Genomic DNA, 57,671 nt, shown 5'->3' with positions numbered 1-57,671 from the left:
TTAGTGCAAAAACAATACGGTAAAGCGGTTTTAGCTGAGGAGGTAAATAAGCTAATTCAAGAAAGTTTAAATAAGTTTTTAGTAGAAGAAAAATTAGATATCTTAGGAAATCCACTTCCTAAATTTACGGAAGATTTTAATTGGGATGCTGATGATTTTAAATTTGAATTTGAATTAGGTTTAGCTCCTGAATTTGATATAAAATTAGAAGGATCTAAAGATTTAACATACTATAATATTGTTGCAGATGATAAATTATTAGATGAGCAAGTTGTTAGAATTCAAAAACAATTTGGAAAAATGTCTTCTAAGGACATAATTGCTCAAGAAGATGATATTCGTGGTACTTTTGTAAATGAAGAAAAAGGAATCAACAAACCCGCTCAAATTACTTTAGATATTTTTGAAAACAAAGCCGTAGCAGACTCTTTTATAGGTAAAAAAGCAGGAGATGTAGTAGCTGTTCCAACAAAAGGCTTGTTTAATGATGATCATAAATTAATGGATTATTTAGGCCTAGGTCATGATGATGTTCACGGTTTAGATATTACTGTTGATTTTAAAATAGAAGAGGTTACTACAACTGAACCCGCTGAATTAAATCAAGAATTATTTGATAAATTATTTGGTGAAGGAAATGTGGCTTCCGTGGAAGATTTAAAGGCTAAAATCAAAGAAGATGCAGAAAAAACTTTTGCTCAACAAGCCGATCAAAAGTTCTATAACGATGCAACAGAATATTTAATTAATAACCACCAAGTTGAGTTGCCAGCCGAATTCTTGAAAAGATGGATCCAAACAGTTGGAGAAACTCCCTTAACACCTGAGCAAGCAGAAGTAGAATACGCACGTTCTGAAAACGGATTGCGTTACCAGCTAATCGAAAGCAAGATCATCGCATCTAATAATTTACAAGTTACCTTTGATGATCTAAAAGGATATGCTAGTGATATTATCAAAAAACAAATGGCACAATTTGGTCAGTTAGATCCTTCACAAGAAGATGTAGATAATATCGTAAGCCGTGTAATGACTAATCAAGAAGAAGTTCGTCGTTTGTCTGAGCAAGTAATGAGCGAAAGATTATTAAATGTGTTTAAAGAAAAATTAAACGCACCTACTAAAGAAGTAACTTATGATGAATTCATCAAAGCTATGTATGGTGAAATCTAATATGTGAGAATTTGTATGTTTTTTCTTGAATTTTATATTTTAAAATAATCAAAGAAATAATTTGCTTTTGTAAACTTTTAGACTTTCTTCGAAAGAAATCATAAAAAAAATACGTAAGTTTGAGCGTCAAATGTTTTGTTTGACGCTTTTTTGTTGACAAACTGTCATTAAAAATAAAAAGGTCTAAAAATTGTAACGAGTTTAAAACGTTTGATTAATAATTTTAAACTTTTAAACCTCTAAACTTTTAAACTAATAGTAAATGAATTACGGTAAAGAATTTAAAAAATATGCTACCAAGCATCATGGTGTAAATAGTATGTACTATGACAAAATTGTTAGTAGTATGACTCCTTATGTAATTGAAGAACGTCAATTGAATATTTCGCAATTAGATGTTTTTTCACGTTTAATGATGGATCGAATCATTTTTATGGGCACAGGAGTCGATGACTATATGGCTAATATCATTCAAGCACAGTTATTGTTCTTAGAAAGTGTAGATGCGTCTAAAGACATTCAAATATATATTAATTCTCCAGGAGGTAGTGTATATGCAGGTTTGGGTATTTATGATACAATGCAGTTTGTAAAACCTGATGTGGCAACTATTTGTACAGGTATGGCAGCTTCTATGGGGGCAGTGCTTTTATGTGCAGGAGCAGAAGGAAAACGTTCTGCTTTACCACATTCAAGGGTGATGATTCATCAACCTTCAGGGGGGGCACAAGGAGTAGCAACCGATATGGAAATAAACTTAAAAGAAATGTTGAAATTGAAAGATGAGTTATACCAAATTATTTCTCATCATTCAAAACAACCTTTTGAAAAAGTATATAAAGATTCCGAACGCGATTATTGGATGAAAGCCGATGAAGCAAAAGAATACGGAATGATTGATGAAGTTTTAAGAAGATAATTTTTTCGTCTAAAGTTCAAAGTAGAAAGCCAGAAGACTTTTAGCTTTGAACTTTACGACATTTGACTTGAATAATGGCAAAAGAAATTTTAGAATGTTCCTTCTGTGGAAGGAGAAAACCTGAAACCAATTTATTAATTGCAGGTATTGATGCACATATATGTGATCATTGTATCGAGCAAGCACACGGAATTGTTTTAGAAGAATTAAAAGCAAGTGGATTATCTAAAGTAACTGATTTAGTTTTGCAAAAGCCAAAAGAAATTAGAGCTTTTTTAGATAAGTATGTCATAGGACAGGAACAAACCAAAAAGGTTATTTCAGTTGCGGTATATAATCATTACAAGCGTTTAATGCAGTTGGATCACGGAGATGATGTTGAAATTGAAAAGTCAAACATTATTATGGTGGGGCAAACAGGTACAGGAAAAACCTTAGTAGCTAAAACAATTGCTAAAATGTTAGACGTTCCGTTAGCAATAGTAGATGCAACAGTGTTAACTGAAGCAGGTTATGTGGGAGAAGACGTCGAAAGTATTTTAACTCGTTTGTTGCAAGCAGCGGATTATGATGTGACGAGGGCAGAACGCGGTATTGTATTTATTGATGAAATTGATAAAATCGCGCGTAAGAGTGATAATCCATCTATTACACGTGATGTTTCAGGTGAAGGAGTGCAACAAGCTATGTTGAAGTTGTTAGAAGGAACTGTTGTTAATGTTCCTCCTAAAGGAGGACGTAAACATCCTGATCAAAAATTTGTAGAAGTTAATACTAAGGATATATTATTTATTGCGGGAGGTGCTTTTGATGGAATAGAACGTATCATTTCGAAACGTTTAAATCGTCAAGCAATGGGCTTTGGAGCATCTAAAGAAACGGATAAGATAGATGAAACCAATCTGTTGCAATATGTAATTCCAAAAGATATTAAAGATTTTGGGTTAATTCCAGAAATCATTGGTCGTTTGCCTGTATTAACGTATATGGATCCCTTAGATAAAGCTACTTTGCGTGCTATTTTAACAGAACCTAAAAATGCACTCATCAAACAATATAAAAAATTGTTTGCTATGGATGAAATCGAGTTTACTATTACTGATGAAGCATTGGATTTTATTGTAGATAAAGCGTTAGAGTATAAGTTAGGGGCTCGTGGTTTGCGCTCGTTATGTGAGGCTGTTCTAACAGATGCAATGTATGAAATACCAAGTTCAGATGAAAAACAATTAAATGTAGATAAAGAGTATGTGGAAGTTACTCTTAATAAAAATTTACTTAAACGTTTAGAAATAGCATCGTAAGCAAAATAGGCTGTCTAAAATTTTAAAAATGATGCTTGTTTATCATTTTAATAGAAAACTTTTTACAAATCAGAGATGTGATTCTTCTTTGTTTGAATGATAAGTAAGACCTTTTTAGGCAGCTTTTTTGTATTTATTATCCTATAACCTAAACGGTATGGTTTGTTCTTATAGGGCTACCTCTTCAAAAGAAGAACAATCTCTCTCTTTGATCAAATATGATTTTTTTAGAAGGATATGAGTTTACTGCATTTCCAAAAGACTGTTTAAATATTCACGAGAGTTTGATAAGCGAGGCACTTTGTTTTGACCACCTAATTTCCCTTTTTCTTTCAGCCAATCATAAAACAGATTTTCACGTGCAACGTTTATTTTTAAAGAATTTAGAGTCATGTTATTATATCGTTTCGCTTCGTAGTCAGAATTTAGTGATTGTATAGTTTCGTCTAAAATTTTACCAAACCGTTCCATACACTCTGGATGTGTTTTAAACTCAATAATCCATTCGTGAGCTCCCTTTTCTTTTCCATCCATAAAAATGGGGGCAACGGTGTAATCTTTTACTTCACAATTGGTTACTGAACAGGTTTTTGCGAGTGCTTTATCTGTGTTTTCAACCATTAGTTCTTCTCCAAAGACATTGATATGATGTTTTGTTCGTCCTGTAATGCGAATCCGATAAGGGGATAATGATGTAAAACGAACGGTATCACCAATTAGATAACGCCATAAACCAGCGTTAGTAGTAATTATGACCGCATAGTTTTTGTAAAGTTCAACTTCTGCTAGACGGACTACTTTTTGATCTGAGGTGCCGTATGTATCCATGGGTATAAATTCATAAAAAATGCCATAATCTAACATGAGTAATAAGTCGCTTGAATTATTAAGATCTTGTATGGCAAAAAAACCTTCAGAGGCATTGTATATTTCGTAGTATTTAAAGTCTGATTTAGGAAGTATTTTTTTGTACTGTTCACGATACGGCTCAAAACTTACACCGCCGTGAAAATAGACCTCTAAGTTAGGCCAAATGGAAAACAGGTTTGTTTTTCCAGTTTCTTCCATAAGCTTGTTAAGCAATACCATCATCCAAGAAGGAACCCCAGCAAAACTAGTTACATTTTCTATTTTAGTTTCATTGACGATTGCTAAAAGTTTTGTTTCCCACTCGCTCATTAAAGAAGTTTTGTTAGAAGGAGTGCTGCTTAATTCAGCCCAAAAAGGCATATTATCAATAAGTATAGCAGATAAGTCTCCAAAAAAGGTATTGTTGTCTTCGTATAGTTGTTTGCTACCTCCTAAGCGTAGGCTTTTTCCAGTGAAAAGCTGAGAGTTTTCATTGTTGTTAAGATACATACAAAGCAAATCTTTACTGCCTTTGTAATGACAATTTTCAAGAGCCTCATTACTTACAGGTATAAATTTGCTTTTAGCATTAGTTGTTCCACTTGATTTAGCAAACCATTTAATCGGTTGATGCCAAAAGACATTTTGTTCTCCTTTGCGAGTACGCTCAATTAAAGGTTCTAAATCTTCATAGTCAGAAATAGGTACCCTTTCCTGAAAAGTATGATATGTTTTTATTGATTGAAAATGATAAGTTTTACCTAGTACCGTATTTTCTGACTGACGAATTAGGTTCATCAGTAGCTCTTCTTGTACTTCATTTGGGTATTTTAAAAAAAGTTCTATTTGGTGAATGCGTTGTTTTAAAACCCAAGAGGCAATAGAATTTATAATTGGTAAAGGCATTATAATCGTGAATTTTGAATTTTGATTTTTGAATCATAACTTTACGCTAAAATAAAAAATAAATTGATTACCTAACATTTAAAATCAAAAATCTATTATGACTTTTCAAGGCGTACTTACCAAAATGCAAACGGAGTTTGTTAATCCCATTGAATACTATCTAGTCTTTGAAAATTCTTTTTTAAATCTTAATCAGTTATTAGGTAAATCAATTGAGTTTCTTCATGTTGGTTATCAGTGTTTAGAATGTGGGAAAGAAAAAAAAATTTTCAGACAAGGTTTTTGTTATGATTGTTTTATGGCAAGTGCATCAGCGGGTGATTGGATTATGAAGCCTGAATTAAGTAAAGCGCATTTAGATATTGAAGATCGCGATTTAGAATATGAAAAAAAAGTACAATTACAACCTCATATAGTATATTTGGCTCTATCAAGTGAAGTGAAAGTAGGGGTAACAAGAAAAACGCAAGTACCTACTCGATGGATAGATCAGGGAGCTGTACAGGCTATTCCGGTTGTTGAAGTTCCAAATCGTTATTTGGCAGGTATAACTGAGGTGGCATTAAAAAAAAGATATGCTGACAAAACAAACTGGCAACGTATGTTAAAAAATGAAGTGCCTGAAGTAGATTTGATAGCAGAGCGTAATAATTTACAATTTATTTTGCCTCAAGAGGTACATGAGTATTATCATCCTATTGCAGATGATTTATATAAAATTCAGTATCCCGTTTTAGAATATCCTAAAAAAGTAGTGAGTTTGAATTTAGAAAAAACACCACATTATACAGGAATTTTAAAAGGAATTAAAGGGCAATACTTAATATTTGAAGACAATACTGTTTTTAATATTAGAACCTATGAAGGTTACGTAGTAAAGATTGATCTATAATATTTTTTATACAATATAAAAAAATACAAAAACTGAGAGTGTCCAAACGGGTACAATCCTACTTCTTTAAACCAAAGAGAGGTTTGAATAAAGTGAACAGGAAAAGTCAAATTATGGTGTTGATAATCTGATTTTTCCTGTTGTGTAAAAGATAAACTAGAGATTAATAGATCCCTTTTTAGACATCCACAGCTCTTTGTTTTTAATAATTAATTATTTTTTTCTACCAAAAAGACCCTCAAGAACTTGGTTAGCTGTATTTTTAATAGCTTCTTTTTTAGGATCTTTTGTAGATGTTGAATCTTTTCCTTTTTTATTTCCTCCTAGAATGTTGCTAAGAGCATCAACTCCCTGATTAAGATATTTGTCTTTTTGTGACTTCGCAATTTGTAAGGCTAAGTTGGAGCTTGCTTGTTTTAGGTCTGTAGTTACTTTTGGTGATTTAAAATTACCTGTCATCAACGCGTTAATAGGAACACTTTCAATTCTTGATGCTTCGTTAGGACTCAGTTTTGCTAATAACTTATTTACATCACCTCCTAGATATTTAGCTGGTACATCTAATTTGATATTGTAATTCATGTTTTGATCAAAACCATGTGTGCCACCTACTTCAGCTACGATGTCCTGATATTTTATTTTAAATGGTTTAACAATTACACGTCCTTTATCAAATGCTAAATTGGCTTTAATATCATTTAAATTGATTTTTTTGATGTCTAAAAACTTTAATTGAGATCCTAATGCACTAAGCATTTGTGAATTATTAGCATTTATTGAAGCAGAAAGTAATTGTCCTAATAAGTCCCCTGTTAAAGTCTTAATATCTGGAGTTAATTCAACAGCATCTAAATTACCATTTAGCTTAATAGTAGAATTAAGCTTTCCAGTGATAGCTCCTGCTATAGGTGCAATATTTTTTAGTAGATTTAATTGAGTAAAAGATTGGGTAATATCCACCTTGTCGAGGTTTAAATTCATATTAAATGTTGGAATATTGCCTTTTGTAGATACAAGTCCATTAAAACCAATAGTGCCGTTAAAAATGTCTGTTTTTACGTTTTGTAACGAAACAGTTTCATTTTTAATCATCATTTTACCTGATACATTTTTAAGTGTTAAATTATCATATACAACTGTGTTTGCTTTTGCGCTAATTGTACAATCAAGAAAAGCGGGTATTTTAACGGCTTCTTTTTTTCCTTTTTTAACAGAAGAGTTTGCTCCGCTGTTAGAGGTGTTTGAATTAGGATTGTTTGTTGAGTTTACTGGAGCAGGAGCCATAAAATCGGCAACATATAACTGGTTTGAGCCCATATTAAAATTACCTTTTAAGGTTTGTTTTCTGAAGAAAAAGCCATAGAAATTTTCTAGTATACCATTTATCTTTAAGTCCGAACTCCCTGTTTTCATATCTAATTGATTCAGTTTAATCTGGCTATTCGTAAAACTAACCTGAGCTAGTTTTATTTGAACTGGTTTAGCCATCTCAGGACCAGTATAGTTAAATCCAGTTAAATGTAAAGTGCCTGCATTTTTAATTTTTTCATACTCGTTCTTTTCAACAGCTTGCATGTTAAATTCTGTTGTTATGTCTGCTTTTAGAATTCCAGAAAGGGGTTTGTCTATTTTTATAGGGTACGCTTTTGTGAAATTGCCTAGATTAATAGTTCCTTTTAGAGCTGCGTTAACATGTGGATTCGTAGCTACATTTTTGATAGACGCTTTTGCGTTAAAAATGTCTTGATCTATTTGAAAAGATAACTGGTCTAGATTTACATACGTATCATTTAAAGCGCCGCTATCGTTAATTATTTTAGTGTCAATTACAATGTTTCGGACTGATTTTGGAAGTTGGGGATATTGAAAAGAAGCATTATTAGATGCTATAGCAATATTAAATGTAGGGATTATATTTTCTTTTAGTTTTCCTTTTACCTTACCATTTATTGTAAAATCGCCTGATGTTTTTACGGTTTCTAAATTGCCTGCATATTGCGCAGGGACAAGACCTAAGAAGTTTTTAAAAGAAGAGGTAGGTGTTTTAAAAGTTAAGTCATAAAGTTGTTCCCCTTGTAGCATTTGTATAAACCCATTGAACTCTAGAGGAAGTTCGTTGATTTTTGCCTTATTTTCCTTAAAGGTATACTTATTAGCAGATAAGTCTATTCCTAATACGGCATCTAATGTAATGACTACATTTTTCATATAGTTCATTTTATCCATGTCAAGAGAAACTTTAGCAACAGATTGAGTTTCTAAATCTAATTTTTGAGAGCCAAAGTCTCCTTTTCCGCTATGTTGTATACTGTCTAAAACCATTTTAATTTTGGAACGCTCATCATAGAATTTGAAACGAAAATTTTCAACAGCATAATTTTGTATGTTCATTGAAAATGGTTCGCTTTTTTCATTAGTACTAGAAGGGTCATTCGTTTTTTTAGCAATATCAAAATTTCCTTTGCCTTCTTTATTGAAAAGGATATTGGCTAACCCGTTTTTAATGCTGATTGACTCTAGGGACATGGGGTCTTTTTTGTCTTTCCAAAGTTCAGTTACAGACATTTTTAGATTTAGTTCGTCAAAAGCAACAAGGGTATCCCCTTCAAAAGGCGCATGATTTATGATGATAAATTTTTGTAAGGAAATAGTAGCTTTTGGGAAACTTTTAAATAAGCTTATATCAGCATCAGCAAATGCAACTTTGGCATTTAGATTTTCATTAATGGTTTCTTGAATTTTGGCTTTTATTGTATCTTTAAAAAATAATGGAATGCAGGCTAAAACCCCAATTATCATTAATAGAGAGGCTCCAATACCTATAAAAATTTTCTTTTTCATTTTATAATCTTTTTTGAAATTGTATCTTGTAAAGCTTTTTAGCTTACACACAAAAATACATAAAAAAAATCCGCTTTAATATGAAAACGGATTTTTGTATTATACGTTAATTTATTTTTAACTCATAAGGAAGTATTAATTGCATCCCCTTTCGATTATTCATTCGTTTTATTTGATGAATCATTTCTAAACCTTCTTCGCCAATTTGTTCTTTTAAGAGATTTTCGCGAGTTTTAAAGAAACTTATAAATCCGCTCTTTTCAAATTCATCAAAGAAATTTTTTTCAAATTCAGGATACGATATTGTGTTATAATCTTTTGCTTTCGAAATAGTAGCTGCGTAAGCTATGGCATCGTCTAGTCCTCCAATTTGGTCTACTAATCCAATTCTAAGGGCATCAGAGCCACTCCAAACACGGCCTTGTGCTATAGCATCTACTTGTTCAAAAGTCATTTTACGCCCTTTAGCCACACGGTTTACAAATGTTTTATAAATATTTTCAACACCCTCTTGTGTAAAGTTCCTAAAATCAGTGTCTATTGGTTCAAAAACACTATATCCCGATGCGTTTTTATGAGTTTCTACCGTTTCTGTATTGATACCATATCGTTTGCTGATTTCGGATAAGTTTGGTAGCATACCAAAAACTCCAATAGAACCAGTTATTGTACTTGATTCCGCAAAGATTTTGTTGGCATTACAAGCTATGTAATAACCTCCAGATGCAGCCAGATTGCCCATAGATACAATTACTGGTTTTGTTTTTTTGGTTAGTTCTATTTCTCTCCAAATTAAATCAGAGGTTAGGGCGTTTCCTCCAGGACTATTAATGCGTAATACAATAGCCTTGATGTCTTGGTCTTCACGAGCTTCTTTTAATGATCTTTTCATAGAGCCTTCTCCCACAGTATTTAGATCCCCTTCTCCCGAACCTATCTCACCTTGTGCATAAATAACAGCAATTTTTTCACCTAAACTAAATTCTTCATTACTAGCTAATTCTTTGGAATAATCAAGGATTGTTACAGTGTTATAATCTTCGTTATTAGCTACTTTTAATCTTTTTTTGATGTCTTGATGATAAATGTCTTCATATGCTACTATATCTACTAGCTTATGACGTTTTGCTAACTCAGGTGTACGGGCTAACAAATCAGTTGCTATTGCATTCAAATCCATTACAGATACGTTTCTTGATTGAGCTATATCCTCAACTACAGCCTTCCAAATAGAATTTAAAAAAGTACTAATTTGTTCACGATTTTCAGAACTCATAGTGTTCGTCAAGAAAGGTTCAACAGCACTCTTGTATTTTCCATGTCGGATTACCTCCATTTTGATGCCTGTTTTATCTTGAAAATCTTTAAAATACATTACTTCGCTAGATAAGCCTTTAAACTCTAATTCGCCAACAGGATTTAAATAAATTGTATTGGCAACAGAGTTTAGATAGTATTCTTTTTGTGAATAGGTATTGCCGTACGCTAATATAAATTTTCCTGATTTTTTAAAGTCTTCTAGTTGATCTCTAAGAGCTTTGGTTTGAGCAATACCCAGATTGAGCGTGTTGTTTAAAATAGAAATTCCTTTTATTTTGGTGTCTTCTTTAGCCTGTTGGATTGCTTTTAATATATCTGTTAAGCCTTCCCCTTTTCCTTTCTCGTTTAAAAAAGGCATATCTTCATAATTAAATTTTCCAGCATAATCTTCCGTTATTTTTTCTAAATTTAATATCAGTACGGAATTGTCTTTAATTTCTATTTTTTCTTTTCCGCCAGCTAGTAAAGTGCCTAGTATAATAATGCTAAAAAAGCAGATCATGCAGAATATGAAAAGACCAATTATGCTTGCTAATACATTTTTTAAAAAATTCATTGTTTTGTTTTTTACAGATTAGTGTTTAAAAAATTAAAAAAGTTACATGAAAAAATAAGTTATTAACACAGATGCAAATATACTTCTATTCTCCAATTCTTTTTAGTTACTTTGCCAAGCATGGGAATACAAAAAAAAGTTATATTATCTTTAGGGAGTAATCAAGGGGAGAAACTTGATCATATAATGACTTGTATACAGTTGATTCATAATAAAATTGGATTGGTTCTACAAGTGTCAAAGTTGTATGAAACACCTGCTTGGGGGTTTGAAAGCGATGCTTTTTATAATTGTGCAATACTTATTCATACCTCTTTTACGCCTGAACAAGTTTTAAGGAAAATAGGAGGTATAGAAAAAGAAATGGGTCGTCAAAGGAAGAAAGAAGTAGGCTATGAATCCCGTATTATTGATATAGATATTGTAGCGTTTGATGATCAGGTATTAAATACTGAAAATTTAATAATTCCGCATCTTCACATGCAAAACAGACGTTTTGTGTTGTACCCTATGAAGGATCTTGGGGTAGAATGGGTGCATCCTGTTTTGTGCAAAAATATAGATCGTTTGTTGTTAGACTGTCCAGATACTAGCTCTTGTGAAGTAGTTGCTGAACTAACGGCTCCTATTAAACAGTTTGATGTAGATAAACTAAATTACATAGCTATAGAAGGAAATATTGGAGCAGGTAAGACTACTTTAGCTTCCAAAATAGCAGCAGATTTTAATGCTAAATTAGTTTTAGAACGTTTTGCAGATAATCCTTTTTTGCCTAAATTTTACAAAGACCAAGGACGTTATGCTTTCCCATTAGAAATGTCATTTTTGGCGGATCGTTACCAACAGTTAGCTGACGATCTGTCGCAATTTGATCTTTTTGCAGATTTTGTAGTGGCAGATTATCATATTTTTAAATCCTTGATTTTTGCAAAGGTTACGTTACAAGGTGATGAGTTTCGCCTTTATAAAACCCTATTTGATATTATTTATAAAGAAATGCCCAAACCTGATTTATACGTATACTTATATCAGAACACCGATAGATTACTCAAAAATATAAAAAAGAGAGGGCGTAGTTATGAACAAGAAATACCTGCAGAATATTTAGATAAAATTAATAAAGGGTATTTAGATTATATTAAAACGCAATTAGGATTAAATGTATTAGTAATAGATGTTTCTGATTTGGATTTTGTAAAACGACAGGAGGATTATGTAATTATCTTGCAAAAAATACAAGAAAAATTAAATTGCTAGAAACACTGAAAAGGATTAAAGGGATTTTATATAAAAACCTTTAATCCTTTTTATTTTTTGTTTAGTTTGCAAAACAAATCCCAGACAACAATACCTGTACTTACAGAAATATTCAAAGAATGTTTAGTGCCCAGTTGAGGTATTTCAATGGCTCCATGGCAAAGTTTTACAGCTTCTTGATTTACTCCAAAAACTTCATTTCCAAAAACCAAAGCATATTTTTTAGTAAGTTTAGGTTGAAATTGATCAAGGAATATTGCGTTTTCAACTTGTTCAATAGCATATACTTCAACTTCTTCTTTTTTAAGATTTTCAATAACCTCTAACACGTCTTTATGGTATTCCCAACAAACCGTTTCAGTTGCTCCTAAAGCTGTTTTATGAATTTCTTTGTTAGGAGGCGTGGCGGTAATTCCACATAAATAGATCTTTTCAATTAAAAAAGCATCACTTGTTCTAAATACAGAACCAATGTTGTGAAGGCTTCGTATATCGTCTAATATGATAATAAGAGGTGTTTTTTGAGCTTCTTTGAACTCCTCTACTGTTTTGCGTTCTAATTCGCTATTCTCAATTTTTCTCATCGGACAAATTTACATTTCTTTCGATAATAAATAATGTTGTTTTGTATATACTGTTGTTAATTCGTTAGTATTATCTATGATAAGGGAGGGGTATAAATTGCTGTTTTAGTAGAATGAAACAAAAAAGCCCTCCAAGGAGAGCTTTATAAATCTTTAAAAAAGCTTTTAATTACTGTACAGTCGGACCTGTTGGTTTAGCATCTAGAGGGCTAGTTGGTGCTGGTTTAGCCACAACATTACCTGTAATGTGCAATACTTTGGTAGGATTATCTTTCATGTTTGTAGTAACCGTTACCGATTTGTTAATAGCTCCTACACGGTTTGTATCATATTTAACACCAATTACAGCTTTTGCTCCTGGAGCAATTGGCTCTTTAGGAAAAGAAGGAACAGTACAACCGCAAGAACCTTGAGCGTTTGAAATAACCAATGGTTCGCTACCATTGTTAACAATAACAAATTCTCTTTTTCCGTCAGCACCTTGTTCAATTGTACCATAGTCTATAGTTTCTTTTTCTACATACATCCCAGGGCCTGATACTTTTGTAATTTCAAATTTTGTTTCTTCTGTTTTTTTAGCTACTTCCATTTTTGCTTTTGAAGCGGCCTTTTTTGCTTTTTCTTGAGCATTAGATGATAAATTTCCTAAAAATACTATTGTTGCTACTGCTAGTATTGCCTTTTTCATAATTGACTTGTAATTAGTTATACACAAATGTAAAAATATTTGATCAAATATTACGCCAAAATAAGTAAATTCGTCGCGATTAATCAAAAAAATTAACGTTTTGTCAGTAAAAGCTAAAACACCTAAGGAAACTCCTCTAATGAAGCAGTATAACGAGATTAAGGCTAAATATCCAGATGCTTGTTTGTTGTTTAGAGTGGGCGATTTTTACGAAACCTTTGGAGAGGATGCTGTTCGCACAGCTCGTATTTTAGGAATCACTTTAACAAAAAGAGGGAGTGGAACAGAAAGTGAAACGGCCTTGGCGGGGTTTCCACATCACTCTTTAAATACGTATTTGCCAAAATTGGTAAAGGCGGGTTTACGTGTGGCTATTTGTGATCAGTTGGAAGATCCCAAAATGACCAAGACTATTGTAAAACGCGGAGTAACAGAGTTAGTTACTCCTGGTGTTTCTATGAATGATGAGGTGTTGATGTCTAAATCTAATAACTTTTTGGCTTCTGTTTATTTTGGTAAGAAACAATTAGGTGTGGCTTTTTTAGATGTATCAACAGGCGAGTTTTTAACTTCTGAAGGAAATGCGGATTATGTAGATAAATTATTGCAAAATTTTAATCCAAGTGAGATTTTAGTTCCTAAGCAGAATAAGAAAGAATTTGTAGGACTTTTTGGTGAAAATTTTCACGCCTTTTATCTTGAAGATTGGGTATACAAACAAGACTATGCAACTGAAAGTTTGATTAATCATTTTCAAACCAATTCTCTAAAAGGTTTTGGAATAGAAGAGTTAGAGCATGGTGTTATTGCTTCAGGAGCTATTTTGTATTATTTATCCGAAACCCAACATAATAAAATTCAGCATATAACCTCTATTCACCGCATTGCAGAAGATGCTTACGTTTGGATGGATCGTTTTACTATTCGTAATTTAGAGTTATATCATAGTTATAATCCTAACGCTGTTACCTTGTTAGATGTAATAGATCGTACTCTTTCTCCTATGGGAGGACGCTTGTTAAAACGATGGTTAGCTCTTCCGCTAAAAGATATAAATAAGATTAAAGGACGCCATGAAGTAGTTGGTTATTTTAAAGATAATCAAGATCTATTGTGTCAAGTTCAACAACAGATTAAGCAGATATCAGATCTAGAACGTTTGATATCTAAAGTGGCAGCTGGAAGAGTTTCGCCAAGAGAATTAGTGTATTTAAAAGATTCTTTAGATGCTATTGAACCAGTTAAGACACTTGCTTTAAAAAGCACTCAGGAGGCGGTGAAAGTAATAGGGGATAGTTTGCATGCTTGTGAATTGCTAAGAGAAAAAATTAGTAATACACTAAATCCAGATGCACCAGTGGCAATTAATAAAGGAAATGCCATTGCGCTAGGAGTAAATGAAGAATTAGATGAATTACGAAATATTTCAAATTCAGGGAAAGAGTTTTTGGAAGCAATAGAAAAAAGAGAATCTGAAAAAACTGGTATACCATCTTTGAAAATTTCTTTTAATAATGTTTTTGGATATTATATAGAAGTTCGGAATACACATAAAGACAAAGTGCCTTCAGAGTGGATTCGTAAGCAAACATTGGTAAATGCAGAACGCTATATAACAGAGGAATTAAAAGAATACGAATCAAAAATATTAGGAGCCGAAGAAAAAATTCATCAATTAGAAATGTCTTTGTTTGAACAGTTAGTAACTTGGGTTGCAACCTATATTAAGCCTGTTCAGCATAATGCTAACCTCATTGCTCAGTTGGATTGTTTGACTTCGTTTGCGCAACAAGCAATTGAAAACAATTACGTGTGTCCAGAAATTAACGATACGTATGTATTAGATATAAAAAACGGACGCCATCCAGTTATTGAAAAACAATTGCCTATAGGAGTGCCGTATATAGCCAATGATGTGTATCTTGATCGAGACCTCCAACAAGTGGTTATGATTACAGGGCCTAATATGTCAGGAAAATCAGCTATACTAAGACAAACAGCGCTTATTGTTTTATTGGCACAAATGGGGAGTTTTGTACCCGCTGAAGCCGTAACTATGGGCGTGGTTGATAAGATATTTACGCGTGTGGGAGCTAGTGACAATATATCTATGGGGGAGTCAACCTTTATGGTGGAAATGAATGAAACCGCATCAATCCTAAATAATATATCCAATAGAAGCTTAGTTTTGTTGGATGAAATAGGGAGAGGAACGAGTACGTATGATGGTGTGTCTATTGCATGGGCTATTGCAGAGTTTTTACATGAAAATCCAGCACAACCCAAAACACTTTTTGCTACTCATTATCATGAACTTAATGAGATGACAGAAACGTTAACTCGAATTCAAAACTATAATGTGTCTGTAAAAGAATTAAAAGACAATGTGCTATTTATCCGTAAATTAGAAAAAGGAGGAAGTGCGCATAGTTTTGGTATTCACGTGGCTAAAATGGCTGGAATGCCGCAAACAGTTATACAAAGAGCGGGTAAGATTCTAAAAAAATTAGAAAAAAATCATTCTTCGGAGGTTTTAAACGGTAAAACAGCACAAGGGAACTTAGGCAATGAAGAAGAAGAAATGCAACTAAGTTTTTTTAATTTAGATGATCCTTTGTTGCAAGAAATAAAAGAAGAAATTCAGAATTTAGATATTAATACCTTGACTCCCGTAGAAGCTTTAATGAAACTAAATGAAATCAAGCGTATGCTTGCAAAAAAATAATTTTTTAGAAATTTAAAGAATTGAATCTTAAATATTTAAAAAAAGTTTTGATTTTTTTTTATTTAAGTATTTGTAAATACTGATTCTTGTTGTATATTTGCACTCGCAATACGGAAGTAAGGCAATGTTCTTTAAATTAAATGCGAAAATAGCTCAGTTGGTAGAGCGCAACCTTGCCAAGGTTGAGGTCGCGGGTTCGAACCCCGTTTTTCGCTCTGTTACTAGAATAGCAACGCTCGAGTGGTGGAATTGGTAGACACGCTGGACTTAAAATCCAGTGAACATTAGTTCGTGCGGGTTCAAGTCCCGCCTTGAGTACAAAAAATCCTTTCAAAAGTAGGAAAGGGATAAAGTAATTTAATTACTTTATATACGTTCATGGTTGCATAAGTTTTAAAAAATATACGCTCGAGTGGTGGAATTGGTAGACACGCTGGACTTAAAATCCAGTGAACATTAGTTCGTGCGGGTTCAAGTCCCGCCTTGAGTACTAAATTTTTAGAAGTATTTTTTAAACCAATTTGTAATTTACAGTGCTAATTAAATTTGCGAAAATAGCTCAGTTGGTAGAGCGCAACCTTGCCAAGGTTGAGGTCGCGGGTTCGAACCCCGTTTTTCGCTCTGTTACTAGAATAACAACGCTCGAGTGGTGGAATTGGTAGACACGCTGGACTTAAAATCCAGTGAACATTAGTTCGTGCGGGTTCAAGTCCCGCCTTGAGTACAAAGCCCTCTATTTATAGAGGGCTTTTTTTATGTCTTAAAGTTTTATTCTCCCAAAGCGATCAAGATAAAAGTTGTAGTTTTGTTATTACTAGAGAATGGAGTATGACGTGGATCAAGAACAAAAGTTGGAGATTATGCAAAAAGATTGGATAATCTGAATAAGAAGAAATCTATTTTTCTCACCCCTCTAAAGTGACTTCTAAAGGCTTTTATTTTAGCATTAAAAGATTCAGTAGCTGCATTAGTACTTCTATTATCAAAGTAGTTTAGTATTGATTGATAATTGAGTGTTATTGTATTTAGAACAATGTTGAAGTTTTTAAATCCTGATTCTTTTACTGTTCTATATCAATGGGCTAATTTTAACATTGCAACATTTTTATCGTTATTGGTGTTGTAGATATTTCTTAATTATTGAGATAAATGGTATGCTGTTTTTATCTCTGGATATAGTTCAAATAGAATTTCAGCTCTTTCTTGTTGGTTTATCGTCCATTTTTGGCGAGATTTATAGAGTAAATACCTGTGTTTAGCTAATAATTGCTTTGGGGAATCACCATTGGGTAAAATTTGTGGAATATGTGTTTTGTTTTCTGATTTTGCTTTTATTATGGCTTGATTTTCCATATCTGTAGCTTTTCATCGGTATTTGATTCTGATTTCTTGTAAGGCTTCTAAGGCTCGTTTTTGGGCATGGAATCTATCGGTTACTTGTATTGCTTTTGGAAAACATTTTTTAGCTATCAATTTCATAGTATTGGCCATATCTAATGTTATTTCTTTGACACAATTTCTTTTTTCAGGATCAATTTTACGGATATGTTCTATGGCTTGATCATCCTTTGTTCCAGCAATAATAGCTACTAAGGAACTTTTTTTACCTTTGAATTTTTTGTTGGTTACAATAGTGTAAAGTTCCCCCTGATACAAAGCTACTTCATCAATTGATAGATGTGTCCCCATATTTTGGGGATAAATAATCCATTGATGCGCGTGTTCTCTTGGTTCCCAAGAACTAAAGGAACTCAGATGCTTTTTATACTGTCTTTGTAGTTTTTTACCCTTAACTCCAAAGAAACTACCAATAGTTTGAGATTCTATAGCTGTGTTATCGATTGATTTCTTTTAAAAAAGATGCAAATTCTTGCGTCATACGTGTTTCTTTAGCTACTAAATTCCAATCTCTTTTAACTATCTCACCTGTGTTTTTATTAGTCCAACGACGACGTTTTATGTGTAAATACACAAACTTTCCTCTTAGTGGAAAATCTTAAATTGTTATTTCGTCTGTCAAGTCTTTGGAGGCTAACTCTATGTTGTCAAACTCTTTTGGAGGTTTTGCTTTTTCTTCAAAATAAAGATGTAGGTTTTCTTCTGAATTATCAACTGAAATTATTTCAAAATAATCAACTAGAAAATCAGGAAGCATCAATTTTAAAAGAGTTATAGGGTCCATAATAGTGTTTAAATTTGACAAAAATCTCCTTTTTTAATTAAATTCTCCCCAACTTTTGTTCTTGATCCGATTTTTGACTTGATCCTTTTTTGCTACATTGTCAAAATAAAAAAACCACTAAAAATAGTGGTTTTAATGTGGTACCTCCAGGAATCGAACCAGGGACACACGGATTTTCAGTCCGTTGCTCTACCAACTGAGCTAAGGTACCAATAACTTTTTCGAACGTAATCATCTTGTGATTTGTGGTACCTCCAGGAATCGAACCAGGGACACACGGATTTTCAGTCCGTTGCTCTACCAACTGAGCTAAGGTACCATTTCTTGAAGCGTTAATGCTTCTCGAATGCGGATGCAAATATAGTAGCTTTTTTCATTTCTGCAAAACATTTTTTCAAAAAATCTATTTATATCTTTGTAAATAATTAAAAAGAAGTCATGGTTTTAGCGGTAGATATTGGAAATACAAGAGTTAAAGTAGCTGTTATAGAGAAAGATATGTTTTTAGAGTTAGCTTCTTTTTCACTTGAAAAAATTTTATCTGAAATGGAATTTTTTTTAGAGAAATATCCTTTATGCAAGGATTTAATACTCTCTTCTGTTGGTAAATTAGAAAAAAAGCAAATTGTTTGGCTTCAAAAAAAATGGAATGTTGTGCAGATTTCTAGAGAAAGCAAGTTTCCTTTTCTTAATCAATATGCAACTCCTAATACACTCGGAGTGGATCGTATGGTTTTAGCTGCGGGAGCTGTTTTGCAATTTCCGTTTCAAAATAGATTAATTATTGACGTAGGGACCTGTGTGACATACGATTTTGTAGATGAATACAATGTTTATCACGGCGGAGCTATTTCTCCAGGTTTTCGACTTCGTTATGCTTCTATGCATAATTATACAGCCCAGTTACCCTTGTTAGAACTAAATGAGCCGGAAGATTTAGTTGGCAACTCAAGCATTAGTTCCATGCACTCAGGTGTAGTTAATGGTTTGAGTTTTGAAATTGATGGTTACATTGATGAGCTAAAAAAAGATAAAGAAAAATTTATCATAATTTTAACGGGAGGAGATGCTAATTTTTTGGCTAAACGATTAAAAAATACCATATTTGCGAATTCAAATTTTTTATTAGAAAGTTTGAATCATATATACCAATACCAAATACAATGTTTAGAAAAATAATTTCAGGGACTTTGTTCCTTTTTACTTTGCAAAATACCGCACAGACAGGTTCGGCTTCATTTTATTCATCTTACGGTCTTGGTGAGACTAAGTTTGCTAATTCAGTTGAAAATCGTTCAATGGGAGGAATAGGTGTTGTTATGGATAGTATTCATATTAACTTTCAGAACCCCGCAAGTTTATCTAATATGAAGTTAACGACCTTATCAATGGGAGGTGCTTTTTCAAAAGTAAATTTTAGAAATACTTCTATTGAAGAAAAAGCCCAACGAGTTACCTTTGATTATCTGACGGCAGCCTTTCCTTTAACGAATAAGTTAGGAGTAGGGATAGGATTATATGCAAACTCCTATGTGGGATATAAAATTAATGCCAAAGAAGGTTTTAACACCCGTAATCTAGAAGGATTAGGAGGTATGAATAGAGCCTATATTTCTTTAGGGTATAAGATAAGTCCCAAATTTAGTCTAGGAGCTGAGTTTGATTATGATTTTGGGATAATTAAGAAAGATATAATATTTTTTCACGATTCAAATGCTAATGCAACTTTTGAGCGTTCAGAATATCAAGTTAGAGGAGGAAATGTTCGGTTAGGAGGGTTTTATAAAACAAAAATTTCTCAATACGATTTTGTTACCTCAGGAACCGTTGATCTGCCCTTAGGATTAAAGGTGCTAGAAACCAAGAATAAAGGTTTGATATATACAGTTACAGGAGCTGAGCTTAACTTTGGTACAGAACAAAAAAATTCATTTAGAAATAATCGAAACCAATTTTCTTTTGGATCTTCTTTTGGAATTGATAAAAAATGGGCCATTGGTTTTGAGTCTTCATTTGCCACTAAGGGAGATTTAGAACTAGATGATAATAAATCTTTAGCAGGAGAAGAAAAAGCCAAAATTGCTTTAGGAGGGTATTATATTCCTAAATACAATGCCTTTTCAGGTTACTTAAATCGTGTGGTATATCGTGGAGGACTTCGTTATGAAAATATTGGTGTTGTTGCTAAAGGAGAGTCTATAAGAGATAAAGCAATAACGCTTGGGGTAGGCCTACCATTAGGAGGCACTTTTTCTAATGTAAATATAGGCTTTGAGTATGGACAAAAAGGAACTACAGCATCAGGCCTTATAAAGGAAAATTATATAAATTTTTCTATAGGATTGTCGTTTAATGATAGATGGTTTGTAAAACGTAAATATGATTAATCTTTTTCAAAAAAAAGGAGTCTTTAAAGTGGTGCTATTTTTAATAGCTTCACTTTTTTTTGTGTCTTGTGAAAACAGTATAAATGAAGTTCGTAAAATCAATATTACATCAATTAAGCCTATAGGTGAAATTGAAAAATTCAATCTAAAATACACTGATTCAGGCAGGATTAAAGCCGTCTTAATTTCACCTAAAATGCTAGATTATAGTACAGCAGAATTTCCCTTTAATGAATTTCCAGAGGGATTAAATTTGTCGGTTTATGATGAAATGGGCAATAAGAGTTTAGTGACCTCTAAATATGCAATAATTTACAACAAAACGAATCTAATAGAATTAGATCAAAATGTAATGATTACAACTCATGATGGAAAACGTTTGGAAACCGAACAATTGTACTATGACCAAAAGAATGAATGGTTTTTTACCCAAAAACCATTTAGATTTACCAATAATGGAAGCGTTATTAATGGGGTAGGGATTGATTTTAGTAAGGATTTTAGTCACTTAGATACTCAAAATATACAAGGAACGTATAGTTTGTAGTTAATAAAATCTTTAAAAAGACAAGGTTAAAGAATAAAAAATACTAATACTTAAGATCTAATATCTTGATTACAATAAAAAAGTACTGAACTTATGAAATATATGAAATATACCCAATACGCCTATTTGGTTGCAGCAGTTTTTCTGTTTTATGATACCTATATCAAAATAAATTCAGGGAATGATATGCCCTATTTAACTTTTTTTTTAGGATTGGGTGCTGTTGCTATGTTTTTCTTTAGGAGAAATTTTGCTAAGAAATTTGAAAAAAAAGATAATAATTTAGAAAAAAACAAACTTTAAGCTAAAATAAAAGCGAACTTATTTTATTATTTCATAGATAGTTGTATTTTCGCCAACTGAATTAAAAAATTAAGATATAAAATGGCAGTTTTATCAAAAATTAGACAGCGTTCTCTATTGGTAGCCGGGATTGTAGGTTTGTCATTATTTGCATTCGTAATAGGTGCCTTAATTGAAAATGGGACTTCTATGTTCAGTTCAAGAAATGCAGGTACTATTAACGGTGTAGATATTACTTTTGAAGATTTTAGAAATAAAGTAGATGCTTTACAAAAAAGTCAACAAGGAGTTTCTTTTACACAAGCGGGTAATAGTATTTGGGAACAAGAAATTAGAAGAGTTTTATTAGAAGACCAGTTTGAAAAAACAGGTTTAAGAATTGGGGATGATCAATTGATTAATGTAATTAAAGAAGATCCACAATTTTCTCAAAACCCACAGTTTTTAAATGCAGCAGGCAAATTTGATAAAGCGAAATTCAATGAGTTTTTAAACTCTATGAAAAAGCAGCCTGAATCGTGGAATCAGTGGTTGAACTATGAAAAATCAGTAGCTCAGTTTGCAAAAGAGCAAATGTATAATTCAATGGTTAAAGGGGCTTATTATACGACACAAGCAGAGGGTAAGTTTAACTATGAATTAGAAAATAATAAAGTTACATTTGATTTAGTTTCTGTTCCTTATTCAACAATAGAAGATAAGAAAGTGGAATTAACAGATGAAGAAATTATTTCATATATGAAGAAAAATGAGAAGAAGTATAAGGCAGAACCTTCTCGTGAATTAGAGTATGTTGTAATTGAAGATAAACCATCAGCAGCTGATGAAAAAGCAGTTAAGGAGAAAGTAAATGCTTTAATGAACGCTTCAGTAATCTATAATGCTAAGACAGGTAAAAATGATACTGTGGCTGGTTTTCGTAATACATCAAACGTAATTGAGTTCGTAAATGCTAATTCAGATATTAAATATGATTCTACTTATATTGCTAAAAAAGATTTACCAGTAGATCACGCAGAAGCTTTATTTAACACTACTCCTGGTACAACCTACGGTCCTTATATCTTTGGGCAATACTATTGTATTTCTAAATCTATGGGGAAGAAAGCAGGAATTAATGCTAAAGCGAGTCATATACTATTATCATTCAAAGGTTCAGCTGGTCCACAAGCAAATAGAACAAAAGAAGAAGCAAAAGCAAAAGCAACTGCTTTGTTAGCACAAGCGCAAGCTAATCCAAGTTCTTTCCCTATGTTAGCAATGACTAGTTCAGATGATAATTCTAAACAACAAGGGGGTGATTTAGGTTATTTTTCTAAGGGACAAATGACTAAAAACTTCGAAAACTTTGTGTTTGGAAACCCCGTAGGAAAAATAGGTTTAGTGGAAACAGAATTTGGATACCATATCATTCAAGTAACAGATAAACAAGATGGAGTTCGTTTGGCTACTATTGCTCAAAAAATTCTGCCTTCAGAAGCTACAAGTGATGCTGCATTCGCAAAAGCTTCTAAATTTGAAATATTAGCAAATGAAAAAGGTTTTGACACAGCAGTAAAAACAGAAAAACTAACCGTAGCACCAGCAGCAAGAGTGTTTGCTTTAGATGAAAATATTCCAGGAGTTGGCTTACAAAGAGAAATAGTACGTTGGGCGTTTACAGCAGATAAAGATGATGTTAAACGTTTTCAAACACCCAATGCACATGTTATTGCAAAAATAAAATCAATTAATGACTCAGGCTTAATGTCTATTGAAGAAGCAAAAAATGCTTTTGGATATAAATTAAGAAATGAGAAAAAAACCAAATTAATTGAAGAAAAAATGAAAGGAGCTACTTTAGAAGCTGTCGCTAAAGCAACAGGTTCGCCAGTAAAAGAAGCAAAAGACGTGTCAGCAGCAGGATCTTTCATTGAATCAGTAGGGCCTGAGCCGAAAGTAGTAGGGGCTGCATTTTCATTAAAAACTGGGGTAGTATCGCCTTTGATTGCAGGTAATTCAGGTGTTTTTAAAATAAAAGTAAAAGCAGCTAAAAAGGCAGCGCCATCTAAAGATTTTAAAGAAGTTATAGCACGTTTAGGAAGTCAATCTAAAGGGTCTTCAGCAAGTAGATTAATTTACTTGTTAAAACGTGATGCTAAAATTGAAGATAATAGAGCACAATTTAACTAATAGTCCTAAAACTATTATACATAAAAGAGGTTACCTTTAGGTAACCTCTTTTGTATTATTACAAATCATAAAATCATACTACTATACTGATTTTTATGCCCTCGATTTTAGAAATTGAATAACCATTAGACTTTGTGATAAAAATGAATATAAAACGCTTGAAAATCGGATAGAAAATTACTTTAATACAGCTTAATACCCAGAAAATTAAGCTGTGCCGTAATTATAGCTTATGAATTTTATACAAATGTTTTTCAAAGTGTTTTTAAAGTTTAAATAGTATAAGTTGTGATTTTTGGAAAATTTATTATAAGATATACAAAACATCTAAAACGATAAAAAAAATAAACTTCATTGTCATAAAAGCTTATTGGTTACTTTTTATTTTCATATAAATTTTTAAATCATAAATTGTTATGTGTTGCTGGATAAATTTACAAAAAAGACATTTGTAAATAAAAAATAATAATTAAATTGCATTCAATAAAATAACAATAATATGATAGTTTAGTGTAATTATTATAAATTTGTTAGTAAAATAAATATATAAATGTTATTATACTCTGTTTTTATATTTTTAAACTTATGAACATCAGTTGGTCTGTACAGGTAGTACAAAAAGGAGACACCCTAAACTCCTTAGCTGAAAAATTTGCTATAAAAGACGGAGCCCATCTTCGAGCATTTCACAACCTATATTGCGCTTTAGAAGACTTATTAGAGGCAGAAGTAGCAGCTGGAAAATGGAGTAAAACCTACGACAAAATAAAAATTTTAGACAAAAAATGCGTTACCGAAATATCCAAATTAAAGTGCAGTACAGGAGGTAAAATAACGATTTTAAAACACGGACAACAAAGTCAAAGCAGTAAAAGCCAAGTAAAAAAAGCCAATCCACGAGAACAACATTTATACAACCCCATTATGAATTTTGAAGAATTTCAAGAAGAAATCAGCAGTAAAAACAACGAAGCTTGGTAATAAAAATACAGATTTATAATGAAAAAAGGCATATCCGCAATATCAGGAGTAACCTCGCCCACAGTAGGCGAAAAATAAACCTATCACATATCCGAATGGTACCCTAATACCCCGATATCCGAAAGAGAACAAGCAAACGTTACCTGGGAACTATTCAAAAAAAGAAGCGATGGTAGATTTACCACCACCAATATTAAGAAAAAAGGAGACAGCAGTTTTACCTTTGGCGAATCCTCAGTAGGAGAGACCTACCGATTGGAAGGATATTTATACCAACCCGAAGGAGGCGGATTAATCATAACCCCCAAAGCCAGCAAAATCCCGAAAATCTGCAAAGTAGACCTAAACTACGTAGACGATAGCAAAGGCAGCGTTTTTAGTTTTACAGAAAAACTACGAGCCAAAGCCCATTGCATAAATATGTTTAACAAAGAAGTCCTATTTACCTTATGGGAAGACGATGCAAAAGGCAGCGGACACAATACAACCAACCAACTCATTGATACCAAAAAAGCAAAAGTAGACCTATACGGAGATGCAGAAGTAGACTTTATGCTAACCAAAGCACTAATGAAAAAAGCCATGGAAGGCGAGACAGACATACGAGAACTAGAATTTTATGTAACAGTAGAATATTACAAAACCAAAAAACACACAACCTCAAACGTAGAAATAAAAAATCCATCCCCCACAGAAAATAAAAAACCATCACAACCCACGGCAATTAAAAAAGCCAAAGGTTCTCCGGCAGAGCACAAACCAAGGAGTAAAAAAGAAGAGAAAGGAGTATTTAGAAGCATTTCAGAAACCTTAGACGAAATATGGGATTGGGCAGAAACCCAAGGAACCGCTCAAAGAGACAAACCCCACACCATTGAAATCCCCGAAGGAAAAAGCCCCGCTGTTATAGGAAAAACGAAGGTGGAGAAGACTTCAGTAGAAACTATTATTGATGTTTACTTTGCCAAAGAAGAATTTACAAAAGAAACAACTGAAAAAACAGGAACCCATCAATATAAATTTCAAAACGAGAACAAAAATATTGATAAAGATAAAATTGCTACAATCATCAAGAAAAAAGTAGATGAAGCAATAAGAAAAGATAAAAAATATTCAAAACTAGACGATATAAAAGCTGCTTTAACTAAAACTACTTATGCTAAAAATGAAGTAATATCTTTTGACGTATATAAGCTAGGTTCTAATTTGGTTAAAATAAACAATGCTCCACTTGAAGAAGAAATATATATAGTAGCAAAAACCGTATTGCTAGAAGGAAAAGAAGTAAACATTAAAATAAAAGAAAAAGAAGAAATTTTAATAGCTAAAGCTGCCGATTTACCCGTTCAAGAAGCGAAAAAAGATGGTGCCGAATTAACCACATTAAAAGCTACAGTAGAAAAAGGAGAAGCTAAAATAAAAATCAAACTCCGCCCAAAATCTGACGGAGATTTAAAAAAATGGAAAGAAAAACTAGCTGGAATAAAAGATGGGCAACATACTTATAGTTTTGGAAGCAAAAATGATACTAGTACCGATGCCAAGAAAAAAACGGTTGCAGGAATAATTATTAAAAAAATAAAAGACGAATTAGCTAAAAATAAAAAATTTGCTAAAGTTGAATATATAGTAAAAGCATTAGCAAATGCCTCGTATGACAAAGGCGAAAAAATCACTTTCGACACCTACAAAGTACCTACTGAATACCTATGGCTACAAGCAGAATGCCAAGGTGATGTTAAAAAACACGAAGGCGAATTTTTGAAAAAAGATGGGGAGTATTTTTTTATAAGTAGTCGTTGTTATTGCAATAGAGATATCACACTTTTTGAGTTTGAAAATATACTTAAAAAATTAAGAGAAAGTGAATCACAGTCTAATACATCTACATTGTTTTTTGCAGAAAATTGTAATCTTGATGATAAAACTAATCAAAGTTTCATCACGAAACTAAATGAAACTTTTAAAAAATACGACATTAATACCTGTATTAGAAAAATTCATTTTCTAGCACAAATATATCACGAAACAGATAGATTAAAGACTACAGAAGAATATAATGGTAAGGATAGTTATAAACCTTATATTGGAAGGGGTTTAATGCAATTAACATGGAAAGCTGGATATGCTGCTTATAAAGAATATTCTGGAGTTGATGTGTTAACAAATTATGAAAAAGTTGCTAAGGAATTAACTTTGGCGATTGATACAGCTGGTTGGTTTTGGAAGCAAGGTAAGCAATTATCACCAGGAACTAATTGGACTGTACCATCAACAATATTTAGTCAAGCTGACAATTCAACAGGTAAACAATACTCTAAAAAAGAATTTACATATCAATTAGATAATGAAACAAAAAAATATGGAGCAATAGATATAAATCTTTTAGCGGATTCCGACTATATAGATACAATAAGTTGGTTAGTAAATGGAGGTAGTAATGGAAGAGAAGAGAGAAAAAAATATTTGAAAGAAATAAAAAAAATTTTCAAATATCCTGAGGATTGTACTAATTCAATAAAATGTAATAGTTAATATTTAATCTGACAGTTACCAATTAAAGTATTAATTTTAAACAAAGATTAAATATGACAACAAATCAAAAAATAATAGGTAATAAAATTGGACTATTAAACTTAGCAAACAAATTAAAAAATGTATCAGAAGCTTGTAGGATTATGGGCTACAGTCGTGATAGTTTTTATCGTTTTCAAGAATTATATGAAACAGGAGGCGAATTAGCACTTCAAGAAATAAGTCGAAGCAAACCCATTATTAAAAATCGTGTTGAACCCTACATTGAGCAAAAAGTAGTAAGCATTGCTACAGATAATCCATCTCTAGGTCAGCAAAGAGTGAGTAATGAATTGCGTAAAGAAGGCATTGTACTTTCTCCTGGAGGAGTTCGTTCGATTTGGCTTCGTAATGATTTAGAGACCTTTAAAAAGCGATTAAAAGCCTTAGAGACAAAAGTAGCAAAAGAAGGTTTGATTCTTACTGAATCACAAGTCGTAGCCATTGAAAAAGCTAAAGAAGAAAAAGAAGCTCACGGAGAAATAGAAACCGCTCATCCAGGTTATTTGGGAGCACAAGACACCTATTATGTTGGCACAATTAAAGGAGTAGGAAGAATTTACCAACAAACTTTCATAGACACTTATTCTAAAGTTGCTTTTGCAAAACTATACGACCAAAAAAATTCACTCGTAGCAGCAGATATGCTTAATGATAAAGTGCTCCCATTTTATCAAGAACAAGATGTTTCTTTACTTAGAATACTTACCGATAGAGGAACAGAGTATTGTGGTTCACAAGATCACGATTTTCAACTTTATCTAGCTATTGAAGACATAGATCATACTAATACCATTTAAGCTTAAAATATACTGGATTAAAAAGTAAAGTTCTCAATACGCTTTTTTTAAAGAACTCGAACAGACGGTTGAGTTATATAATTGAAATCATCGTTAGTTCGAGCGCGAAGCGCATCGAGAAGCAACGCTAATTTTTGTTGCTTTTGTAGATGTACTATTTTTAAAAAGAAAATTCAAAGTTTAAACGGTATAAAACCAAAGCTAGAAGTCCTCAGACGAATGGTATTTGCGAACGTTTTCATAGAACTATACAAAATGAATTTTATGCCATAGCTTTTAGAAAAAAAGTTTATAACTCAATTGAACAACTTCAAATAGACCTTGACCTTTGGCTGATAGAATACAATCAAAACAGACCCCATTCTGGTAAGTTTTGTTATGGACAAACTCCTTTAAAAACTTTTTTAGATACCAAATATTTGGCAGATGAAAAAAACTTGAATAAATTGCATCAGAATCATTTTTTTCTTTCATCTGAAAAAGCCCCCAAGGGAATTGAAAAAACAAACAATCTGACAAACTTAATTTAACTTACAACTGTCAGGTAAAGTAGTGGCTATTACAAATTAGGACCTTCTACTGTCTCACGACACTTAGCAGATCCTGCCATTATGAATACATTTGATGTTTCAATTAGTAATTTATCAAATCCAAATGATTTTAGAACTCAAATGGAATCAAGACCAGAACTTGATAGATTACTAATCGAAAATGGAGTTTATCATATTCAAATAAATCAATAAAAATGAAAAAATATATTTTTTATCCTTGGGCAATAATTTTATTGTTTATATTAAACTTTTCATGTAAGGAAAATGATTCCATAACTAAACAAAACAGATTATCTTATAAAAAAGAAAATCAAAATGACACAATAGTTACAGAGTCTGGTATTTTTTTAATTTCACCAAACAATAGAGAAATTGATTCACTTAAAACAGTTTTAGGAGAAGATTTCTATACAATAGCTGATGATAGTAATTACTATATTTCAGAAATTGAATCATTTTTGAAAGAAAAAATAATCTTTACAAAAAACAGTAAAATTAATTTTAAAAATGAGAATTATTTATTTGAAAAAAAATCAAGTAAATACAGCTGGCTAATTATTAAATATGAACTAGGTAATAAACCACAAATTTATTCATTGGTTGATTTTTATAGTAAACTCAATTCAAACAATTCAGCTTCAAATTCCTATATAAATAATATTGAAAAATATCTTAAAGATCCTAATTTCTTTTCCGAATCATTCGATATAAATGGCGACGGAAAAGAAGACAAAATTTTTAGTAACAAACCAAATACTGGTAGTGATTTATTAATTTATTTCTATGAAAACAATGAATACAAATTAAAACTAAAATCAACTAATTTTTCTCAAGATGGGGGTAATCAAGTTTCTAAAATTCTAAAAAATCAAAACGGTTTTTCAATTATAACAGATTTCCCTCAAGGAACTGATAGCTATACTTATGAAATCAAATTTAAGGATAATAATTTTATAATTGAAAAAGTGGTTCATCAATTAGAATCTTGGCAAAATAACCAAAGTAAAAAAATAGAATTTTTTCCATCAATTAATTTGAAAAAAACAACTGATGAAATTTTTAATGAATTAATAAAAAAAGAGGAAAGTGTATCGAATTAGAATTTTATTATTGATAATAATTATTCTTCTTTTTCAAGTAACCATTATCTTCTGAAAACCAAAGCCCAAGACCGATGACATAATAAAAGCATTAACAAATGCCTCGTATAACAAATGCGAAAAAATATTGTTTCTTCGAGAGTTAATCCTGAAAATTATATGAAAACAAAATTTGACAGTAATGGGAATAAAATATAGAATTATGAAACAAATAATACCATTTAAACTTTGAAATTTCCTCATAATACTATTTTTTTAACCTTGAGACTGTTCAAAAAGTTCGCAATCTTTCATTTCAACCAAAGGGAGAAATCACATACTATTGATTACGAGACTCCTCCTTACGTCGAAGTGACAAACTGCATGTTGATTTAGACACTATCCTACAAAAGCAATAAAAATTAGTATTGGTTCTCGATGCGCTTCGCGCTCGAACGAACGATGATTTCAATTATATACTCAACCGTTTGTTAAAGTTGTTTTAAAATAAAAAAAACATATCGAGAATTTTTCTTTTAATCTAGTATATTTTAAGTTTAAATGGTATAATTCCTCCATATTGTCCAGAACTCAACCCTGCTGAAAAATCTGGCAATGGATGGAAGATAAAATTGCAATGAAAATTTATAATACTCTAGCCGACTTAAAGCAAAAAATGGAAAAATTGATTAAAACAGCTGATAATGAGTTGGTTAAATAATGGGTTATGAGTTTTACATAAAAGCTTTTTACAGTATTTTTAAAGTTTAAATAGTATTAATTTTCTGGGGATTAAGCAAAAAGTATCTCCTTCCTAAAAAAGAAAAATGGATCAAGAACCTTTTCTTTCTATAAAAATATTCCCAAATAGTATCTAACTTTTGGGGGGCAGCGTAAAAAACGCGCAATCGTGTCGTTTAACCTCGTTCTGTTTTTTTTATCTAGTCGGCCTTCGAAAGGAGAAACCATGTAATGTTGATGTAGCTTCTCCTATCACTGAAAGTGAGTAACTAGAATATTGAACACACTTTTTCTAAACAGCCTCTTTCTTGTTATTGATTTGCTTTCATAAATTCTTCTGCCTTATTCACCATATTATAACTTCCGCAAAAGAAAGGAACTCTTTGATGTAGTTCTGTAGGTTGAATCTCCATGATTCTCTTATAGCCATCAGAGGCCTTTCCGCCAGCTTGTTCTGTTATAAATGCCATAGGGTTGCATTCGTATAGTAGTCTTAGTTTTCCTTTGGGAGCTTTAGAGCTAGGAGGATACATATAAATGCCTCCTTTGATCATGTTTCTATGAAAATCAGCAACTAAACTGCCAATGTAGCGAGAAGTATAAGGGCGATCGCCCTCTTCTTTTTGACAGTATTTTAAATAGTCTTTTACACCTTGAGGGAAGTGAACATAATTCCCTTCGTTAATAGAATATATCTTTCCATCTTTTGAGAATTGCATATTAGGATGCGAAAGATAAAAAGTACCTATTGCAGGGTTTAATGTAAAGCCATTTACACCATTTCCTGTGGTGTATACAAGCATAGTAGAGGTTCCGTAAATAACATATCCAGCAGCTACTTGGTTTGTGCCAGGTTGTAAGAAGTCTTCTAGCTGAACAGGACTGCCTACTGGCGTAATTCTTCTGTATACAGAAAAAATAGTTCCAACAGATACATTTACGTCTATATTAGAAGAGCCATCAAGTGGATCCATTAAGACAACATACTTGTTATTATGACTATTGTCAGCTCCTGAAATAGTAATGAAATCATCGTTTTCTTCACTGGCAATACCACAAACAATTTCTCTGTTGATTAAGGTTTGGATAAAAACTTCGTTAGCGTATACATCTAGTTTTTGTTGGTCTTCTCCTTGTATATTCGTTTCTCCTGCTGCTCCTACAATGTCTACAAGTCCAGCTTGTGTTACTTTATGATTAACAACTTTAGCTGCTAGGCGTATTGAGTTGATAATTCTGGATAATTCACCTGAAGAATATTGAAAATCATTTTGTTTTTCTATTATAAATTCGCCAAGGGTTCTGTTGCGTTCTTCCATAATTTTTATGCAGTTAGTAATGCAAAGATGAGATTTATTTTTTTAAAAATAAAGTAACAGGAAGTCTGTAAGTTGTAATGTTTGAATAAAATAGGTTTAAAATATACATTAGGTTGGTGTATACAGAATAACGATTAGATTCTTTTTTTAATGTTTAATCAAAAATTGTGTATTCTAGATATGTGTTTTGTTTTAAAAATTGTAGAAAACTTTTATTCTGTGAAGTTGTTTAAAATAAATTATACTTCTCTTATCTTTGTTCATGTCCGTATTTGTGGTAACTAAATAAAAATAAAACAAGATGAAAAAAATACAATTAGCAGTAGGTTTATTGGCTTTCGTGCCTTTTACAATGAATGCACAAATTAATTTAGGTGAAAAAGCGTTAGGTGCTTTACAAAAAGGGGTCGCAAGTTTTACCTTTTCTGATGAGGATGCAGCTCAATTATCTAAGGCTTCTGTTGAGAAAATGGATAAAGAAAACCCTATTGCGGGTCCTAAAGATCCTTATACATTAAGATTAAATAAGCTTTTTGGTAAACATAAGACAGAAAGTGGTGTAACGCTTAATTTTAAAGTTTATAAAGTGAAAGAAGTAAATGCTTTTGCTTGTGCTGATGGGAGTGTTCGTGTTTTTCAAGGATTATTAGATGTTATGGATGATAATGAAGTACTTGCGGTTATAGGCCATGAAATAGGCCATGTTGTAAATCATGACACAAGAGATGCTATCCGTGCAGCTTATCAGAAAGAAGCTTTGGTAGATGCTGTAGGATCGCAAGTAAAAGGAGTTGCAGCGGTTAGCGAAAGTGCTTTAGGAAAAATAGGAAGTGCAATTGTAGACAGTCGTCATAGTCAAAAGCAAGAATCAGAAGCGGATATGTTTTCGTATGATTTTATGAAAAAACACGGATATAATGTTAATGCTGTTGAATCGGCTTTTACGGTATTAGCGGGCTTAAGTCAAGGTGCCGATTCAGGTTTTATGTCAAGGATTTTAAGCTCACATCCAGATCCTAAAGATCGTGCAGCAAAAGCGAAACAAAGAGCAGAATCAGAAGGGATCTATAAACCGTATACTCGTCAGTTAAAAAAGACATCTACACCTGCTAAGAAGAAAAAATAATGAAAGATTTTACGATTCGTAGAGGTACGTCTCATGATATGGCACAAGTGCTATTGCTTATAAAGGAATTGGCCCTGTTTGAAAAAGAACCAGAAGCGGTAGTAATAACTGAAGATGACTTGATTCGAGATGGTTTTGGGGCAAATCCCTTGTTTCATACTTTTTTAGCCGAAACAGATGGGGTAATAGTAGGTGTAGCACTTTATTATTATCGTTATTCTACTTGGAAAGGAAAAACAATTCATTTAGAAGATCTAATTGTTACACAAAATATGCGAGGAACTGGCATAGGTATAGCCTTGTATAAAGAAATTATGAAACAAGGGGCCTTAGACGGTGTTAGACGTATTGAGTGGAATGTTTTAGACTGGAATACCAATGCCATTAAATTTTATGAAAACTCAGGAGCAAAAGTATTAGATGACTGGCGTGTTGTTCAAATGAATGAAAAAGGATTAGAAGAATTTTTAAATAACAAATAATCAAAGTCAAGATTCAAAAAAATAAATAGGTTGAGTTTTGAGAAAAAATGTGATATGAAAATATTCAAGTTTGGTGGTGCTTCTGTTAAAGATGCAGCGGGCATAAAAAATGTGTTTGATGTACTTCAAAAAGTGGGGTACGAAGAGGTTCTACTTGTAGTGTCAGCTATGGGGAAGACAACCAATGCCTTAGAAGAAGTTATAAAGAATTATTTTGAAAAATCACCTCAGCTAAATGCCTCAATTCAAGAAGTTAAAAAATATCATAATCAAATTGTGTTAGATTTATTTGATGATGAAAATCATGAAGTTTTTTATGATATTAATGAACATTTTGCTGATTTTGAATATTTTTTGAGAAGTAATAAATCGCCAAATTATAGTTTCGTTTATGATCAAATTGTAAGTTTTGGTGAGATTATTTCCACTACCATTGTGTCGCATTATATGAATTTTAGAAACATTCAATCACAGTGGATAGATGTACGTAATTATATCAAAACAGACGCTAATTATCGAGATGCAAATGTTGACTGGGAAAAAACACAAAAAGCCATTTCTAAAATAGCTAAAAAGAAACAATTATTTGTTACGCAAGGTTTTTTAGGATCTGATGAAAACGGTTTTACAACTACTTTAGGTCGTGAAGGATCGGATTATACAGCTGCTATCTTTGCCTATTGTTTAAATGCAGAAAGTGTTACCATTTGGAAAGATGTTCCTGGAGTAATGAATGCCGATCCTCGTTATTTTGAAAATACAAATTTATTAAATCAAATTTCTTACAGAGAAGCCATTGAATTAGCGTTTTATGGAGCGAGTGTCATTCATCCTAAAACTTTACAACCGCTACAACGAAAAGAAATTCCTTTGTATGTTAAATCCTTTATTAATCCATTATTGGCAGGAACCAGCGTAGCAAAAGGACAAGATCTAGAGCCTAAAATGCCTTGTTTTATAGTGAAAAAAGATCAAATTTTACTTTCGTTATCCTCAATAGATTTTTCTTTTATAATGGAAGAAAATATTAGTGAAATTTTTGCATTGCTTCATAAATACAAACTCAAAGTAAGTCTAATTCAAAATTCCGCTATTAGTTTTTCAGTTTGTGTAGAAGATAAATACAATCATTTTCAGGAAATAGTAAAAGTCCTTTCTAAAAAATTTAAAGTAACATATAACGAAAATGTTTCCTTGTATACTGTAAGACATTTTGATCAAAATGCTATAAACGCTGTAGAAAAGGATAAAACGGTTTTGGTTAGACAGATGAGTCGAGAAACGTTACAAGTAGTTACTAAAGAGTAATAAATTCTAATATAATAGTCTTTTTTAATACAAAGAAGGAATAGGTATAATACAAAAAGAGATTTTTCAAAAGAAGGTGTCCTAAAAAGGAGCAATCTTGTTATTTCGATCAAAGGACGTAAATAGTCGAAATTACATAGTACTGATAATGCAACTTCTCCCGTAGAAATAACAAGTACAAGGTGCAGTTGCCACTTAAACAATAAGTACAGTTAAATTAAATTATAAATGCTATGTGATTGGCTCGAATAACGAAGCCAATCACATATAGCTTTTTGTGCTACAGTATTTCAATAATTGCAATATCTTTGACCTATCCGAGTTAATAGAATATGTTGCAAAGTCAAATTCGTTTTCTTATCTGTATGTTATGCTTTCCTATTGTATTGAAAGCCCAAGAAACATTGTATCAACATAAAAAAATACCCGTTACAAAAGATTTAATTGATATAGACAGCACCAGTATCAATCCTTCGTATTTTGCTTTATATGATAAAAATAAAATAAAAATTGATTCAACGTTGTATCGAGTTGATTTTGTGAAAGCAACAATAAAATTAGATTCTACCCTTAAAAAAACAGATACTATTCATGTTCATTATTTAAAATACCCGAGTTTTCTTACGAAAAGTTATTCTTTCTATGATGTTAATAGATTAGTGTCTTCTACAAATTCTGGAAATATTTATAAAACAGAAAACCGTTCCGTAAATGTATTTAAGCCTTTTGATGGGTTGGAAACATCTGGGAGTATTACACGCGGACTGAGTATAGGTAATAACCAAAATGCAGCAGTTAATTCTAATTTAGACTTGCAAGTAATAGGTAAGTTATCAGATAAAGTAAGTATTAGGGCTTCCTTACAAGACAATAATATTCCGTTGCAAAACGGTGGCTATTCTCAACGATTAGACGAATTTGATCAAGTTTTTGTTGAATTGTTTTCAGACCGATGGTCGGTTCGTGGAGGAGATTTGTTTTTAGAAAATCGTAAATCTCGCTTTTTAAATTTTAATAAAAAGGTACAAGGTGTTTTAGCGCGAGTTAATTTAGGAACATCTCCTGTTAGTACAGAAATAATGCTTTCGGGTGCAGTTGTGCGAGGGCAGTATGCAAAAAGTAATTTTACAGGGCAAGAAGGAAATCAAGGACCTTATAAACTTCGGGGGCCCAATGATGAATTATATGTATTGGTTATTTCAGGGTCTGAACGAGTATATGTAAACGGTAATTTGTTGGAAAGAGGAGAAAATAATCAGTACGTAATAGATTATAATGCGGGTGAACTGACTTTTACCTCTTTGTTTCCGGTCAATTCAGAAATGAGAATTGTGGTAGAATATCAGTTTTCTGAAAGAAGTTTTAACCGTTTTGTTACTTACGGTGGAACTACTCATCAAGAGGATAAATGGCATTTAGATGGATTTGTTTATTCTGAAAATGATGCTAAAAATCAGCCTCTTCAACAAAGTTTATCTTCGGATCAAATTAAGATTTTATCAGAAGCAGGAGATAATCCTGCATTACTGAATGCTCCTTCTGCCGTTATAGAACCTTATACTGATAAGAAAATTTTGTATAAAAAGACAATCATAGGGACTGCTGTTGTATATGTGTATTCTAACGACCCAAAAGAAGAGTTATATCAAGTTAAGTTTTCTTTAGTAGGCAAAAATAAAGGAAATTATATTGTAAAGTCAACAGTTGCTAATGGACGAATTTATGAATATGTACCAGCCCTAGCAGGGATAAAACAAGGAGAATATGATCCTATTATTAGATTAATAGCTCCTTCAAAATTACAAATAGCAACGTTATTAGGAGGGTATAAACCCTCAGATAAAACAACGGTAGATTTTGAATTAGCGGTAAGTAATAATGATTTGAATTTGTATTCTGATTTAGACGATGAAAATAATAAAGGTGCAGCAGGAAAATTTAATATCCGTCAAAAAATACTGTCAAAAAAATATTGGGGACTTACCTTATTAAATGATTTACAGTTTATTCAAAAAGAATACAGGCCTATAGAACGTTTATTTGCTATTGAATTTGATCGCGATTGGAATCTAAAAGAACCAATAGGGAATCAATTGTATATCTCTTCTGGCTTACTATTAGATTGGTCAAAGAGTACAAAAGGGAAATACCAATTTGAAAATTTAAATTTTTCGGAAAGCTTTAGCGGTAATAGACATCTTTTTTCAGGGATTCACCAATCTACTAAATGGTTTATAAAACAACAAGGAAGTCTGATGAATAGTGAAAGTAAAGAGATGAAGTCTCAATTTTTTAGAAACGAGTTTCATTTGAAATATAAATTTCATAAAAATTGGGTGGGAGTTAATCAGCGATTAGAGGAGAATCAAGAGAGGGTAAAATCAACTTTTAGGTTAACTAATTTAAGTCAACGTTTTACGGAATGGGGAACGTTTATAGGGAGAGGCGATTCAACGAAGGTCTATGCTGAAACAGGTCTATCCTATAGGTTAAATGACTCTTTGCAGGCAGCTACTTTAAAACGAGTAAATCGTTCTATTTCCTATTATCTAAATTCTAAACTAATCCAGAATAATCAAGCCGACTTATCCGTTTTTGTTAATTATCGCCAATTATTATTTGAAGGGAACCAAAAAAAGGAATCATCATTAAATTCCAGAGTACTTTATAACCAGCGTCTGTTCAATGGGTTTGTTCAATACGGATTGAGTTATGAAACTCTTTCAGGGAGTATCCCACAACAAGAGTTTAATTTTATAGAAGTAGAGCCTACAAAAGGAATTTATGCTTGGAACGATTATAATAAAAATGGGATTCAAGAACTTCAAGAGTTTGAAATAGCACAATTTCCAGATCAAGCAAAGTATATAAAGGTTTTTTTACCAAATCAAAATTTTGTCAAAACACATCAAAACAAGTTTTCACAATCAGTTACACTAAACCCTTTTCTTTGGGTAGATAAAAAAGGATATCGGAAAATCATATCCTATTTTTATAATCAAACCAGTTTTTTAATTGATAAAAAAATTAAAAAAGAAGGTGAACGATTTGATCTTAATCCTTTTATAAATTCAAAAGATCAATTGTTAGGGCTGACTTCCAGTATAAGAAACAGCTTTTTTTATAATAGAGGAAAACAAAACCATTCCGTTGTGTACAATTTTATTATTAACGAAGTAAAAAGTTTACTCGTAGCAGACGAATTAACAAATACAGCTACGAGTCACCAATTATCGTATACTCATTTGTTAAAAAAGTATTGGTTATTTACTCTTAACGGAAGTATTTCTCAAAACAACGTGTATTCTGTTAGTTATTTGAGTAAGAATTTTCAGCTTAGGGAAAATCAGTTAGAAGCGAGAGTCGGGTATTTATTTTCAAAAAACACTACTGTAGATCTGTTTTATGAATTTCAGAAAAAAAGGAATGAAACAGGAGCACTCGAAAAGTTATTTCAAAACCGTTTAGGGATTTCTTTTAATGTAGTAACTTCAAAAGAATTTGTGCTAAATGGGGAGTTTGCTTATATTAATAATAGTTTTGAAGGAAATTCTTTTTCACCAGTAAGTTTTCAGATGTTAGAAGGATTACAGGTTAATAAGAACATGACTTGGCGTATGCTGCTCCAGAAAAAACTTACAGAATATTTAGATGTCAATTTTAACTATCAAGGAAGAAAAAGTGAAACTTCAGAAACCATACATACTGGTAATGTTCAATTGCGGGCTTTCTTTTAACCATTAGCCTTTGCAATGAAGACGAAAAGGGCAAAGAAGATAAAAATGCGGGGAAGTTTTTTTGTATAGTCATCGTTTTGTTACATTGAGGACAAAAAAGGGAGTGCTTTTTTAGATTCAAAGTCATTGTTTATCTATAATAAATTTCTAACGCGTAATTTGGATTCAATGAAATTTTAGGTTAATGGTAACGATGTTAATATTAGTTTTGAACATTGGGGCTTTATAGGAACATAATAATAAATTTTATTTAAGGAATGTAAGCAAAGGGGATGTTTAAAAAGAACCCTATTTTATAGCTGCTAAGGATTGGTTATCTTCAGAGCACGAACCATAGAGTCCTTGATGCACAAAACCAATTGCGTTTCTTCACTATGTGAATTATGAATTTAAAATATGAATATAAGAAGATACTACCTCTTTTTTATAACGGATATTGTCTTTTTTTGGGTGCATGCGTCTGCCTAGAAAAAAAGCTATAAAGCGAAACAGTAATGTTCTTATTTCGTTAGGATAAAACATACTTTGTTCCTGTAAGGGAATTTCTGTTTTAGTTGAAATGCTTTGTTGTAACTTCTTTTACACAGCGAAGTTTGAACTCATAATCATACTTGACTTTTCTTTCCATAAAAATACCCCCAAATAGTATCTAACTTTTTGGGGGCAGTGCAAAACTAGGACAACCTTTAGGTCACAAATAAAAATGTTGTTTTTGTAGAACCTTATTTATATATTAATTAATGATTAACTTATTATTGTAAAGTTTGTCACTTGTTTCAATTCTATAAAAATAGACGCCTTTTTTTATAGAACTATCTAAGTTAATTCTATTGTCATTAATGTGTTTTCTTAATACTAATTTACCATTAAGATCATAAAGCGTAAATGTTAGGTCTGAGTTAATACCTTCAATTATTAACTGTTCACCTACTACTGTTGGATTAGGATAAACTGTTAGGCTTTTTTGAAGATTTGATTGGTTTGTCTCTAAAAAAGAAGCAGAGTCTCCTACATACAATTGGTTAGACTGATTTATAGAAGTTCCAGGAAAAATGATAGTTTGTCCGCTTACACTTGTAGCTATTGCGTTTTGTGTCCACCCTGATTGTAAGTGTCCGTTGCTACTTCTTTTGAAAAGGAGAAGATTAGACGGGTTTGACGTAAAAGGATTAGCAGGTGTTAAATTTATAGAGGAAAGTCCTGAGAATGATGTACTAGTGCCATAATTATCTAAAATCCAGTATGAATTTCCAATAAATTTAGAGGCAGGAGCTTCATTAGGGAGAACATTTAATTGAGATACAACAACTTTTCCATTAGGTACTTGTCCTGTAAAGTTAAGGGTTGTACTTACCGAATTAAAATTATAAATGCCAGCTGTATTTATTGTTAGGAGTTGACTAGTACCAGTGGCTACTGGAGCAGTAGATGTAGGAAATGCTATAGAACTAGAAATAGTTAAATTGTTTGAATTAACTTTATCATAAATTAATCCATTATTTATGGTATTATTAAATTGGTAATAAGCAATTAAGTTAGGATCCGTTATGTTTTGTTTAATCAAATGTCTGCTCAAATAGATTTCGTCATCAGTCAATGCTCTATTCCAAAAAGTAAATTCTTCCATTTGTCCTTTAAAAGTTCGGTCGTTTCTACCATAATCTTTTCCTAAGATTATTTTGTTTAAAATGATACCGCTAAAATTACCCGCTAGAGACCAACTTTTATCGTTTAAAAAAAGTGTTATTTTAGTAGGTGTAATTCTAAAAGCTACAAAACTCCATTGATCAGCAGGAGCATATAATCCTGTAGAATAATTATAATATCCATCTTTAAAATGAAATCCTATTTCATTATTAGCACTTCTAAAGTTTAGTAATGTTTTTTGTTTGTCTCCAAAACAAGCAATTCCAGCCCAAGATACTTGTGTTCCATTTGGTTTTATCCAGCCGCTAAAAGTTAAATCAGTTGTAATATTGTAATTCATTTCGTTAGAAAAAACAGATTCTGTACTTGTGGTCATTTCTAAAACCTGTTTTGAAGCACTTTCTATAGCACAAGAAGAGGGTAAAACTTCTATCATATTTTGTACTGTTTTAGTACTGGTGCGTCCATCGGCATCGGTTACGGTTAGGGTAACATTGTAGAGTCCTGGAGTAGAGTATGTTACTAAGGGATTTCGAACAGTGGTAGACGAAACTGTATTTGCCCCTGGAAAACTCCAATCCCATTTAGCGGCAGTATGATTTAATACTGAATAATCATCAAATTGAATGACTGTTCTACTACATTCAACGGATTGGCTAGCTACCATGGGTTGTGCAACAGGCAAACTTTTTTCAAAAAGAGGAGATTTCCAAAAACCGCGTCTAGAGCTAATTCTTAGTTCGCCATTTTTGTAAAAAGGCTTTATTCCTATTAGACGCAAACCTAATGGTAATCCTTTGTCGTATAATTCCCAATCTGTCATATTAGAATTTCTATAGTATATTTTGCTTGCACCAGCCACCCCATAATACACTCCATCGTTGGTTCCTAATTGAGGAGCTATAGAATAGCAACCTAAATTTTGAATTGTAGGAGTAGTTAGGTTGATCCAAGTGTTTCCTAAATCTACAGATTTGAAAGCTTTTCCAGTTCCACCACCAAATCCTATGAAGAGTGTATTGTTTTCATTCATGCTAAAATACAAACGAGCATCTGTGTTAGGAAGACTTATTTGTGTCCAGTTTTTTCCACCATCTAAGGTTTTCCATAGTTTAGCTGTAGAACTTCTGTTAACTACAAAAATAATATTAGGATCTAATCTTGACACTTCTACGGAATATGTTTTATCCGTACTAATATCTCCAAATTCTTTAAGTAGTGTAAATGAAGTACCTCCGTCTACGCTTTTCCAAAGTTTGTTTTCCTTGGTTAGATACAGATGATTATAATATCTAGGGTCATAGGTTATTTGTCCCCTTATATCAGGGTAAACAGATTCATTAGGAAATAAGCCTAATCCGTTAGTTGATTGTGCAGGAGTTGCAAAATCCTTAGAAATTTTATAGGCTGAAATGTCTGAGTGATAAACTTTTAAATTATCCCCTAAGGCAACATAACCTGTTGAAGATTCTCCACCACCTAATGAAATAAATTTTCCATCACCATAATTAGCATGATAGACCGCATTTCCGTTATGATAACGACCTGCAGTTACGACATCTTCATTCCATCCTTGACCAAATCCCCAGTTATCCGAAGAAACGATTCCTTTGTTTAATCCTTTTAGGATATCTAAATTACCATTATATAAATCTACGCCTCCATCTGTGGCTACAAATACATCATTTCCATTTATTAAAATATCTTGATGATCGGGATGACGATAGTAAGAAGTACAATTATCGCAAGCATATCCTCCCCATCGAGTATATGTTTTTCCTCCGTTTTCACTTTTAAAAAGGTTAAGCATACCCATTAAAAACTTATTAGGATCTGTATCGGATACATCTATAGCTAAATTGTAAAAACCTTGGTCGTAAGAGCCTCCGTTAGTTCCAAAACTAGAAAAACACCAATGGTCAGCGCTATAAGGACCTCCTGGGTTGTTGTTAGGTACACCGTCATTGTTTTGGTCATAAGGCAAAGACCAACTTTCCCCTGCGTTATCACTTCTATATACGCCTATAAAATTCACGTCTGTTGTGTAGTTCTCTACATTCCCTAGCATTGCTACGTATATTCTGTCTCCATCTGCATTTGTAAGCCCCATTCGAGCTCCACCTATAGTGCTTGTTGGTGTAGGTATAAACCATCCCTGACTTTTTAGAGAAAAAGTATTTCCACCATCAGTAGATTTGTAAAACTCAGTTAATTTTAATGTATTGTTTGATTTTAATAAGAAAAGCGTACTAGGATCATTAGTCTTAAATTTTACATCCCAACAGGTTTCGGTAAAAACTTGTGTCCAAGTTGTTCCTCCATTTGTTGATTTGTACAAACCTTTATTTCCCGCAGCAAAAACCAATTGGTTGTTTTGTGGACTAATGGCAAATTGATAAATACCTAAACCATTGGCATTAAGAACAGAACTCCATGAATTACCTCCATCAGTTGATCGGTATATCCTTGAACTAGAGGCTACAAAAACATTGTTTTCGTTCGTAGGATCAATTTCTACACATGATGTGTCATCGTTAAAATAATCTCCACCGACTAAAAACCAATTTTCTCCTTTATCGTTGCTTTTAAATGTACCGCTTGTTTCTGTAACACAAAATAAAACATTAGGATTTGAAACAGATTGTGCAACAGAATATACATTTGCCTGATGTGACTCGGTTCTAGTTCCGCCATTATTATAGGTGTTTATTGGGCCTATAGGTGTCCAATTGGCAGAATTGATACTCTTTTTATTCTGTTTTATTCTTTCTTTAGCATTTTCCATCATATTATCTCTAGCTATAATATTACCCTTATCGTCTATCCAATTATTTGTATGAACGTAATTGGTAAAATGCTTATAATTTTGCGTGTGTACGGTTTTTATAAAATCGTGTTTTTGATAGTATAGATCGTATTCTTTTTCTATCTCATAAATGTTAGGTGTTTCTCCATACATAAGATGTATCCATTTAGGATCGTCTTTTTGTATGGGGGTTAAAGATCTGAATAAATGAGGGAACTTAGGTTTGGGCTCGTAAAAATCACTATTTTGGGAGTAGCTTAAATTAGCTAAAATGAAAAATAGGATTAAATGTAATTTTTGTTTCATAGTTTTTGTGAATCTGAATAGATTAAAGTATATTTATTTTTTCTTAATGCAAATTTAAGAAAAAAATAAAGTTTTGTTAAATTAATTGTTTGTATTATTTTTTAAATTAGATAACTGTTATGAAAAAAATAATGGTCTTGTGTTTGGTGCTTGCATTGTCAAACACATTTGCTCAAGAAGCAGAGATGAAAAGTAAAAAGCTAAGTAAATCTAAGGCTGTAGTAGAAAAATTAGATAAAGTAAAAGAAGCTACAAAAGCCAAAAAAGAAAAAGAGTTAGCCAAAAAAGAAAGTAGAGCCTCTGTGAAAGGAAATGTAAAATCGATAGAAGGGAAAGCAAAGGCGGAAGCAAATAAGCTCGATTCAAAAGCAAAAGACGAAGAGAATAAAGCGAAGTCTAAGACTAAAAAAGCAAAAGATAAAATAGAAGAGACGATTTCAAAACCAGCTAAAAAAGAAAGAGAAACAACTGAAAAAGTAAATCCTAATGCCAAAGATAAAGTTGTAGGAAAATATAAAGATCGTCAAGTATATCAAGGACCTAGAGGCGGTAACTATTATATTAACAAGAATGGAAATAAAACCTATATAGATGATGATCAAGTAAAATAAGAAATAAAAGGTGTCCAAAAAGGAACAATCTCGTCGTTTTTATTGATCATACCTTTGGTTGATTAGTGAGGAATAGGTAAATCCTAACACTTTGATCGTGAGGCTTCTTTTGCTGTTGGAGCGATCAATTAAATCTTGATTTTTTACTTTCAGGACACCTACTTTTTATGGTTTGTCTATAGAATTTTTTCGATAAATCAAATTTATTTATTTTCTATGTTTAATTTTGCAATGTTTTAACTTGATGAATTCAGATTGTTGGGTATTGTGAGAATGAAAAAAATTGTGGTTTATTTAGGAATACTCTTTTTATTAACAGCTTGTAATCAAGAGGCTCAAAAGATAATTGTGCCTAGAAAGAGGATGACCTATTTAGATCCCAAAATTACCCAAGATGCAATTATTTATCAAGTAAATATTAGAAATTACTCCGCAGAAGGAACTTTTAATGCTTTTACTAAAGATATTCCTAAGTTGAAAGCAATCGGTATTAAAATTATTTGGTTAATGCCCGTACAAGAAATAGGTGAATTAAAAAGAAGAATTACTCATACTACTACTCTTGAGGAAATAAAAGACCCCTTGGCCAAAACAACAACAAAAGGAAATCCCTATGCCATAAAAGAATATAAGGAAATACATCCAGAATATGGCTCAGATTTTGATTTAAAAAATCTAATTAAAATAGCACATACGAATGGTATGTACGTTGTTTTAGATTGGGTGGCTAATCATACAGCTTGGGATCATCGTTGGATTACTGTACATCCCGAATGGTATATAAAAAATAAAAAAGGAACCCCCATTGCTCCGTATAATTGGATAGATGTTGCTCAGTTAAATTATGCTTCTGCTGATTTGCATTTTGCTATGATAGATGAAATGAAATATTGGGTACAAAAATTTGATGTAGATGGTTTTCGTTGCCAAGTAGCCTCTGAAGTTCCAACTCTTTTTTGGGAACGAGCTGCAAAAGAATTAAAAAAAATAAAGCCTCTTTTAATGATCGCTGAGGCAGAAAAAGAAAGTTTACTGAAAAACGCTTTTGATGTAGAATATGCTTGGGAAGCACACCATATTTTAAATGGTATTGCCCAGTCTAAAATGAATGTGTTAGATCTTGACCGCTATCTAGAAAAAGAAGCAAAAGATTTTCCAAAAGATAAAATGCGATTGCATTTTATCAGTAATTACGATGAAAATATATGGAATGATACCGAGTATCAAAGAATGGGGCAAGCTGTAGAAGTAATGACAGTAGTTACTTATATTCTTAATGGAGTCCCTTTAATTTATAATGGTCAAGAATACGATTCACATAAACGTTTTCGCGCTTATCAAAAAGACACATTATTGCATCAAGAAGGAAAAATGATGCCCCTATACAAAAGACTAAAAGACTTAAAAAGAACAAACTCCTTTTTACATATAGGAAAAAAACCAGCCTCTTACCATAGAATTACCACAAATGATGATCGAGTTTTTTGGATGTGTAAAAGAAAAAAAAATCATCAAGAACTCTTTTTTATAGCCAACTTATCTAATAAAAAGCAAAAATTAAAATGGCCTATTTCTGGACATTTTGAAGAATTTTTAAAAAAGAAATCAATAGATATTGAAAACGAATCAGAATGTGATTTTCAACCTTGGGAGTATAAAATCTTAATAAGTCAATAACATTCACGAATATTTAATGTGTTTTTTTTCTTAAAAATAACGATACGAAAACAAAGAAGATATAGCAAAAAAGAGAATTGAGTCTTTGTTGAAGACCAAAAGAATTGACTTGTATATACTACATTTCTTCATTTATTGTTTATATATACTATTAAACTATAAATTAGTTAGTCTATATTCATTAAAGATATGTGCTAAGAGAAATGCTTTTTGGGGTAATTTGTCAAAATTAGCGTATGATCATCAAATTCAGATTCATCCCTATACTGTAAATTCTCTAGAAGATACTATTTTTGTCAAAAAAAGGGAGTTGAGGTAGCTATTACAGACTACCCAGATAGAGTATGATAGTAAATTACGATATAATAGTAATAGGAGGTGGTGCCTCTGGTTTTTTTTCAGCAATTAATATAGCTGAAAATTTCCCTCAACTAAAAATAGCTCTTTTAGAAAGAGGTAAAGAAGTATTGTCTAAAGTTCGTATTTCAGGAGGAGGGCGTTGTAATGTAACCCATGCTTGTTTTGTGCCCAATGATCTGGTTAAGTTTTATCCTCGTGGTGAAAAAGAATTAAAAGGGCCTTTTAACCAGTTTTGTAGTGGTGATACTATCGAGTGGTTTGAAAAACATGGCGTGACTTTAAAAACAGAAGAAGATGGTAGAATGTTTCCTGTAACAGATAGTTCACAAACTATAATAGATTGTTTTTTATCTGCCGCTAAAAAATTAAAAATAGATGTATTTACAGGACATAGCGTGCAAGATATTTTTCAAGGAGAAAACTATTGGAAGATAACCACTAATCAACAAGTTTTTAAAACGATCAAGGTAATCATGACTACAGGAAGTAATTCTAAAATGTGGGATCTACTCCAAAATTTAGGACATACGATCATAAAGCCAGTCCCTTCCTTATTTACTTTTAATATAAAAGATGAACGTATTAAAGATTTAATGGGTGTTTCAGCTCATGCCTCAGTACGAGTAAAAGGAACTAAGCTTAAAGCATCGGGACCATTATTAATAACTCATTGGGGGTTAAGCGGTCCAGGAATATTACGCCTCTCAGCTTGGGGAGCAAGGGATTTATTTGAGTTGAAATATTGCTTTGTACTACAAGTCAATTGGTTAAATGATTTAGATTTTGATACAGTTTTGGAAGATCTAAAAGGAATTAAAGAAGGGAATTTAAAACGCTCAATCAATAAATTTTGCCCTTTTGATTTCCCAAAACGATTGTGGGAAAGTTTTTTAAAAGCAGCCCGTATAACACCCGATACAAAATGGGCTGATCTGTCTAAAAAACAATTAATAGATTTGGTTCAACAACTTACCCAAGCGGAATTTACGGTAAATGGGAAAAGTACTTTTAAGGAAGAATTTGTTACCGCAGGAGGAATTGATCTGAAAGAAGTAAATTTTAAAACCATGGAGAGTAAACGCTTTAAAAACCTTTATTTTGCTGGCGAAATTTTAAATATAGATGCTATAACAGGAGGATTCAATTTTCAAAATGCTTGGACAGGAGGATTTATTATTGCTAAAAATTTAGAATTTTAGTTTATGGATAAAACGTATCTTTGCGGCTTAAAAAATTAAAATATGTTTTCTGAAAAGGATTTTGTTGTATCGGATTATACGATATCATTCACCGAAGGAGATTTTCAATGGAGTGCTCCAAGTAATATAGCATTAGTGAAGTATTGGGGTAAACTAGGGAAGCAATTGCCAGCCAATCCCTCTATAAGTTTTACGCTTAATAATTGTAAAACGATTACAAAACTTTCCTTTGTTAAAAAAGAAAACACTGAAACTTTTTCTTTTGATTTCTTTTTTGAAGGCAACCCTAAAGAAACATTTAAACCCAAGATTCAAAAGTTTTTTGAAAGAATTCTAGAATACTGCCCTTATTTAAAAGAATTTCATTTTACGATAGATACCACGAACACATTTCCTCATAGTTCAGGCATTGCCTCTTCTGCATCAGGAATGGCAGCATTAGCCATGAATATTATGAGCTTAGAAAAATTAATACATCCCTCTATAACAGATGAGTACTTTTTTCAAAAAGCTTCTTTTTTAGCTAGATTAGGATCTGGGAGTGCTTGTAGAAGTATAAAAGGAAAAGTGGTAATTTGGGGAGAACACACCGATACAGGTATGAGTTCAAATTTATATGGCGTTGAATACAATACGCTACATGAAAACTTTAATAATTATCAAGACACCATACTGTTAGTCGATAAAGAAGAAAAACAAGTATCCAGCACAGTAGGGCATGACTTAATGCACGGACATCCATTTGCTGCACAACGTTTTGCTCAAGCTCATCAAAATTTGACAGCAATTAAAGAAACATTAGCTACTGGAAATATAGAAAAATTCATTGAAATTGTTGAAAGTGAAGCACTAACCCTGCACGCTATGATGATGACCTCTATGCCTTATTTTATTTTAATGAAACCTAATACATTAGAAATAATTAATAAAATCTGGAGTTTTAGAGCTAATACCCATATTCCCGTTTGTTTTACACTTGACGCAGGAGCAAATGTACATCTATTGTATCCTATACACGTAAAAAAACAAGTTTTAGAATTTATTAACAATGAATTGGTTAGATATTGTCAAAAGGAACAATATATTTGCGATGAAATTGGCATAGGCGCTATATCAATTTAATTCGTATCTTTATAATCTATTTTATTTATAGTAAATAAGATTGTTTTAAAAGAGATAAATTATTTAGAAAAAACAATATCCATAAGATTTTCTGTAGAATAATTCAGAACTACAAAAAAAGAGTGATAGTCTGATTTTTAAAACAACGAAAAAGAGGTGTGTTGAACTAGGTAAAAATGCTTTGTATGATGAGGTCAAAAAGCAGATTGAAATTCAGTAATAGGATTGATTTTTTAAAGGCAAAGCGTTGATAAAACAAAGAAAATTTTGAATTATAGAAGTTTTTTAAAACAGATAAGCACAGAATAAATGACTATTTCATAGAAAATCAGAGAAATAAAGTTTATCGTGACTATTTTAGCAAAATACAGACCAAATAAATAAAAAGATAGCTCAAATATGAAAGGACCCCTTTTTTACTCAAAAATTTTATTATTCGGTGAATACGGAATTATTAAAGATTCAAAAGGATTAGCTATTCCTTATAATTTTTATAATGGTGCACTTAAGATAGATGGGAGTGCATCCGAAGAGGCATTACAGTCCAATGAAAGTCTAAAGAAATTTGCAGTTTATTTAAAAGAGTTAGCAGAAGAACAGCCTCATTTGGTTACCTTTAATACCAAAGCTTTGGAGCAAGATGTCATGAATGGAATGTATTTCGATTCAAGTATTCCTCAAGGATACGGAGTGGGAAGCAGCGGAGCTCTAGTAGCTGCCATCTATGATAAATATGCAGACAACAAAATAACTGTCTTAGAAAATCTAACCCGAGAAAAATTATTACAACTGAAAACTATTTTCTCACAAATGGAATCTTTTTTTCATGGAAAAAGCTCAGGTTTAGATCCTTTAAATAGTTATTTGAGCTTGCCTATATTAATTAATTCAAAAGATCATATAGAAGCAACAGGTATTCCAACACAAAGTGTTACAGGTAAAGGAGCTGTGTTTTTATTAGACTCAGGAATGGTAGGAGAAACAGCACCTATGGTAAGCATCTTTATGGAAAAACTAAAAGAAGAAGGCTTCCGTAAAATGCTAAAATCGCAGTTTATTAAATATACAGATGCTTGTGTTGAAAATTTTTTAAAAGGGGATGTGAAATCACTTTTTACAAATACAAAAGAGCTCTCTACAATAGTTTTAAACAACTTTAAACCTATGATTCCAGAACAGTTTCATACGGTTTGGCAAAAAGGAATAGAAACCAACGACTATTACTTAAAATTATGTGGTTCAGGTGGTGGTGGATACATACTCGGGTTTACGGAAGATCTTGAAAAAGCAAAATCAGCACTAAAAGAGTATAAGTTAGAAGTCGTTTATCAATTTTAGTTTGATATTTGGTTAGGAGCAAATGAAACTCAAGACTTTTAGCTGTTCAATATTCAAACTAAATAGATGATAACGCGCAAAACAAAAATCTTTTTATTAAAAATCGTAAGCCTTATTTCGGTTGTTCGTGGATATAATATAGCCATTATTGTTTTGGCACAATATTTCGCTTCCATTTTTATATTAGCACCTGAAAAAAGAGCCTTAGAACTCTTATTAGATTGGCGTTTGTTTGTGTTGGTTTTTGCATCCGCTTTAGTAATTGCGTCGGGATATATAATTAATAATTTTTACGATTCGGAAAAAGATCTTATTAATCGACCCAATAAGTCTATGCTAGATCGATTAGTAAGCCAAAAAACAAAATTACAAGTCTATTTCGTGTTGAATTTTTTATCTACAGGACTAGCTTTAATCGTTTCTTGGCGTGCCTCTTTTTTTTATGCAGTTTATATTTTTTTAATTTGGTTTTATTCCCACAAACTCAAACGCTACTCTATTGTTGGTAACCTAACGGCTTCTTTACTAACAGTTCTCCCTTTTTTTGGAATCCTACTTTATTTTAAGAACTTTTACGCCGTTATATTTGCTCACGCCTCTTTTTTATTATTGCTGATTTTGATTAGAGAAATGATCAAAGACCTAGAAAATATCAAGGGAGATTTTGCTACAAACTACCAAACAATTCCTGTTCGTTTTGGTGAAAAAACATCAAAATATATTATTACTATTCTAGCGTTTTTAACGATTGTTCCTATTTATATTTTAATTGAAAAATTTAATGTAGGATATATGGACGTTTATTTCTACGTAAGTATGATTGTTTTAATATTTTTTGTACTACAATTATGGAAATCTTCTAAGCATTCTGATTACGTTTATTTACACGCGATAATGAAAATTTTAATCGTAACAGGTGTTTTTAGTATTGTTTTGATTGATCCAGCGGTTTTACTTCATATTAAAAAAATATTTAATAGTTAAATATTTCTATTTACAGAATTTAATTTTCTAATTTACTGACTATCTTTGCAAAAAAAATATAGTCGTGATGATAAAAGGAAGAGGAAATAATAAAAGATCGAATACAAAACCTACTTTTGGTAAACGAGAAGGAGGGAGTGCTAAACCTAATTTTAAAAAATCAAGTTTTACAAATGGCAAGCCTAAATTTGAACGTAAGCCCAAACCAGTTACTTCATTAGAAGAGGAGGAAATTCGCCTAAATAAATATATTTCTAATTCCGGGGTTTGTTCAAGACGAGATGCTGATATTTATATCCAATCGGGTAATGTAAAAGTAAATGGAGAGGTAGTAACCGAAATGGGATATAAAGTAAAGGTAGGCGATGTCGTAAACTTTGATGGAAGTATTGTAACTCCTGAAAAAAAAGAATACATCGTGTTAAATAAACCCAAAGGATTTACTACATCAAAAGAAGAAGACCTAAATGCTAATAATGTACTTGATTTAATACGAGGTGCAACTAAAGCTAAAATGCAGCCTGTCGGACGTATGGATAAAACCACTACAGGGTTGTTATTATTTACAAATGATACTGATATGGTTCGTAAATTTACACAACCTAATCAACGTTCTCCTAAAATTTATCAAATTACTCTAGATCGCAATCTGAAATATGAAGATCTAGAAAAAGTTCAAAAAGGATTGTACATCAATGAACATAAGATACTAGTAGATGAGGTATCTTATATAGAAAATCTACCTAAATCAGAAATCGGGTTACAAATAAAGACATCAAATGTAAAAATAGTTCGTTCTATATTTGAATCATTAGATTATAATGTTTTGAAAGTAGATCGCGTAGCTTTTGCAGGTTTAACAAAAAAGAATCTACCCCGTGGAAATTGGAGATTTTTAACCAATCAAGAAATAATTAATTTAAAAAATATGTAAGCTAAAGCCTCTAAAAGAGGCTTTTTGAATAAATGTATGCTAGAGTATATTAAAAAAATTAAATGGCTAATTATAGGTCTGTTGTTTGTTGTCTTAGGAGTAATTGGGCTACCCTTCTTATTCCCCGATTTTATTACTCAAAAAGTAAAAGAATATGCTAATGAACATATAAAGGGAAATATCAATTTCTCAGATGCACATCTTTCTATTATCGAACATTTCCCAGCGTTGACTCTTTCTTTTGATGATTTTCAACTAACAGGAGCAGCTCCATTTGAACGAATTAACTTAATTAAATCAGATGAAATTGCTTTTGGTATTGATATCCAAGAACTTTTTAAAGGAAAAATACACATCAATAAATTGTTTTTAGATAATGCCGAAATTAATGTATTAGTTGATAAAAAAGGACATGCTAATTACAATGTGTATGAAAGCAAAAAAAATGATCAAACAAGTAAAGAAGAAGATACCTCTATTGAATTAAAACAAATAGCTATTAAGAATGCTCATATAAAGTACAATGATGCCTCAGCCCAAATAGTTGTTGACGCATTAGGGTTTGATTATTTTGGTAATGGAAGTTTGAAAAACAAAATTTTTGAAATAAAAACCAAAGCAAGTGTTGATGCTTTTGATTTTATTTTCAAAGGAGAAGAATACCTGAAAAACAAAAAAGTTAATGCGGATCTAATTACTAAAGTTAATACACAATCTTTAGCATTTGTATTTCAGCAAGATAATTTAATGATTAATAAATTACCCGTAGATTTTACTGGTAATTTCGATTTCTTACCCAACGGCTACAGAATGAACTTTTTGGTTAAAACCCAAAATAGTAATTTAGAAGACATCTTTACCGCTTTACCTCCCAAGTTGATTACTTGGATGGAAAAAACAACTCTAAAAGGAACGACAGATGCAGTGCTTTCTTTAAAAGGAGATTTTATTACAGATCAAAATAAAAAACCAGACATGAAGCTTGATCTGAATCTAAAAAACGGATTCATTCAATACGAGGGGGCTCCCTTTCCTTTAGAAAGATTTAATACCGATTTACATATTCAATTGCCTCAGCTCAATCCAGAACTCTTGTCTGTAAAAATACCTTTGATTACTTTTGGAGTAGGAAAAGGTTATCTGAAAGGAAAAATGGAAACAGTAGGTCTGTCTAAACCTCAGATAAATGCTCGTTTAGATGCTGATTTAGATTTGAATTATTTAAATCAAGCGGTTGGATTTCTGCCTGAGTACGAATTAAAAGGAGATCTTAAGACTCGTTTAAATATACAAGGAATACTAGATACGAAGCAGAATAAATTACCTTTGACCCAAGCATTTTGTAAGTTGAAAAATGGGTATCTAAAAACGCCATATTATCCAAATCCTATCCAAAAGATAGATGCTATAGTAGATTTAAATGTTAAAAACAACTTGCAAACAACACAAGTACTAGTCAAACCTCTCCGTTTCTTTTTTGAGGGACAACCTCTAACTATTAAGGCCAATATTAGTGATCTGACTAACGCTAAGTACCAAGTGAGTGCTAATGGAGGAATTGATTTTGGTAAAATTTATAAAGTATTTGGTGTTAAAGAATATACAATTGAAGGATTTGCTCAAGGAGCTATCTATTTAAAAGGGAGACAAAGTGATGCACAAGCTGGGTACTATAATAAATTGCTAAATAAAGGACAGTTTTATTTAAGAAATGTTCGGACAACTTCAAAATTTCTTCCTTTGCCATTTTATATTACAAAAGGGGTTTTTACTTTTAATAACGATCAACTACAGTTTACAAACTTTAATGCTAAATATGGGCATAGTTTATTCAAATTTAATGGATATGTACAAAATGTTGTAAATTTTTTAACACATGAAAAAGGGGTCTTAAAAGGACAGTTTCAGTTACAAACACCTTATCTAAACGTTAATGAATGGATGGTACCCATAGTGAATACCACACCTAATAAAAATTCAACTAAAGATGTAAAAGGGGTCGTAATGCTTCCTAAAAATCTTGATCTAGATTTTGAAGCCTCAGTAGATCGAATTCTATTTGAGGATCTAAATATAAAATGCTTACAAGGAAAAACGAAGTTAAAGAATGGAGAAATTACAATAGCTAATGGAGCTTGTCTAATTATTGATAGTCCGGTTATGTTTACTGGTAATTATAAAGCCAAGACTTCTAAAAGAGCTCAATTTGGAATGGATCTATCAGTGGAAGAATTTGATGTAAAAAAAGCCTACAAAGAAGTTAAACTATTTAGAGAAATGGCAAGTGCTGCCGCGAATGCTGAAGGAATAATTTCTTTAAAATACCAATTAAAAGGCGTTTTGAATGATGATATGTTTCCTGTTTTTCCATCTTTGCAAGGAGGCGGTGTTGTAGGAGTAAAAAAAGTAAAACTTAATGGGTTTAAACTTCTCAAGGCAGTTGGTAATTCAACCGGACATAGTGGCTTTGATTCAGGAGAAGTAAATGATTTTGAAATTAAAACGTGTATACAGAATAACTTAATGGAAATAGATCGTTTTAAATTTAAGATTGCAGGTTTTCGTCCGCGCATAGAAGGAACAACCAGTTTAGATGGTAGACTGGCTTTAAAAATGCGCCTTGGATTACCTCCCATGGGAATCATAGGAATTCCTCTAAAAATAGAAGGAACTAAAGATAAACCCAAAGTAAGACTAGGATCTAAACTAAATGAATTAGAAAATCAACAATATAAAGAAGAAGAGGAGTAACTCCTCTTTTTTTATTATATTCACAATACACTTTAAAATTAATGGGATGAAAAGGAATATTCTTTTTTTAGGTTGCTTATTTTTTATTTTTAGCTGTAAATCAAACGATGATCAGGATTTTAGGAAACTAACAGATGCCTACTTTCAGGATAAAAACGAGTTAGAACCTTTGAACGCAACATTAAACGGACAAAATCAATACAACGATCAGTTTGTTTTTGAAATGACCAATTCTTATCGTAAAAAACAAGCCAATTTTGTAAATAAATATCAAAAAAAACTAGATTCAATTCCTTTTGATTCACTTGATGAAGAGGAACAACTTAGTTATGGTATTATAAAATGGGAAACAAATATTCTAAAAGACGTATTAAAAACTCGTGCTAATTTAATGCCTTTACATCAGTTTTGGGGAACCCATCTAACCATGACTCAATTTGCAAGCGGAACAGGTGCTCAGCCTTTTAAAACAGAAAAAGATTATAGAAACTTCTTAAAACGCATAGATAATTATAGCGTTTGGATTGATTCGGCTATCGTGTACATGAGAAAAGGAATAAAAGAAAAAAGGGTACTACCTAAAGCCTTAACCCTTAAGGTTATTCCTCAGTTTGAAGAACAAATTACAAAAAAAGTAGAAAATAATATATTTTATTCTTCTCTTGGGATGTTTCCCAAAAACTTATCTGCAACTGTAAAAAAAGAATTACAGCAAGATTTTAGTCAATCTATTCAACATAAATTAATTCCACAGTACAAAAAAATGGTTCGTTTTTTACGCAATGAATATTTGCCAGCATCAAGAAACAGTAGTGGAATTGGAAGTTTGCCAGATGGGGGTAATTTATATCGTCTATATGCTAAAATGTGGACGACTACGGATAAATCACCCGAAGCAATACATCAGTTAGGTTTGTTAGAGGTAGCAAGAATAAAAGATCAAATGCAAAAAATAAAAAAGGCAGTAGGTTTTAAGGGAAATATGACTGCTTTTTTTGAGTATGTACGAAACAAAAAAGAATTAATCCCCTTTGTAAAGCCAGAACAAGTAATTGCAAATTTTAAAGCAATTCATGAAAAAATAAAACCCAACGTAAATAAATTATTCTCATTACAACCTAAAACGCCTTTTGAGGTCAGAAGAGTAGAAGTTTTTCGGGAAAAAACAGCCAGTGCAGAATATGTACAAGGATCAGCAGATGGTTCTCGTCCAGGTATTTTTTATGTACCTATTCCTGATGTAATGAAATACAATTATTACGGAGATGAAGATTTATTTTTACATGAAGCAATACCAGGACATCATTTTCAGATCGCTTTGCAGCAAGAAAATACAAAACTTCCTGACTTCAGACGTTTTAATTGGTTTGGAGCTTATGGAGAAGGCTGGGCCTTGTATACTGAAAGTTTAGGAAAAGAATTAGGGTTGTACCAAGATCCATATCAATATTTCGGAATGTTAGGGAATGAAATGCATCGCGCTATTCGTTTAGTTGTAGATACAGGCTTGCATTACAAAGGTTGGACTCGTGAACAAGCTATTCAATATTCATTAGAAAACGAAGCGGAAAGTAAGACAAGTATTATTTCTGAAATAGAACGTTATATGGCAGTTCCAGGGCAAGCATTGTCTTATAAGATTGGTCAATTAAAAATCATCGAACTTCGAGAAAGAGCGCAAGCTCAGATGAAAGAGAAATTTGATATTAAGGTTTTTCATCAAAAAGTATTAGAATCGGGTGTTTTGCCTTTGTCATTATTAGAAGCTAAGATTGAAAAATGGGTTAAAAATTGAGGAAGGAGGAAAGGAGTCTAAAAGATTGTAATCTTGTTATTTCGGTTCACATAAAAAATCTGGAGAGTAATTGTAAATTGCATCAAAAAAAGTAAATTGATTTTCGATTCTATCTTTATTTCTAGCTAAAGAATTAAGAGATATTCAAACTAAAAAGATTGCTTTTATATCAATTTTGATAAAAAGAATATTATACAACCTCCCCTTTGTTTTAGAGGAATATGAATCAAAAGGTTTTAGTGAGCGTACATTTATTCAGGATTTTCCAATACGCGGAAAGGCAGTTTTTCTAGGTATCAGAAGACCTAGATAGCGAAATAAATTAAATCCAGATTACGCATTAGAAAAACTAATTTTTATGAATCAAGAACAAAAGTTGGGGATTATGCAAAAAGATTGGATAATCTGAATAAGAAGAAATCTATTTTTCTTACCCCTCTAAAGTGACTTCCAAAGGATTTTATTTTAGCATTAAAAGATTCAGCAGCTGCATTAGTACTTCTATTATCAAAGTAGTTTAGTATTGATTGATAATTGAGTGTTATTGTATTTAGAACAATGTTGAAGTTTTTAAATCCTGATTCTTCTACTGTTCTATACCAATGGGCTGATTTTAACATTGAAACATTTTTATCGTTATTGGTGTTGTAGATATTTCTTATACCATTTTAATTTTACTAGAATAATTTATAATTTTAGGTATGCCAAAGAAAATTCAAATAGTAATAAATGAAGATCTTGATTTTTTAGAAAAATTACTAGTCAAGACAACAGCTTCTTTGAAGAAAGACCGAGTAAAGACTTTGATTCTAATTAAGAAAGGGAAATATGTTTATTATAGTGATATCGCTAAGAAGCTCGGGAGAACGGAAAAGACAGTAAGAGTTTGGGTTCAAGACTATTTAAAAAAAGGTATTTCTGAAATGTTATGTGTTAGAAGTGGAGGAAACAATACTAAGCAAATATCAGATAAAATGGCTAAGTCTATTGAGCAGAAATTGACTGATCCAAAAACAACAATTACATCTTATATAGAATTATTAAAATTACTTGAAGCAGAACTAAACGAAACGGTTAACTATGGAGCTTTATACGCTCATTGTAGACGAAAACATCAATCAAAGTTAAAAATAGCAAGAAAATCCCATTACAAAAAGGATGAAAACGCGGAAGCGTTTTTTAAAAAACCTTGTAAATAAGCTCGAAGAGTGTAGAATTATTCTTAATAAAAATAATTTCAAATCTGTAAACTTATATTTTCAAGATGAAAGTCGCTTCGGGTTGATCACAAAACAAAAAAGAGTTATTACGGCAAAAGGAATAAAAGCCATTGGTACCTATAAGCACAGTTATCTTTATAATTGGCTTTGGGGAAGTTTTTCCCCCATAACAGGTGAGAGTTTTTGTATGACAACACAGAGTGTTTGTAAAGAATTATTTATAAAATATTTGGAAGATTTTAGTAATCACAAACCAACAGAATTAAAGATTATAATAATTGATAATGCAGCATTTCATTCCACAAAAGATGTAATAATTCCTCAGAACATATTTCTGTTACCAATTCCTCCATATTGTCCAGAACTCAACCCTGCTGAAAAAATATGGCAATGGATGAAAAATAAAATTGCAATGAAAATTTATAATACTCTAGCCGACTTAAAGCAAAAAATGGAAGAATTGATTAAAATAGCTGAGAATTAATTAAATCAATAATAGGCTAAAAGCTTTTTATAGTATTTTTAAAATTTAAATATTCTAATAGATAACTTAAAGAATATGTGAAAAACCTCTAAGAACTTTTTATTTTTTAAGAAGAAAAGTTCTTAGAGGTGCTT

The 57,671-nt window shown here is 31.9% G+C and carries 39 protein-coding genes, 7 tRNA genes and 4 pseudogenes (1 of these 50 cut by a window edge); 37 read left to right on the top strand and 13 right to left on the bottom strand.

What is annotated here, in order from left to right:
* From tig to clpX, 3 genes are all read left to right on the top strand, one after another.
* Positions 1-1,173 carry the 3' portion of a trigger factor gene (tig, locus tag HUE53_RS05615; RefSeq protein ID WP_065212970.1) on the top strand. It extends 156 nt beyond the left edge of the window, so 1,173 of the gene's 1,329 nt are visible here — the last part of the coding sequence; the start codon falls outside the window, past its left edge; it ends in the stop codon at positions 1,171-1,173.
* 262 nt (positions 1,174-1,435) lie between these two features.
* A complete protein-coding gene (gene clpP, locus HUE53_RS05610) occupies positions 1,436-2,092 on the top strand; it encodes an ATP-dependent Clp endopeptidase proteolytic subunit ClpP (RefSeq protein WP_014165004.1) in 657 nt (218 codons plus the stop codon).
* A gap of 74 nt (positions 2,093-2,166) precedes the next feature.
* Positions 2,167-3,396: an ATP-dependent Clp protease ATP-binding subunit ClpX gene (clpX, locus tag HUE53_RS05605; RefSeq protein ID WP_014165003.1), complete on the top strand. Its 1,230-nt coding sequence runs from the start codon at positions 2,167-2,169 to the stop codon at positions 3,394-3,396.
* Positions 3,397-3,639: 243 nt separating this feature from the next.
* On the opposite strand, the gene HUE53_RS05600 is transcribed toward clpX, so the two are convergent.
* Positions 3,640-5,151, bottom strand: coding sequence for a GH3 auxin-responsive promoter family protein (locus HUE53_RS05600; protein ID WP_014165002.1), 1,512 nt, complete (start codon positions 5,149-5,151; stop codon positions 3,640-3,642).
* A 97-nt stretch (positions 5,152-5,248) separates the two neighbouring features.
* Here HUE53_RS05600 and HUE53_RS05595 point away from each other — a divergent pair, with 97 nt between their 5' ends.
* Positions 5,249-6,043: a DUF2797 domain-containing protein gene (locus HUE53_RS05595; RefSeq protein ID WP_065212971.1), complete on the top strand. Its 795-nt coding sequence runs from the start codon at positions 5,249-5,251 to the stop codon at positions 6,041-6,043.
* 213 nt (positions 6,044-6,256) lie between these two features.
* Here HUE53_RS05595 and HUE53_RS05590 read toward each other — a convergent pair whose 3' ends face one another.
* Positions 6,257-8,884 carry an AsmA-like C-terminal region-containing protein gene (locus HUE53_RS05590; protein ID WP_077225658.1) on the bottom strand — a complete coding sequence of 876 codons (2,628 nt, stop codon included), beginning with the start codon at positions 8,882-8,884 and terminating at the stop codon, positions 6,257-6,259.
* Positions 8,885-8,990: 106 nt separating this feature from the next.
* Positions 8,991-10,760: a signal peptide peptidase SppA gene (gene sppA / locus HUE53_RS05585; protein ID WP_077225657.1), complete on the bottom strand. Its 1,770-nt coding sequence runs from the start codon at positions 10,758-10,760 to the stop codon at positions 8,991-8,993.
* A gap of 120 nt (positions 10,761-10,880) precedes the next feature.
* On the opposite strand from sppA, the gene folK reads away from it, so the two are divergent.
* Positions 10,881-12,017 carry a 2-amino-4-hydroxy-6-hydroxymethyldihydropteridine diphosphokinase gene (gene folK / locus HUE53_RS05580; protein ID WP_014164998.1) on the top strand — a complete coding sequence of 379 codons (1,137 nt, stop codon included), beginning with the start codon at positions 10,881-10,883 and terminating at the stop codon, positions 12,015-12,017.
* A 50-nt stretch (positions 12,018-12,067) separates the two neighbouring features.
* On the opposite strand, the gene HUE53_RS05575 is transcribed toward folK, so the two are convergent.
* Positions 12,068-12,601: an RNA methyltransferase gene (locus HUE53_RS05575; RefSeq protein WP_014164997.1), complete on the bottom strand. Its 534-nt coding sequence runs from the start codon at positions 12,599-12,601 to the stop codon at positions 12,068-12,070.
* A 169-nt stretch (positions 12,602-12,770) separates the two neighbouring features.
* Positions 12,771-13,289, bottom strand: coding sequence for a DUF1573 domain-containing protein (locus tag HUE53_RS05570; protein ID WP_014164996.1), 519 nt, complete (start codon positions 13,287-13,289; stop codon positions 12,771-12,773).
* 139 nt (positions 13,290-13,428) lie between these two features.
* Here HUE53_RS05570 and mutS point away from each other — a divergent pair, with 139 nt between their 5' ends.
* The 6 genes from mutS (at position 13,429) to HUE53_RS05540 (ending at position 16,738) form a co-directional block, all read left to right on the top strand.
* On the top strand, positions 13,429-16,014 hold the full coding sequence (gene mutS, locus HUE53_RS05565; protein ID WP_097609315.1) for a DNA mismatch repair protein MutS: 2,586 nt from the start codon (positions 13,429-13,431) through the stop codon (positions 16,012-16,014).
* Between the two features lie 142 nt (positions 16,015-16,156).
* Positions 16,157-16,229, top strand: a tRNA-Gly gene (locus tag HUE53_RS05560).
* A gap of 19 nt (positions 16,230-16,248) precedes the next feature.
* Positions 16,249-16,332 (top strand) — tRNA-Leu (locus HUE53_RS05555).
* An 88-nt stretch (positions 16,333-16,420) separates the two neighbouring features.
* Positions 16,421-16,504 (top strand) — tRNA-Leu (locus HUE53_RS05550).
* Positions 16,505-16,562: 58 nt separating this feature from the next.
* A tRNA-Gly gene (locus tag HUE53_RS05545) sits at positions 16,563-16,635 on the top strand.
* A gap of 19 nt (positions 16,636-16,654) precedes the next feature.
* Positions 16,655-16,738: transfer RNA gene (locus tag HUE53_RS05540), tRNA-Leu, on the top strand.
* Positions 16,739-16,872: 134 nt separating this feature from the next.
* Here HUE53_RS05540 and HUE53_RS14475 read toward each other — a convergent pair.
* From HUE53_RS14475 to HUE53_RS05520, 5 genes and pseudogenes are all read right to left on the bottom strand, one after another.
* A pseudogene (locus HUE53_RS14475) lies at positions 16,873-17,367 on the bottom strand (ISL3 family transposase).
* Between the two features lie 12 nt (positions 17,368-17,379).
* Positions 17,380-17,703, bottom strand: coding sequence for a transposase (locus HUE53_RS14470; RefSeq protein WP_317171807.1), 324 nt, complete (start codon positions 17,701-17,703; stop codon positions 17,380-17,382).
* A gap of 145 nt (positions 17,704-17,848) precedes the next feature.
* Positions 17,849-18,196: pseudogene (locus HUE53_RS05530) on the bottom strand (ISAon1 family transposase N-terminal region protein).
* 138 nt (positions 18,197-18,334) lie between these two features.
* Positions 18,335-18,407, bottom strand: a tRNA-Phe gene (locus HUE53_RS05525).
* A 35-nt stretch (positions 18,408-18,442) separates the two neighbouring features.
* Positions 18,443-18,515, bottom strand: a tRNA-Phe gene (locus HUE53_RS05520).
* A gap of 119 nt (positions 18,516-18,634) precedes the next feature.
* Here HUE53_RS05520 and HUE53_RS05515 point away from each other — a divergent pair.
* The 11 genes and pseudogenes from HUE53_RS05515 to HUE53_RS05470 all read left to right on the top strand — a co-directional run bounded on the left by HUE53_RS05515 (position 18,635) and on the right by HUE53_RS05470 (position 29,611).
* Positions 18,635-19,375 carry a type III pantothenate kinase gene (locus HUE53_RS05515; protein ID WP_014164992.1) on the top strand — a complete coding sequence of 247 codons (741 nt, stop codon included), beginning with the start codon at positions 18,635-18,637 and terminating at the stop codon, positions 19,373-19,375.
* On the top strand, positions 19,360-20,583 hold the full coding sequence (locus HUE53_RS05510; RefSeq protein ID WP_014164991.1) for a porin family protein: 1,224 nt from the start codon (positions 19,360-19,362) through the stop codon (positions 20,581-20,583). The genes HUE53_RS05515 and HUE53_RS05510 overlap by 16 nt, the downstream gene beginning before the upstream one ends.
* Positions 20,576-21,130: an LPS export ABC transporter periplasmic protein LptC gene (gene lptC / locus HUE53_RS05505; RefSeq protein WP_014164990.1), complete on the top strand. Its 555-nt coding sequence runs from the start codon at positions 20,576-20,578 to the stop codon at positions 21,128-21,130. The genes HUE53_RS05510 and lptC overlap by 8 nt, the downstream gene beginning before the upstream one ends.
* A gap of 93 nt (positions 21,131-21,223) precedes the next feature.
* Complete coding sequence (locus tag HUE53_RS05500; protein WP_041253187.1) at positions 21,224-21,433, top strand: hypothetical protein; 210 nt, start codon at positions 21,224-21,226, stop codon at positions 21,431-21,433.
* Positions 21,434-21,514: 81 nt separating this feature from the next.
* Positions 21,515-23,605 carry a peptidylprolyl isomerase gene (locus HUE53_RS05495; RefSeq protein ID WP_014164988.1) on the top strand — a complete coding sequence of 697 codons (2,091 nt, stop codon included), beginning with the start codon at positions 21,515-21,517 and terminating at the stop codon, positions 23,603-23,605.
* A gap of 585 nt (positions 23,606-24,190) precedes the next feature.
* Complete coding sequence (locus tag HUE53_RS05490; RefSeq protein ID WP_014164987.1) at positions 24,191-24,586, top strand: PAAR-like protein; 396 nt, start codon at positions 24,191-24,193, stop codon at positions 24,584-24,586.
* 255 nt (positions 24,587-24,841) lie between these two features.
* On the top strand, positions 24,842-27,121 hold the full coding sequence (locus HUE53_RS05485) for a glycoside hydrolase family 19 protein (protein WP_192188773.1): 2,280 nt from the start codon (positions 24,842-24,844) through the stop codon (positions 27,119-27,121).
* Between the two features lie 53 nt (positions 27,122-27,174).
* Positions 27,175-27,954, top strand: a pseudogene (locus HUE53_RS05480) (helix-turn-helix domain-containing protein); the annotation flags it as partial.
* A 197-nt stretch (positions 27,955-28,151) separates the two neighbouring features.
* A pseudogene (locus HUE53_RS05475) lies at positions 28,152-28,490 on the top strand (integrase core domain-containing protein); the annotation flags it as partial.
* 81 nt (positions 28,491-28,571) lie between these two features.
* Positions 28,572-28,703 (top strand): hypothetical protein, encoded by a 132-nt coding sequence (locus tag HUE53_RS14420; RefSeq protein WP_262891113.1) that lies wholly within the window; start codon positions 28,572-28,574, stop codon positions 28,701-28,703.
* 2 nt (positions 28,704-28,705) lie between these two features.
* Positions 28,706-29,611 carry a hypothetical protein gene (locus tag HUE53_RS05470; protein ID WP_077225651.1) on the top strand — a complete coding sequence of 302 codons (906 nt, stop codon included), beginning with the start codon at positions 28,706-28,708 and terminating at the stop codon, positions 29,609-29,611.
* Between the two features lie 1,031 nt (positions 29,612-30,642).
* Here the strand turns inward: HUE53_RS05470 and fbp are convergent.
* On the bottom strand, positions 30,643-31,650 hold the full coding sequence (fbp, locus tag HUE53_RS05465) for a class 1 fructose-bisphosphatase (RefSeq protein ID WP_014164984.1): 1,008 nt from the start codon (positions 31,648-31,650) through the stop codon (positions 30,643-30,645).
* A gap of 301 nt (positions 31,651-31,951) precedes the next feature.
* On the opposite strand from fbp, the gene HUE53_RS05460 reads away from it, so the two are divergent.
* From HUE53_RS05460 to HUE53_RS05445, 4 genes are all read left to right on the top strand, one after another.
* Positions 31,952-32,776, top strand: a complete 825-nt coding sequence (locus tag HUE53_RS05460) for a M48 family metalloprotease (protein ID WP_014164983.1) — start codon at positions 31,952-31,954, stop codon at positions 32,774-32,776.
* A complete protein-coding gene (locus HUE53_RS05455) occupies positions 32,776-33,258 on the top strand; it encodes a GNAT family N-acetyltransferase (RefSeq protein WP_014164982.1) in 483 nt (160 codons plus the stop codon). Before HUE53_RS05460 ends, HUE53_RS05455 begins: the two co-directional genes overlap by 1 nt.
* A 54-nt stretch (positions 33,259-33,312) precedes the next feature.
* Positions 33,313-34,566, top strand: coding sequence for an aspartate kinase (locus HUE53_RS05450; RefSeq protein ID WP_014164981.1), 1,254 nt, complete (start codon positions 33,313-33,315; stop codon positions 34,564-34,566).
* Positions 34,567-34,898: 332 nt separating this feature from the next.
* On the top strand, positions 34,899-38,303 hold the full coding sequence (locus HUE53_RS05445; RefSeq protein WP_014164980.1) for a hypothetical protein: 3,405 nt from the start codon (positions 34,899-34,901) through the stop codon (positions 38,301-38,303).
* A 733-nt stretch (positions 38,304-39,036) separates the two neighbouring features.
* Here HUE53_RS05445 and HUE53_RS05440 read toward each other — a convergent pair.
* Positions 39,037-43,062 (bottom strand): LamG-like jellyroll fold domain-containing protein, encoded by a 4,026-nt coding sequence (locus HUE53_RS05440; protein WP_192188772.1) that lies wholly within the window; start codon positions 43,060-43,062, stop codon positions 39,037-39,039.
* Between the two features lie 119 nt (positions 43,063-43,181).
* Between HUE53_RS05440 and HUE53_RS05435 the strand changes: the two genes are divergently transcribed.
* The 9 genes from HUE53_RS05435 (at position 43,182) to HUE53_RS05395 (ending at position 55,833) form a co-directional block, all read left to right on the top strand.
* Entirely contained in the window at positions 43,182-43,673 is a 492-nt protein-coding gene (locus HUE53_RS05435; protein ID WP_107317586.1) for a hypothetical protein, read from the top strand.
* A 273-nt stretch (positions 43,674-43,946) separates the two neighbouring features.
* Complete coding sequence (locus tag HUE53_RS05430; RefSeq protein WP_192188837.1) at positions 43,947-45,350, top strand: alpha-amylase family glycosyl hydrolase; 1,404 nt, start codon at positions 43,947-43,949, stop codon at positions 45,348-45,350.
* 344 nt (positions 45,351-45,694) lie between these two features.
* The gene (locus tag HUE53_RS05425) at positions 45,695-46,909 is read left to right on the top strand and encodes a BaiN/RdsA family NAD(P)/FAD-dependent oxidoreductase (protein WP_014164976.1); all 1,215 of its coding nucleotides are present in this window, start codon (positions 45,695-45,697) and stop codon (positions 46,907-46,909) included.
* Positions 46,910-46,951: 42 nt separating this feature from the next.
* Positions 46,952-48,031 carry a diphosphomevalonate/mevalonate 3,5-bisphosphate decarboxylase family protein gene (locus tag HUE53_RS05420; RefSeq protein WP_014164975.1) on the top strand — a complete coding sequence of 360 codons (1,080 nt, stop codon included), beginning with the start codon at positions 46,952-46,954 and terminating at the stop codon, positions 48,029-48,031.
* A gap of 399 nt (positions 48,032-48,430) precedes the next feature.
* The gene (locus HUE53_RS05415) at positions 48,431-49,369 is read left to right on the top strand and encodes a mevalonate kinase family protein (RefSeq protein WP_014164974.1); all 939 of its coding nucleotides are present in this window, start codon (positions 48,431-48,433) and stop codon (positions 49,367-49,369) included.
* Between the two features lie 66 nt (positions 49,370-49,435).
* Positions 49,436-50,353, top strand: coding sequence for a geranylgeranylglycerol-phosphate geranylgeranyltransferase (locus tag HUE53_RS05410; protein WP_014164973.1), 918 nt, complete (start codon positions 49,436-49,438; stop codon positions 50,351-50,353).
* Positions 50,354-50,420: 67 nt separating this feature from the next.
* Positions 50,421-51,287, top strand: a complete 867-nt coding sequence (locus HUE53_RS05405; RefSeq protein ID WP_014164972.1) for a pseudouridine synthase — start codon at positions 50,421-50,423, stop codon at positions 51,285-51,287.
* Between the two features lie 36 nt (positions 51,288-51,323).
* Positions 51,324-54,038 carry an AsmA family protein gene (locus HUE53_RS05400; RefSeq protein ID WP_014164971.1) on the top strand — a complete coding sequence of 905 codons (2,715 nt, stop codon included), beginning with the start codon at positions 51,324-51,326 and terminating at the stop codon, positions 54,036-54,038.
* A gap of 46 nt (positions 54,039-54,084) precedes the next feature.
* Positions 54,085-55,833, top strand: a complete 1,749-nt coding sequence (locus HUE53_RS05395) for a DUF885 domain-containing protein (protein WP_065212984.1) — start codon at positions 54,085-54,087, stop codon at positions 55,831-55,833.
* Positions 55,834-56,216: 383 nt separating this feature from the next.
* On the opposite strand, the gene HUE53_RS05390 is transcribed toward HUE53_RS05395, so the two are convergent.
* Complete coding sequence (locus HUE53_RS05390; protein WP_225556204.1) at positions 56,217-56,486, bottom strand: transposase; 270 nt, start codon at positions 56,484-56,486, stop codon at positions 56,217-56,219.
* Positions 56,487-56,534: 48 nt separating this feature from the next.
* Here HUE53_RS05390 and HUE53_RS05385 point away from each other — a divergent pair, with 48 nt between their 5' ends.
* Positions 56,535-57,032: a helix-turn-helix domain-containing protein gene (locus HUE53_RS05385; protein WP_014164400.1), complete on the top strand. Its 498-nt coding sequence runs from the start codon at positions 56,535-56,537 to the stop codon at positions 57,030-57,032.
* Positions 56,992-57,537 (top strand): IS630 family transposase, encoded by a 546-nt coding sequence (locus HUE53_RS05380; RefSeq protein ID WP_077225643.1) that lies wholly within the window; start codon positions 56,992-56,994, stop codon positions 57,535-57,537. Before HUE53_RS05385 ends, HUE53_RS05380 begins: the two co-directional genes overlap by 41 nt.
* Positions 57,538-57,671: the final 134 nt, after the last annotated feature.

Source organism: Flavobacterium columnare (assembly GCF_014844295.1).
GTDB classification, from domain to species: domain Bacteria; phylum Bacteroidota; class Bacteroidia; order Flavobacteriales; family Flavobacteriaceae; genus Flavobacterium; species Flavobacterium columnare.
The sequence above is the reverse complement of the archived record's forward strand: the minus strand, read 5'-3'. Positions and strand labels throughout refer to the sequence as shown.

Coding starts and splice junctions, on each gene's coding strand:
- HUE53_RS05425 (WP_014164976.1), top strand. CDS start 45,695: ATGATAGTAAATTACGATATAATAGTAATAGGAGGTGGTGCCTCTGGT.
- HUE53_RS05460 (WP_014164983.1), top strand. CDS start 31,952: ATGAAAAAAATACAATTAGCAGTAGGTTTATTGGCTTTCGTGCCTTTT.
- HUE53_RS05395 (WP_065212984.1), top strand. CDS start 54,085: ATGAAAAGGAATATTCTTTTTTTAGGTTGCTTATTTTTTATTTTTAGC.
- HUE53_RS05570 (WP_014164996.1), bottom strand. CDS start 13,289: ATGAAAAAGGCAATACTAGCAGTAGCAACAATAGTATTTTTAGGAAAT.
- mutS (WP_097609315.1), top strand. CDS start 13,429: ATGAAGCAGTATAACGAGATTAAGGCTAAATATCCAGATGCTTGTTTG.
- HUE53_RS05420 (WP_014164975.1), top strand. CDS start 46,952: ATGTTTTCTGAAAAGGATTTTGTTGTATCGGATTATACGATATCATTC.
- folK (WP_014164998.1), top strand. CDS start 10,881: ATGGGAATACAAAAAAAAGTTATATTATCTTTAGGGAGTAATCAAGGG.
- HUE53_RS05455 (WP_014164982.1), top strand. CDS start 32,776: ATGAAAGATTTTACGATTCGTAGAGGTACGTCTCATGATATGGCACAA.
- clpX (WP_014165003.1), top strand. CDS start 2,167: ATGGCAAAAGAAATTTTAGAATGTTCCTTCTGTGGAAGGAGAAAACCT.
- sppA (WP_077225657.1), bottom strand. CDS start 10,760: ATGAATTTTTTAAAAAATGTATTAGCAAGCATAATTGGTCTTTTCATA.
- fbp (WP_014164984.1), bottom strand. CDS start 31,650: ATGGAAGAACGCAACAGAACCCTTGGCGAATTTATAATAGAAAAACAA.
- HUE53_RS05590 (WP_077225658.1), bottom strand. CDS start 8,884: ATGAAAAAGAAAATTTTTATAGGTATTGGAGCCTCTCTATTAATGATA.
- HUE53_RS05400 (WP_014164971.1), top strand. CDS start 51,324: ATGCTAGAGTATATTAAAAAAATTAAATGGCTAATTATAGGTCTGTTG.
- HUE53_RS05470 (WP_077225651.1), top strand. CDS start 28,706: ATGAAAAAATATATTTTTTATCCTTGGGCAATAATTTTATTGTTTATA.
- HUE53_RS14470 (WP_317171807.1), bottom strand. CDS start 17,703: ATGGGGACACATCTATCAATTGATGAAGTAGCTTTGTATCAGGGGGAA.
- HUE53_RS05380 (WP_077225643.1), top strand. CDS start 56,992: ATGAAAACGCGGAAGCGTTTTTTAAAAAACCTTGTAAATAAGCTCGAA.
- HUE53_RS05490 (WP_014164987.1), top strand. CDS start 24,191: ATGAACATCAGTTGGTCTGTACAGGTAGTACAAAAAGGAGACACCCTA.
- HUE53_RS05440 (WP_192188772.1), bottom strand. CDS start 43,062: ATGAAACAAAAATTACATTTAATCCTATTTTTCATTTTAGCTAATTTA.
- HUE53_RS05495 (WP_014164988.1), top strand. CDS start 21,515: ATGGCAGTTTTATCAAAAATTAGACAGCGTTCTCTATTGGTAGCCGGG.
- HUE53_RS05410 (WP_014164973.1), top strand. CDS start 49,436: ATGATAACGCGCAAAACAAAAATCTTTTTATTAAAAATCGTAAGCCTT.
- HUE53_RS05595 (WP_065212971.1), top strand. CDS start 5,249: ATGACTTTTCAAGGCGTACTTACCAAAATGCAAACGGAGTTTGTTAAT.
- HUE53_RS05500 (WP_041253187.1), top strand. CDS start 21,224: ATGAAATATATGAAATATACCCAATACGCCTATTTGGTTGCAGCAGTT.
- HUE53_RS05445 (WP_014164980.1), top strand. CDS start 34,899: ATGTTGCAAAGTCAAATTCGTTTTCTTATCTGTATGTTATGCTTTCCT.
- HUE53_RS14420 (WP_262891113.1), top strand. CDS start 28,572: ATGAATACATTTGATGTTTCAATTAGTAATTTATCAAATCCAAATGAT.
- HUE53_RS05430 (WP_192188837.1), top strand. CDS start 43,947: ATGAAAAAAATTGTGGTTTATTTAGGAATACTCTTTTTATTAACAGCT.
- HUE53_RS05510 (WP_014164991.1), top strand. CDS start 19,360: ATGTTTAGAAAAATAATTTCAGGGACTTTGTTCCTTTTTACTTTGCAA.
- HUE53_RS05415 (WP_014164974.1), top strand. CDS start 48,431: ATGAAAGGACCCCTTTTTTACTCAAAAATTTTATTATTCGGTGAATAC.
- HUE53_RS05435 (WP_107317586.1), top strand. CDS start 43,182: ATGAAAAAAATAATGGTCTTGTGTTTGGTGCTTGCATTGTCAAACACA.
- HUE53_RS05405 (WP_014164972.1), top strand. CDS start 50,421: ATGATAAAAGGAAGAGGAAATAATAAAAGATCGAATACAAAACCTACT.
- clpP (WP_014165004.1), top strand. CDS start 1,436: ATGAATTACGGTAAAGAATTTAAAAAATATGCTACCAAGCATCATGGT.
- HUE53_RS05450 (WP_014164981.1), top strand. CDS start 33,313: ATGAAAATATTCAAGTTTGGTGGTGCTTCTGTTAAAGATGCAGCGGGC.
- HUE53_RS05575 (WP_014164997.1), bottom strand. CDS start 12,601: ATGAGAAAAATTGAGAATAGCGAATTAGAACGCAAAACAGTAGAGGAG.
- lptC (WP_014164990.1), top strand. CDS start 20,576: ATGATTAATCTTTTTCAAAAAAAAGGAGTCTTTAAAGTGGTGCTATTT.
- HUE53_RS05600 (WP_014165002.1), bottom strand. CDS start 5,151: ATGCCTTTACCAATTATAAATTCTATTGCCTCTTGGGTTTTAAAACAA.
- HUE53_RS05515 (WP_014164992.1), top strand. CDS start 18,635: ATGGTTTTAGCGGTAGATATTGGAAATACAAGAGTTAAAGTAGCTGTT.
- HUE53_RS05385 (WP_014164400.1), top strand. CDS start 56,535: ATGCCAAAGAAAATTCAAATAGTAATAAATGAAGATCTTGATTTTTTA.